The organism is Mammaliicoccus sp. J-M40 (assembly GCF_022386395.1).
Classification (GTDB): Bacteria; Bacillota; Bacilli; order Staphylococcales; family Staphylococcaceae; genus Mammaliicoccus; species Mammaliicoccus lentus.
This window is the reverse complement of record NZ_JAJNIQ010000001.1, coordinates 346,029-403,699: the sequence shown is the minus strand read 5'-3', so window position 1 is coordinate 403,699 and position 57,671 is coordinate 346,029. Positions and strand designations below refer to the sequence as shown.

General features: G+C 31.4%; 62 protein-coding genes and 1 riboswitch (1 of these 63 only partly in view). Of the genes, 11 read left to right on the top strand and 51 right to left on the bottom strand.

The annotated features are described in order from the left end of the window. Positions 1 to 125 precede the first annotated feature (125 nt). The 7 genes from LQ688_RS02160 to cmk form a co-directional block, all read right to left on the bottom strand. Positions 126 to 398: an HU family DNA-binding protein gene (locus tag LQ688_RS02160; RefSeq protein ID WP_016912122.1), complete on the bottom strand. Its 273-nt coding sequence runs from the start codon at positions 396 to 398 to the stop codon at positions 126 to 128. A 126-nt stretch (positions 399 to 524) separates the two neighbouring features. Beyond that, positions 525 to 1,250: a hypothetical protein gene (locus LQ688_RS02155; protein ID WP_016999987.1), complete on the bottom strand. Its 726-nt coding sequence runs from the start codon at positions 1,248 to 1,250 to the stop codon at positions 525 to 527. Beyond that, positions 1,243 to 1,449, bottom strand: a complete 207-nt coding sequence (locus tag LQ688_RS02150; RefSeq protein ID WP_016999988.1) for a DUF2768 domain-containing protein — start codon at positions 1,447 to 1,449, stop codon at positions 1,243 to 1,245. Before LQ688_RS02150 ends, LQ688_RS02155 begins: the two co-directional genes overlap by 8 nt. Positions 1,450 to 1,466: 17 nt before the next feature. After that, positions 1,467 to 2,471 (bottom strand): NAD(P)H-dependent glycerol-3-phosphate dehydrogenase, encoded by a 1,005-nt coding sequence (locus tag LQ688_RS02145; protein ID WP_016999989.1) that lies wholly within the window; start codon positions 2,469 to 2,471, stop codon positions 1,467 to 1,469. 19 nt (positions 2,472 to 2,490) lie between these two features. Beyond that, positions 2,491 to 3,801 carry a ribosome biogenesis GTPase Der gene (gene der / locus LQ688_RS02140; RefSeq protein WP_016999990.1) on the bottom strand — a complete coding sequence of 437 codons (1,311 nt, stop codon included), beginning with the start codon at positions 3,799 to 3,801 and terminating at the stop codon, positions 2,491 to 2,493. 184 nt (positions 3,802 to 3,985) lie between these two features. Further along, positions 3,986 to 5,143, bottom strand: coding sequence for a 30S ribosomal protein S1 (rpsA, locus tag LQ688_RS02135; RefSeq protein ID WP_016999991.1), 1,158 nt, complete (start codon positions 5,141 to 5,143; stop codon positions 3,986 to 3,988). A 78-nt stretch (positions 5,144 to 5,221) separates the two neighbouring features. Next, on the bottom strand, positions 5,222 to 5,875 hold the full coding sequence (cmk, locus tag LQ688_RS02130; protein WP_016999992.1) for a (d)CMP kinase: 654 nt from the start codon (positions 5,873 to 5,875) through the stop codon (positions 5,222 to 5,224). Positions 5,876 to 5,949: 74 nt separating this feature from the next. Here cmk and LQ688_RS02125 point away from each other — a divergent pair, with 74 nt between their 5' ends. Further along, a complete protein-coding gene (locus tag LQ688_RS02125; protein WP_239724602.1) occupies positions 5,950 to 6,918 on the top strand; it encodes an asparaginase in 969 nt (322 codons plus the stop codon). Between the two features lie 49 nt (positions 6,919 to 6,967). Here the strand turns inward: LQ688_RS02125 and LQ688_RS02120 are convergent, their stop codons facing one another. The 5 genes from LQ688_RS02120 to LQ688_RS02100 all read right to left on the bottom strand — a co-directional run bounded on the left by LQ688_RS02120 (position 6,968) and on the right by LQ688_RS02100 (position 12,656). After that, complete coding sequence (locus tag LQ688_RS02120) at positions 6,968 to 7,954, bottom strand: YpdA family putative bacillithiol disulfide reductase (RefSeq protein ID WP_016999994.1); 987 nt, start codon at positions 7,952 to 7,954, stop codon at positions 6,968 to 6,970. Between the two features lie 105 nt (positions 7,955 to 8,059). Continuing rightward, a complete protein-coding gene (locus LQ688_RS02115; RefSeq protein WP_016999995.1) occupies positions 8,060 to 8,698 on the bottom strand; it encodes a CBS domain-containing protein in 639 nt (212 codons plus the stop codon). Positions 8,699 to 8,722: 24 nt separating this feature from the next. Next, on the bottom strand, positions 8,723 to 10,249 hold the full coding sequence (locus LQ688_RS02110; RefSeq protein ID WP_239752581.1) for a LysM peptidoglycan-binding domain-containing protein: 1,527 nt from the start codon (positions 10,247 to 10,249) through the stop codon (positions 8,723 to 8,725). 96 nt (positions 10,250 to 10,345) lie between these two features. Continuing rightward, the gene (locus tag LQ688_RS02105; protein ID WP_239752580.1) at positions 10,346 to 11,719 is read right to left on the bottom strand and encodes a RecQ family ATP-dependent DNA helicase; all 1,374 of its coding nucleotides are present in this window, start codon (positions 11,717 to 11,719) and stop codon (positions 10,346 to 10,348) included. Continuing rightward, the gene (locus LQ688_RS02100; protein ID WP_239706307.1) at positions 11,706 to 12,656 is read right to left on the bottom strand and encodes a helix-turn-helix domain-containing protein; all 951 of its coding nucleotides are present in this window, start codon (positions 12,654 to 12,656) and stop codon (positions 11,706 to 11,708) included. The genes LQ688_RS02105 and LQ688_RS02100 overlap by 14 nt, the downstream gene beginning before the upstream one ends. A gap of 104 nt (positions 12,657 to 12,760) precedes the next feature. Between LQ688_RS02100 and LQ688_RS02095 the strand changes: the two genes are divergently transcribed. Further along, on the top strand, positions 12,761 to 13,009 hold the full coding sequence (locus LQ688_RS02095; protein WP_016999149.1) for a ferredoxin: 249 nt from the start codon (positions 12,761 to 12,763) through the stop codon (positions 13,007 to 13,009). Between the two features lie 200 nt (positions 13,010 to 13,209). Here LQ688_RS02095 and LQ688_RS02090 read toward each other — a convergent pair whose 3' ends face one another. The 9 genes from LQ688_RS02090 to LQ688_RS02050 form a co-directional block, all read right to left on the bottom strand. Continuing rightward, on the bottom strand, positions 13,210 to 13,758 hold the full coding sequence (locus LQ688_RS02090; RefSeq protein ID WP_016999148.1) for an ECF transporter S component: 549 nt from the start codon (positions 13,756 to 13,758) through the stop codon (positions 13,210 to 13,212). A 78-nt stretch (positions 13,759 to 13,836) separates the two neighbouring features. Further along, positions 13,837 to 13,968, bottom strand: a riboswitch (FMN riboswitch). A 76-nt stretch (positions 13,969 to 14,044) separates the two neighbouring features. Beyond that, on the bottom strand, positions 14,045 to 15,784 hold the full coding sequence (locus tag LQ688_RS02085; protein ID WP_239752579.1) for an ATP-binding protein: 1,740 nt from the start codon (positions 15,782 to 15,784) through the stop codon (positions 14,045 to 14,047). Next, a complete protein-coding gene (locus LQ688_RS02080; protein ID WP_016999146.1) occupies positions 15,784 to 16,491 on the bottom strand; it encodes a response regulator transcription factor in 708 nt (235 codons plus the stop codon). Before LQ688_RS02080 ends, LQ688_RS02085 begins: the two co-directional genes overlap by 1 nt. Positions 16,492 to 16,522: 31 nt before the next feature. After that, the gene (gene ccsB / locus LQ688_RS02075) at positions 16,523 to 17,740 is read right to left on the bottom strand and encodes a c-type cytochrome biogenesis protein CcsB (protein ID WP_016999145.1); all 1,218 of its coding nucleotides are present in this window, start codon (positions 17,738 to 17,740) and stop codon (positions 16,523 to 16,525) included. Further along, positions 17,733 to 19,382 carry a cytochrome c biogenesis protein ResB gene (resB, locus tag LQ688_RS02070; protein ID WP_016999144.1) on the bottom strand — a complete coding sequence of 550 codons (1,650 nt, stop codon included), beginning with the start codon at positions 19,380 to 19,382 and terminating at the stop codon, positions 17,733 to 17,735. Before resB ends, ccsB begins: the two co-directional genes overlap by 8 nt. 13 nt (positions 19,383 to 19,395) lie before the next feature. Then, entirely contained in the window at positions 19,396 to 19,932 is a 537-nt protein-coding gene (gene resA / locus LQ688_RS02065; RefSeq protein ID WP_016999143.1) for a thiol-disulfide oxidoreductase ResA, read from the bottom strand. 114 nt (positions 19,933 to 20,046) lie between these two features. Beyond that, positions 20,047 to 20,784 carry a pseudouridine synthase gene (locus tag LQ688_RS02060; protein WP_016999142.1) on the bottom strand — a complete coding sequence of 246 codons (738 nt, stop codon included), beginning with the start codon at positions 20,782 to 20,784 and terminating at the stop codon, positions 20,047 to 20,049. Continuing rightward, positions 20,784 to 21,341 (bottom strand): SMC-Scp complex subunit ScpB, encoded by a 558-nt coding sequence (scpB, locus tag LQ688_RS02055; RefSeq protein WP_016999141.1) that lies wholly within the window; start codon positions 21,339 to 21,341, stop codon positions 20,784 to 20,786. The genes LQ688_RS02060 and scpB overlap by 1 nt, the downstream gene beginning before the upstream one ends. Further along, positions 21,328 to 22,062 (bottom strand): segregation and condensation protein A, encoded by a 735-nt coding sequence (locus LQ688_RS02050; protein ID WP_016999140.1) that lies wholly within the window; start codon positions 22,060 to 22,062, stop codon positions 21,328 to 21,330. The genes scpB and LQ688_RS02050 overlap by 14 nt, the downstream gene beginning before the upstream one ends. A 94-nt stretch (positions 22,063 to 22,156) precedes the next feature. Here LQ688_RS02050 and LQ688_RS02045 point away from each other — a divergent pair, with 94 nt between their 5' ends. Further along, positions 22,157 to 22,663: a DUF309 domain-containing protein gene (locus LQ688_RS02045; protein ID WP_228064608.1), complete on the top strand. Its 507-nt coding sequence runs from the start codon at positions 22,157 to 22,159 to the stop codon at positions 22,661 to 22,663. Positions 22,664 to 22,756: 93 nt separating this feature from the next. On the opposite strand, the gene xerD is transcribed toward LQ688_RS02045, so the two are convergent. The 3 genes from xerD to LQ688_RS02030 all read right to left on the bottom strand — a co-directional run bounded on the left by xerD (position 22,757) and on the right by LQ688_RS02030 (position 24,837). After that, on the bottom strand, positions 22,757 to 23,662 hold the full coding sequence (xerD, locus tag LQ688_RS02040; protein ID WP_239752578.1) for a site-specific tyrosine recombinase XerD: 906 nt from the start codon (positions 23,660 to 23,662) through the stop codon (positions 22,757 to 22,759). 92 nt (positions 23,663 to 23,754) lie between these two features. After that, positions 23,755 to 24,195 (bottom strand): ferric iron uptake transcriptional regulator, encoded by a 441-nt coding sequence (fur, locus tag LQ688_RS02035; RefSeq protein WP_016999136.1) that lies wholly within the window; start codon positions 24,193 to 24,195, stop codon positions 23,755 to 23,757. A gap of 99 nt (positions 24,196 to 24,294) precedes the next feature. Then, positions 24,295 to 24,837, bottom strand: a complete 543-nt coding sequence (locus tag LQ688_RS02030) for an NUDIX hydrolase (RefSeq protein WP_016999135.1) — start codon at positions 24,835 to 24,837, stop codon at positions 24,295 to 24,297. Positions 24,838 to 24,913: 76 nt separating this feature from the next. On the opposite strand from LQ688_RS02030, the gene LQ688_RS02025 reads away from it, so the two are divergent. Then, on the top strand, positions 24,914 to 25,825 hold the full coding sequence (locus tag LQ688_RS02025; RefSeq protein ID WP_239752577.1) for an aldo/keto reductase: 912 nt from the start codon (positions 24,914 to 24,916) through the stop codon (positions 25,823 to 25,825). A 95-nt stretch (positions 25,826 to 25,920) separates the two neighbouring features. Here the strand turns inward: LQ688_RS02025 and LQ688_RS02020 are convergent, their stop codons facing one another. Then, complete coding sequence (locus LQ688_RS02020; RefSeq protein ID WP_016999133.1) at positions 25,921 to 26,670, bottom strand: SDR family NAD(P)-dependent oxidoreductase; 750 nt, start codon at positions 26,668 to 26,670, stop codon at positions 25,921 to 25,923. Positions 26,671 to 26,810: 140 nt separating this feature from the next. Here LQ688_RS02020 and proC point away from each other — a divergent pair, with 140 nt between their 5' ends. Next, complete coding sequence (gene proC, locus LQ688_RS02015; protein WP_016999132.1) at positions 26,811 to 27,632, top strand: pyrroline-5-carboxylate reductase; 822 nt, start codon at positions 26,811 to 26,813, stop codon at positions 27,630 to 27,632. Positions 27,633 to 27,720: 88 nt separating this feature from the next. Here proC and rnz read toward each other — a convergent pair whose 3' ends face one another. Next, on the bottom strand, positions 27,721 to 28,638 hold the full coding sequence (gene rnz / locus LQ688_RS02010; protein WP_016999130.1) for a ribonuclease Z: 918 nt from the start codon (positions 28,636 to 28,638) through the stop codon (positions 27,721 to 27,723). Between the two features lie 199 nt (positions 28,639 to 28,837). Here rnz and zwf point away from each other — a divergent pair, with 199 nt between their 5' ends. Next, positions 28,838 to 30,322: a glucose-6-phosphate dehydrogenase gene (gene zwf, locus LQ688_RS02005; protein WP_064211256.1), complete on the top strand. Its 1,485-nt coding sequence runs from the start codon at positions 28,838 to 28,840 to the stop codon at positions 30,320 to 30,322. Positions 30,323 to 30,350: 28 nt separating this feature from the next. Then, positions 30,351 to 31,211, top strand: coding sequence for a helix-turn-helix domain-containing protein (locus tag LQ688_RS02000; RefSeq protein ID WP_064211255.1), 861 nt, complete (start codon positions 30,351 to 30,353; stop codon positions 31,209 to 31,211). A gap of 521 nt (positions 31,212 to 31,732) precedes the next feature. Here the strand turns inward: LQ688_RS02000 and gndA are convergent. Both gndA and LQ688_RS01990 read right to left on the bottom strand, forming a co-directional pair. Continuing rightward, on the bottom strand, positions 31,733 to 33,136 hold the full coding sequence (gndA, locus tag LQ688_RS01995) for an NADP-dependent phosphogluconate dehydrogenase (protein ID WP_017000276.1): 1,404 nt from the start codon (positions 33,134 to 33,136) through the stop codon (positions 31,733 to 31,735). Between the two features lie 120 nt (positions 33,137 to 33,256). Then, positions 33,257 to 34,372 carry a M20/M25/M40 family metallo-hydrolase gene (locus LQ688_RS01990; protein WP_064204553.1) on the bottom strand — a complete coding sequence of 372 codons (1,116 nt, stop codon included), beginning with the start codon at positions 34,370 to 34,372 and terminating at the stop codon, positions 33,257 to 33,259. A gap of 95 nt (positions 34,373 to 34,467) precedes the next feature. On the opposite strand from LQ688_RS01990, the gene prli42 reads away from it, so the two are divergent. Next, positions 34,468 to 34,569 carry a stressosome-associated protein Prli42 gene (gene prli42 / locus LQ688_RS01985; protein ID WP_017000274.1) on the top strand — a complete coding sequence of 34 codons (102 nt, stop codon included), beginning with the start codon at positions 34,468 to 34,470 and terminating at the stop codon, positions 34,567 to 34,569. A 108-nt stretch (positions 34,570 to 34,677) separates the two neighbouring features. Here prli42 and LQ688_RS01980 read toward each other — a convergent pair whose 3' ends face one another. The 9 genes from LQ688_RS01980 to LQ688_RS01940 all read right to left on the bottom strand — a co-directional run bounded on the left by LQ688_RS01980 (position 34,678) and on the right by LQ688_RS01940 (position 44,149). Continuing rightward, positions 34,678 to 35,643, bottom strand: coding sequence for an aromatic acid exporter family protein (locus LQ688_RS01980; protein WP_017000273.1), 966 nt, complete (start codon positions 35,641 to 35,643; stop codon positions 34,678 to 34,680). A gap of 17 nt (positions 35,644 to 35,660) precedes the next feature. After that, a complete protein-coding gene (locus tag LQ688_RS01975) occupies positions 35,661 to 36,098 on the bottom strand; it encodes a BrxA/BrxB family bacilliredoxin (protein ID WP_017000272.1) in 438 nt (145 codons plus the stop codon). A gap of 74 nt (positions 36,099 to 36,172) precedes the next feature. Beyond that, positions 36,173 to 37,456: a dihydrolipoamide acetyltransferase family protein gene (locus tag LQ688_RS01970; RefSeq protein ID WP_239752576.1), complete on the bottom strand. Its 1,284-nt coding sequence runs from the start codon at positions 37,454 to 37,456 to the stop codon at positions 36,173 to 36,175. Positions 37,457 to 37,467: 11 nt separating this feature from the next. After that, entirely contained in the window at positions 37,468 to 38,451 is a 984-nt protein-coding gene (locus LQ688_RS01965) for an alpha-ketoacid dehydrogenase subunit beta (protein WP_017000270.1), read from the bottom strand. Next, positions 38,444 to 39,442, bottom strand: a complete 999-nt coding sequence (locus LQ688_RS01960) for a thiamine pyrophosphate-dependent dehydrogenase E1 component subunit alpha (RefSeq protein WP_017000269.1) — start codon at positions 39,440 to 39,442, stop codon at positions 38,444 to 38,446. The genes LQ688_RS01965 and LQ688_RS01960 overlap by 8 nt, the downstream gene beginning before the upstream one ends. 15 nt (positions 39,443 to 39,457) lie before the next feature. Beyond that, the gene (gene lpdA / locus LQ688_RS01955) at positions 39,458 to 40,870 is read right to left on the bottom strand and encodes a dihydrolipoyl dehydrogenase (RefSeq protein ID WP_239752575.1); all 1,413 of its coding nucleotides are present in this window, start codon (positions 40,868 to 40,870) and stop codon (positions 39,458 to 39,460) included. An 11-nt stretch (positions 40,871 to 40,881) separates the two neighbouring features. Beyond that, positions 40,882 to 41,943: a butyrate kinase gene (gene buk / locus LQ688_RS01950; RefSeq protein WP_239752574.1), complete on the bottom strand. Its 1,062-nt coding sequence runs from the start codon at positions 41,941 to 41,943 to the stop codon at positions 40,882 to 40,884. After that, positions 41,943 to 43,043 carry a Glu/Leu/Phe/Val dehydrogenase dimerization domain-containing protein gene (locus tag LQ688_RS01945; RefSeq protein ID WP_275589806.1) on the bottom strand — a complete coding sequence of 367 codons (1,101 nt, stop codon included), beginning with the start codon at positions 43,041 to 43,043 and terminating at the stop codon, positions 41,943 to 41,945. Before LQ688_RS01945 ends, buk begins: the two co-directional genes overlap by 1 nt. 215 nt (positions 43,044 to 43,258) lie before the next feature. Next, entirely contained in the window at positions 43,259 to 44,149 is an 891-nt protein-coding gene (locus LQ688_RS01940) for a phosphate acyltransferase (protein ID WP_239706315.1), read from the bottom strand. A gap of 121 nt (positions 44,150 to 44,270) precedes the next feature. Between LQ688_RS01940 and LQ688_RS01935 the strand changes: the two genes are divergently transcribed. Next, a complete protein-coding gene (locus LQ688_RS01935; RefSeq protein WP_017000264.1) occupies positions 44,271 to 44,546 on the top strand; it encodes a DUF2627 domain-containing protein in 276 nt (91 codons plus the stop codon). Between the two features lie 9 nt (positions 44,547 to 44,555). On the opposite strand, the gene LQ688_RS01930 is transcribed toward LQ688_RS01935, so the two are convergent. From LQ688_RS01930 to LQ688_RS01870, 13 genes are all read right to left on the bottom strand, one after another. Next, a complete protein-coding gene (locus LQ688_RS01930; protein ID WP_070045399.1) occupies positions 44,556 to 45,269 on the bottom strand; it encodes a sporulation initiation factor Spo0A C-terminal domain-containing protein in 714 nt (237 codons plus the stop codon). A 28-nt stretch (positions 45,270 to 45,297) separates the two neighbouring features. Further along, a complete protein-coding gene (gene recN, locus LQ688_RS01925) occupies positions 45,298 to 46,968 on the bottom strand; it encodes a DNA repair protein RecN (protein ID WP_017000262.1) in 1,671 nt (556 codons plus the stop codon). Positions 46,969 to 46,985: 17 nt separating this feature from the next. Further along, entirely contained in the window at positions 46,986 to 47,438 is a 453-nt protein-coding gene (gene ahrC / locus LQ688_RS01920) for a transcriptional regulator AhrC/ArgR (protein ID WP_017000261.1), read from the bottom strand. 146 nt (positions 47,439 to 47,584) lie between these two features. Beyond that, positions 47,585 to 49,456, bottom strand: coding sequence for a 1-deoxy-D-xylulose-5-phosphate synthase (gene dxs / locus LQ688_RS01915; RefSeq protein ID WP_017000260.1), 1,872 nt, complete (start codon positions 49,454 to 49,456; stop codon positions 47,585 to 47,587). Between the two features lie 43 nt (positions 49,457 to 49,499). Next, a complete protein-coding gene (locus tag LQ688_RS01910; RefSeq protein ID WP_135031052.1) occupies positions 49,500 to 50,378 on the bottom strand; it encodes a polyprenyl synthetase family protein in 879 nt (292 codons plus the stop codon). After that, positions 50,359 to 50,577, bottom strand: a complete 219-nt coding sequence (locus LQ688_RS01905; protein WP_017000258.1) for an exodeoxyribonuclease VII small subunit — start codon at positions 50,575 to 50,577, stop codon at positions 50,359 to 50,361. Before LQ688_RS01905 ends, LQ688_RS01910 begins: the two co-directional genes overlap by 20 nt. 5 nt (positions 50,578 to 50,582) lie before the next feature. Beyond that, positions 50,583 to 51,908, bottom strand: a complete 1,326-nt coding sequence (xseA, locus tag LQ688_RS01900; protein ID WP_064211058.1) for an exodeoxyribonuclease VII large subunit — start codon at positions 51,906 to 51,908, stop codon at positions 50,583 to 50,585. 17 nt (positions 51,909 to 51,925) lie between these two features. Continuing rightward, positions 51,926 to 52,315: a transcription antitermination factor NusB gene (gene nusB / locus LQ688_RS01895; RefSeq protein ID WP_017000256.1), complete on the bottom strand. Its 390-nt coding sequence runs from the start codon at positions 52,313 to 52,315 to the stop codon at positions 51,926 to 51,928. A 58-nt stretch (positions 52,316 to 52,373) separates the two neighbouring features. After that, a complete protein-coding gene (locus tag LQ688_RS01890) occupies positions 52,374 to 52,733 on the bottom strand; it encodes an Asp23/Gls24 family envelope stress response protein (protein WP_017000255.1) in 360 nt (119 codons plus the stop codon). A 12-nt stretch (positions 52,734 to 52,745) separates the two neighbouring features. Further along, a complete protein-coding gene (gene accC / locus LQ688_RS01885) occupies positions 52,746 to 54,104 on the bottom strand; it encodes an acetyl-CoA carboxylase biotin carboxylase subunit (RefSeq protein WP_017000254.1) in 1,359 nt (452 codons plus the stop codon). Between the two features lies 1 nt (position 54,105). Next, positions 54,106 to 54,552 (bottom strand): acetyl-CoA carboxylase biotin carboxyl carrier protein, encoded by a 447-nt coding sequence (gene accB / locus LQ688_RS01880; RefSeq protein ID WP_239752573.1) that lies wholly within the window; start codon positions 54,550 to 54,552, stop codon positions 54,106 to 54,108. A 227-nt stretch (positions 54,553 to 54,779) separates the two neighbouring features. Then, positions 54,780 to 55,337 (bottom strand): elongation factor P, encoded by a 558-nt coding sequence (efp, locus tag LQ688_RS01875; protein ID WP_017000252.1) that lies wholly within the window; start codon positions 55,335 to 55,337, stop codon positions 54,780 to 54,782. 24 nt (positions 55,338 to 55,361) lie between these two features. After that, complete coding sequence (locus LQ688_RS01870; RefSeq protein WP_218688376.1) at positions 55,362 to 56,417, bottom strand: M24 family metallopeptidase; 1,056 nt, start codon at positions 56,415 to 56,417, stop codon at positions 55,362 to 55,364. A 99-nt stretch (positions 56,418 to 56,516) separates the two neighbouring features. Between LQ688_RS01870 and LQ688_RS01865 the strand changes: the two genes are divergently transcribed. Both LQ688_RS01865 and LQ688_RS01860 read left to right on the top strand, forming a co-directional pair. Next, positions 56,517 to 57,107, top strand: coding sequence for a hypothetical protein (locus tag LQ688_RS01865; RefSeq protein WP_017000250.1), 591 nt, complete (start codon positions 56,517 to 56,519; stop codon positions 57,105 to 57,107). A gap of 55 nt (positions 57,108 to 57,162) precedes the next feature. Further along, positions 57,163 to 57,375, top strand: a complete 213-nt coding sequence (locus LQ688_RS01860) for an SA1362 family protein (RefSeq protein ID WP_017000249.1) — start codon at positions 57,163 to 57,165, stop codon at positions 57,373 to 57,375. Positions 57,376 to 57,458: 83 nt separating this feature from the next. Here the strand turns inward: LQ688_RS01860 and LQ688_RS01855 are convergent, their stop codons facing one another. Further along, positions 57,459 to 57,671, bottom strand: the 3' portion of a protein-coding gene (locus LQ688_RS01855) for a lipoate--protein ligase family protein (RefSeq protein ID WP_064205409.1). It continues 618 nt past the right edge of the window; the window shows 213 of its 831 coding nt (coding positions 619-831); the start codon falls outside the window, past its right edge; it ends in the stop codon at positions 57,459 to 57,461.

Below are 57,671 nucleotides of genomic sequence, written 5' to 3'. Positions count from 1 at the left end.
ACCTCAACATTATCACCTATATATCTTAACACTAACTTTATTGAAATGAAAATGCATATATTCAAAGAAATAAAAGAAATAAGACAAATAAAAAAAGCCCTTAAAAAGGGCTTAGATACAATTCATTATTTAACTGCATCTTTTAATGCTTTACCTGCTTTAAAAGCTGGAACTTTGCTTGCAGGGATATCAATTTCTTTACCAGTCTGAGGGTTACGTCCTTTACGAGCAGCTCTTTCGCGTACTTCAAAGTTACCGAAACCAATTAATTGTACTTTCTCACCATCTGATAAAGATTTTTGAATTGATTCGAACACTGCATCTACAGCAAGACCAGCTTCTTTTTTAGTTAAATTAGCTTTCTCACTTACTGAATTGATTAATTCTGTTTTGTTCATTTCAAATTCACCTCCCAAAAGGTTATCTAATGATATGTATAATACCATTATGATAAGACTTTAACACAACAACCTGTGTCACTGCAACGATTTACAAGCTATAAATGCACTATTTTTCGAATTTTATTAATAATTTTTCACTTTTGATTTAAAAACGGGTTCTTTGTCACTATTTATTGTAAATTCGGGCGAATAAGCTGGTAGTACTGGCGAATCTTCATACAATAATTTTCTGATGTCCGTTCCTGGTTTTGGAAGGTCTTTTCGTTTTTTAATTTCTTTAGATAAATCTAGCCTATAATCAATAATAAAATCATTTCCGCCATTCATATATACTGGTAATCTTTCATTGCTATATGGGCTTGGTACAGTTGGTTTCTTTTTAAAACCATACTTCTTATAATCAATTTCATAAACATTTGGTGCTACTTTATCACCTAACTGAAGTGGTTCACCGCTAGCATCTATGCGTATTCTAATATCTTTTAATACTTCGGAAGTTCTTAAATCGATTAAATAAACAGTAGGATCTTTATCTACATCCATAATGACGTATTGATAAATACCACCATTCTCAAAAGAATTACCTGGTAATTGAGATATAAATTTAGGTTTTAATTTATTGAAGTCAACTGGATGTTGTAGGTAAATCGAGTAGCTATCATCTCTTTCTTTAATAGGTAATAAACCATCATTGGCTTTTTGATATTCATCTACAGCCGTTTGGACGATGCTTAATTGATCTTTAGCAGGAACTTGATTTTCTGCCTTTTCTTTATCAGGAAAAGCACATGCTGATAACAACAACACACAAGTAAATAATAATATGTAAATACGCTTTTGTTTATCCATGGCTTGACCCACCTAAAACGACAATCATTAAGACGCCTGCCAATATAAGTGATATTACCGCTAGAAACATCGTAATACCACTTATGATTCTATTACTAAATTTAAACCTTGATAAATATACAAGTACTATTGCTAATATCATAAATCCAATTGAATAAAAAGATACCCACATTAAATCCATTCTTGAAATATCAAACATTTCACTACCCCACTTGCTTAAATATTCTCAGACTTCTTATCTCGTTCCATCAAATCTCTAACCCCATCTGGTACAGGATAATCTTCGAATAATACTTTATATAGACTTGATGTAATTGGCATTTCAACGTCATACTTTTGAGCAAGATGATAAGCAGCTTTAGTCGTACGAACACCTTCTACTACCATGTTCATTTCTTCTAAAGCTTCATCTAAAGTTGCTCCTTGACCTAGCATATTTCCACATTTCCAGTTTCTAGAATGTACAGAAGTACATGTAACGATTAAATCACCGATACCGCCTAATCCTAAGAAGGTCATAGGATCTGCGCCCATTTTAACGCCTAATCGTGTGATTTCTGCTAATCCTCTTGTTATAAGTGCAGCTTTTGCATTATCGCCGTAGCCTATTCCATCAGTTATACCTGAAGCCAGTGCGATTATATTTTTTAAAGCCCCACCAATTTCAATTCCAACTAAATCGTTGTTTGTATAAACTCGGAAATAATCAGTCATAAATAGATCTTGAGCTAGTCTCGCTACTTCTTGATTTTCAGAAGATACAGATACTGTAGTAGGATGTTTAATTGCAACTTCTTCTGCGTGACTTGGTCCAGATAGTACAGCGATACCGCCGTTAATTTTGCTGTCTATTGATTCATATATCATCTCAGATATTCTCTTGAATGTATCAGGTTCAATTCCTTTAGATACATGAATAAAGATTTTCTTTCCATATGCAATATCGTTAATATTTGTAGAAACTTCTCGTATCGCTTTTGTAGGTACAGCGATTATATAAATTGATGAATGATGTACAGCATCCTTTAAGTCCATCGTAGATTTAATGGATTCATTAATTGATATATCTTTTAAATATTTATGATTGCTGTGTTCTTTATTTATTTCGTTTACAGTTTTTTCAGTTTTGCCCCACATTAGTACGTTGTGATTATTATCTGCTAAAACGTTAGCTAAAGCAGTTCCCCAACTTCCAGTACCAAATACAGTAATATTTGACATAGTTATCCATCCTTTTTCTTTAGTTTCTTTTTCTTGAAATTAAGTGGATAGGTGTTCCCTCATATCCAAAAGCATCTCTAATTCGATTCTCTAAAAATCGTTTATAAGAGAAATGCATTAATTCAACATCGTTAACAAAAATAACGAATGTTGGAGGTTGTATAGCAACTTGTGTCGCATAGAATATATTCAATCTTCTACCATTATCAGTTGGTGTAGGATTCATTGCAACAGCGTCTGTAATAACCTCATTAAGTGTCGAACTTTGTACACGTTTACGATGATTTTCATCAGCCATTTGTATGAATGGGAATAATGTTCTTAGTCTAGATTTCTCTAGAGCTGATACGAAAGCTATTGGTGCATAATCTAAGAATTGGAAGTTATCTCTAACTTTCTTTTCGAATTTCTTCATAGTATTTGAATCTTTTTCTACTGTATCCCATTTATTAACTACTATTACAATTGCTTTACCAGCTTCATGTGCATAACCAGCTACTTTTTTATCTTGTTCGATTATGCCTTCTTCAGCATCAATTACAACGAGTACTACATTAGATCTTTCTATTGCTTTTAATGCTCTTAATACTGAATATTTTTCAGTGCTTTCATATACTTTACCTTTTTTCCTCATTCCTGCTGTATCAATTAATACATATTCTTGATCTTCATAATTGTATACAGTATCGATAGCATCTCTAGTTGTACCAGCGATTGGCGAAACGATAACACGTTCTTCACCTAGAATCGCATTGATTAAACTTGATTTACCAACATTAGGACGACCAATTAAAGATAATTTAATTGTTTCATCATCATATTCAGGGTCTTGTTCAGTTGGGAAGTGTTTAGCCGCTTCATCCAACAAATCACCTAAACCTAATCCATGGGAGCCTGATATCGGGAAAGGTTCTCCAAATCCTAATGAATAGAAGTCATATATTTCACTTCTCATCTCAGGGTTATCAATCTTGTTCACTGCTAATACAACTGGTTTATTAGACTTATACAAAATTTTAGCAACCATTTCATCAGCTTGAGTGACACCTTCTCTACCATTTACCATAAAGATGATGACATCCGCTTCATCAATTGCTACTTCTGCCTGTGCAGTTATTTGTTTTTGGAAAGGTTCATCACCTAAATCTATTCCACCAGTATCTATTAAGTTAAAGTCATGTGTTAACCATTCACCACTAGAATAAATTCTATCTCTTGTGATACCTGGCGTATCTTCAACTATTGATACTCTTTCACCAATAATTCTATTAAAAATTGTAGATTTCCCTACGTTAGGTTTCCCTACAATCGCTATAATGGGTTTTGTCATAAACCGTCTTCCTCTCATTCATAATCCTTTTTATTTTAACATATCATCGCTATTTAGCCTATGAAATATAAAAAGAGCTTTAATTTAATAATTTATCATATCATGTAATGTTGTAAAAAATAAAAACGACTGCTAATAAAGGTCTACTTCCTCTAATAGCAGTCTCATGTCATATCCTATAATTTTATAGTTTGAAATTCTTTAACTTGTCTCCGAAAACATCACCTAAAGTAGGGTTATCTTCATCTGAATCTGATTGATTTAAATATGATTCATCATAGTCAGTTTCTTGTTCGATTGTATCTTTAATAGATAATGAAATTCTTTCTTCGTCTTTATCTATACCTAAGATTTTCACTTGAACGTTTTGACCTTTTTCTAATACTTCCTCAGGATTGCCAATGTGTTCGTGGCTAATTTGAGATATGTGAACTAAACCTTGTAATCCAGCAGCAATTTCAACAAAAGCACCAAATTGAGCTAAACGCACAACTTTACCTGGTACAATATCGCCTACATTAAATTCTGATTCGATTTGTTCGAATGGACTTGGTAAAGTATCTTTAATTGAAAGCGAGATTCTTTCCGCTTCACGATCAACAGCTCTTACTTTAACTTTTACATTATCTCCAACTTGAACGACTTCATCAGGCGTTTTAACATGATTATGTGATAATTCAGAAACGTGCACTAATCCATCTACTCCACCTAAGTCAATAAACGCACCGAAGTTAGCAATTCTAGCAACTCTTCCTTCTAGAATGTCTCCTTGAGAAAGATTGTCTAATAACGCTTCTTTCTTAACGTCTAATGATTCTTGTTCCACTTTCTTGTGGCTTAGAATCACTCTGTTATTAGTTTGATCAAGTTCTTCTACTTTTAATGTTAAGACTTTTCCTAAATAGTCAGAGAAGTCTTCGATATAATGAACAGAAATTAAAGAAGCAGGTATGAAACCTCTTATACCAGCATCTACTACTAGTCCACCTTTAACTACTTCTGTTACTTCAGCCTCAATTGTTTCATCATTTTCTTGGATTTTTTGAAGTTTGTCATATGATAAATTTTCATCTAGTTTACGCTTAGATAATATATAATGACCGCTTTCTTCGTTTTGTTCAATTTTAGTTACGAAAGCTTCGATTTCATCACCAATATTGACGACTTCATTAGCTGTTTCGATGTGTTGAGTTGACAGTTGGCTTATTGGAATGATGCCATCAAATTTACCACCATCAATGTGTACAACTACATGTTTGTCTTCAATTTGTTGCACCGTACCTTTTACTTTGTCACCTTCTTGCACTTCATTTATCATGGATTCGTTGAATTCTTCCGTCATCAAAATTGCCTCCTTAAAATAAATATCTTAATATTAACTTCTTATAAAGAAGCTAAATTGTCAAGAAATTCGTACTATTTACACCATTTTGACTTTTGCCAAATTTACAATTTCATTTGTCACTTCGTCAATGGATAAACCTGTTGTATCAATACTTATTGCATCTTCTGCTTTCACAAGCGGTGAGATTTCACGATTCATATCAAATTGATCTCTTCTCTCAATGTCAATTTTTAAACTTTCTAAATCTGATTCAATGCCTCTTAGTTCATTATCTTTTAATCTTCTTAAGGCACGTTCTTCTACAGATGCTATCATGTATACTTTTAACTCTGCATCCGGTAATACTGTTGTTCCTACATCTCTACCGTCCATCACAACATTTTTTTCTTGAGCTAACTTTTGTTGTTCCTCTACTAAAAATGTTCTAACAGGTTCTTGTGAAGCTACATGAGAAACTTTTTCTGTAACATCATTCTCTCTAATTCTTTCTGATACATCAACATCGTTTAAAATGACACGCTGACCATTTTGTAAAACAATTCTTAAATCGATGTTTTGAACAAGCTGGCTAAAATCTTCTGTCTCTTGTTCGATATAATAAAGCGTAATTGCTCTATACATAGCACCAGTATCTATATAAATCATATTGAAATGCTGTGCTACTAATTTAGCAATGGTGCTTTTTCCAGCAGCTGCTGGTCCATCTATAGCTATATTTATTTTACTCATTTCCTTAACCTCTCTTGTTCTTTAATCTTATATATTTTATCATAAATTATAAACTTATGAACAGGAGGAAAGATATGAAGCGAATTTTAGTAATTCATACTGGTGGAACAATTAGCATGTCAGAAGATAAAGATACAGGTAAAGTCGAAACAAACGAAGAGCATCCAATGCATAGGCATCAAGCTTTTATACAATCACTTGGAGACATAGAAGAGATTAATCCTTTCCAAGTTCCTTCTCCACATATGAACAATGATTATATCATTATTTTAAAAAATATTATTACTGATGCTATAGAAAAAGATGCATATGATGCTTTTGTTATTACGCACGGTACAGATACTTTGGAAGAAACAGCATATTTGCTAGATTTAACAATAGATACATCATTACCAATTATTTTAACTGGTGCGATGAGATCTTCAAATGAAATTGGTTCTGACGGATTATATAATTATGTTTCAGCATTAAAAGTAGCTTCAGAAGACGAAGCGCGTAATAAAGGTGTCATGGTCATCTTTAATGACGAAATTCATACAGCTAAAAATGTTACAAAAACGCATACGTCAAATACGAGTACTTTCCAAAGTCCTAACTATGGACCAATCGGTAGTGTAACTAAGACACATGTTATATTTCATCATCAACCTTTTCCTTATAAGAAATACCCTGAAATTAACCCAAATACCAAAATCGGCTTAATCAAAGCACATATGGACATATCTAGTGATATATTTAATTTCTTTGTAGAACATCAATACAATGGTTTAGTTGTTGAAGCGCTCGGACAAGGTAATTTACCCCCAACTGCTCTAGATGGCTTACATAAGTTAATGGATGCGCATATACCAGTAGTAGTCGTATCTCGTTCCTTTAATGGAATAGTAGATGGTATATATGCATATGAAGGCGGAGGTTCTCAACTTCAAAATATGGGCTTAATTTTCTCAAACGGCTTAAATGGTCAAAAAGCACGATTAAAATTGTTGGTCGGTTTAAGTAATCATTTAAATAAAGAACAATTGAAAACATATTTCGCGTAAAATAAAAAATCCTTTTTATGAGTGTATTACTCACAAAAAGGATTTTGTTTTATGATTCCAGTGGTGTTTGCTTTTTTCTAGCTATTTCTTGTGCGATTGTACCACCATGATATTTACCATTTTCAATAAAGATTGTGTTGGCATCATTACCAGCTGCTATTACACCAGCTATAAATAGATTTTCAACATTTGATTCCATGGTATCTTTATTGTATGAAGGCGCTGTGCCATATTCATTAGTTATTGTATCAATACCACATGATTCTAAGAACTTATAATCTGGGTGGTAACCAATCATTGCAAATACAAAATCGTTCTTAATTGTATATGATTTACCATCTTGATTATACGTTAAAGTCTCTTCGTCAATGTGCTCAACTTCACTGTTAAAATGCATTGTAATCTTTTCGTGATTTACCAATGATTCAAAGTTAGGTAAAATCCAAGGTTTTATACTTTTAGAGTATTCTGATCCACGATAAATTACTGTTACATTTGCACCCGCTTTTTCTAACTCGATAGCAGCATCTACTGCAGAGTTTTTGCCGCCTACGATTACAACGTCTTGATTAAAGTACGGATGTGCTTCTTTAAAGTAATGCATAACTTTATCTAACTCTTGGCCTTCTACATCTAATTCATTATGCTGACCATAATATCCTGTTGCTACAGTTAAAAATCTAACTTTATAAGTTTGTTTAGTTGTTGATACTAAAAATCGGTTATCAACTTTTTTTACAGTTAATACTTCTTCGAATGTTCTTACATCTAATTGATGATGTTTAACCACTTCTCTGTAATAAACAAGTGCTTGGTTTCTTTTAGGTTTTAAGTCTTCAACGATAAAAGGTACATCACCGATACCAAGTTTTTCACTTGATGAAAAGAATGTCTGATGCGTAGGGTAATGATATATAGCATCTACAACGTTCCCTTTTTCAATTACTACAGCGTTTATACCTTGACGTTTTTGTTCAATGGCTGCACTTAAGCCACATGGTCCACCACCAATTATTAGGCTTTCAAATTCTTGCATTTATTTCACTCCTTATAATATACCTTGATAATTATATCAATAAAGAGCTATAAATAAAATAAAATGAGCCCAAGACATAAATAATTGTCCTGGGCTCTATTTTTCTTAGTCTTCAGTTACATCTAGAACTTTGAATCCGTTTCTAGATAAATACTTAATGAATTTTTTAATGTTATCTGTCTTTTCAACTTTAATAATCATACGACGATACATTTTGTCTGTTTCATCAAATGTTACAAATGAAATAGTGTTTAATTTATATTTTGCAATAATATTAGATAGTCGCTTAATTCTACCTTCAGCATCCACTGAAGTAATCGCAATTCTTACCCCTTTTTGCTTCATACCGAATGCTGACTTAAATTGTTCCATTACATCATATCTTGTCACAATTCCAAGGAAGTCTTTATCATCGTTAACTACAGCAATAATCGGAAAATCTTGCAAGTTCAACAATGCTTCTTCAACGACTAAGTTTTCATTAAGTGAATGCAAGTCAATCGTCAGTATATCTTCAATAATTGTATCATCAATGAAATTATCTCTTGATACATTTTCCTTTTTAAAAAAGTAATGTCTAAAAATACTGTAACGTGTAATCATCCCGATATACTTGCCATGTTCAACAACTGGTAAACCGTCGATACCATGATGTTCTAACTTATCTAATGCTGAATGAATCGTATCTTTTGGATGTGCGATGTAACATTTTTCTTTAGGTATCATAATATTTGATAAATACATAATTCCATCCCCTTTAATTGATGTCTATGGTATTACTAAATCTTGACCTTGAGAAATACTGTTTCCAGAAATACCATTTGCTTGTCTAATTTTTTCAACGTTTTCAGCTGAACCGTCACCATAATATTGTATAGCAATTCGGTACAAGTTCTCTTTACCAGTTACAGTATGAGATTCTTGGCCTTGACTTTGATTAGACTGATTGTTTTGGTTATTTTGGGCGTTTTGACCATTTTGCCCATTCTGATTGTTCGCTGCATCATCAGCTGCATTTTGAACATCATCATTGCTTGAATCTGAATTTTGACCGTATTGATTTACGTTTTGATCGCTATTTTGGTCTGGTTGTGAAGCTTGGTTGTTATTAGAAGCGTCATCACTAGCATTTTCATTACTGTCACTATTATCATTATTCGAATTGCTATCATCATTTGAACTATTAGATGATTTATCACTATCATCGCTTGATTGTTTATCTTCATCTGATGATTTATTAGATTTATTGTCTTCTTCTTTATTTTTTCTATCTTTTTCAGCTTGCTGGTCAGCTTTTTTCTTAGCATCGCTATTTGTCTGAGATGTCTTTTCTGCTAATTCTTTACCATTATCATTATTTGTACCGTTTAAATATGTGCCTAAGAATATTGCTAAAGCACCAAGTATCAATATTGCTGCAACGATTGGTATAATGGCTTTTTTAAACTTGTTTGAACCATCACCATTTCCATTACCGCCGTTTCCGCTTCCGCCACTTGGAGGTGTTCCTCCACCACCAGATGCTCCAGCTCCGGCTGCACCGGCTGCGCCTGTCGCTCCTGCGGCACCAGCTGCTGCACCTTTCTTCTTATTAGAATGATCTTTATTATCTTTCTTAGAATCTGTTTCAGCAGCACTATTATTTTTAGAATTAGCTGCTAAACCTGCCGCGCCTGCTGCACCGGCACCTACAGCAGCCGCTCCAGCTGCTTTTTTCTTATTAGAACCTTTATCTTCTTTATTTGTATCTTTAGATGTTTCGTCTTTATCCTTTGGAGAAGCATTTCCAGATTGAGAAGATGTAGCTGCGCCAGCCGCTGCTGTTCCTGCAACTTTACCTTTTTTGTTTTGTTTGCCTTTTTGATTTTTATCGTCTGTATCTTTTTCAGGTTTATCTGTTAAAGATTTTTTAGAATTTTTGTTTGCATTTACAGCGCCCGTTGCTCCTGCAACTCCAGCAGCGCCTGCTGCTGCACCTTTATGATTCTTATCTTGCTTTTGTTCAACTTGATCAGTGCTTTTATCTGTTTCTTTAGGTTGTGAAGCTTGTTTTTGCGCTTCTTCTTTTCTTCGTTGTCTTCTTAACGCGCCTCTTGGAGGATACTGTTGTTTGTCTTTCTTTTGCTGTCTATTTTGTTTTCTGCTTTCTTTCCGACTAGATTGATTATCTTGATTATTTTGATTCTCTTTAACATCTTCTTGAGAATCATTTAGTTCTTGATCTGCTTTGTCTTCAGTTCGCTCTATCGGTTGACGACTTTTCTCGAATTCGTCTTTGAAATTATCTTTAGACAATAAACTCACCTCTTCATTATCTTTTTAAATTTATATACTTAATATTTAGTATACTTTATTATATCCCTGTTCAACTTACCAAGTAAAGCAATCCTATTAAAATATTGCATTTAATCTTTCTTTGAATGTGGTCTTCTGTTTTACTTCTTTTTTATTTGGTTCATTTAGCAATTCAACATTCTTACAATTGTCACAACAATGATTATCTTGTTTCACATATTCATCAAAATACTTTAATAAATATATTCTTCGGCATGATTCTAGCCTTATATAATTTAATATGTAACGATAAGCATTAAATTTTTGTTCCTGTTCTTTTAATATTTTTTGCTTTAATTGTTCCATAGGATATAACTCTAAAAGGAACTGAATATTTCTAGAAAGTTCCTCATTTATTTGATACCCTTCTTCAAACAAATTAAGCACATCAATATCTAAACTATTTTCATTTGCTAAATGGTTCAATATCATTAAATCTCTATCTGTATATAAACTGATTGCTTGAGATGGTCTACCATCTCGTCCAGCTCTCCCCACTTCTTGTACATATTTTGAAGGAGAAGTTGATAAATGATAATGGATTACCGTTCTTACATCTTGCTTGTTAATCCCCATTCCAAAAGCGCTGGTAGCGACAATAATTTTAATATCATTATGAATAAATTGTGATTGTACAGTGGTTCTTTCTTGATAATCCAAATCCCCATGATATATCCCTGTTAGATAACCTGCTTTATAAATTTTTTCAGCAAGCTCATGACATTTTTTCTTTGAAGAAACATAAATAATTGTAGGACCGGTTTTTTTAATTTCTTTTAACAACCAATTCTCTTTATCGTCTTCGCTCGAAAAATTAAAATGATGATACATTATATTTTCACGATTTAAACTTTCTTTGTGTAACTTGAACTTTCTATTTGTGATTTTTTCAATGTCGTTAAACATCTTATCTGTTAATGTAGCCGTTAATGCAATTACTTGAGCATCTTTGAAATAATTTGTAACTTTTGAGATTAATGCATAGTGAGGTCTAAAATCGAATCCCCATTCACTTAAGCAATGCGCTTCGTCTATTACAATATATTTCAAGGATAAATTTCTAAAATGATTAAAATTATGATTTTCACATATAAATTCAGGACTACAGAAAATAAATTGATATTTGTTTAAATTGCGAAATACTTCGTCTTTTTCTTCTTTAGAAAGTGCTGAATGAATGGCGATAACCTTTTTTTCGCCATTTATTTTCATTTGAGCTACTTGATCATCCATCAAAGAAATAAGGGGTGAAATGATAAGAACACTACCTCCAGTAATATAAGCAGGCAATTGATAGCATAAACTTTTCCCTGCTCCTGTAGAAAGTATGCTTAATACATCATGTCCATCTAAAATATATTGTATCGTTTCTTCTTGACCATTTCTAAAATCATCATATCCAAAATATTTTTTCAGTTCATCTTTTAACATAGATTTCCTCCATTGCATAAATAACGTACATTAATTTAATTTCAAAGTAACTTAAATTTTCAAGTTTCTCATAATAATATTTTAAATTTTGGTTAGGCTTTTCTTCAAATACTTCTATAAAATTGACGTAAGTTTCGTCATTTATGTATAGAGATTTATCGATTAAATAACCTTTAATATACATTTCAATAATGTGATCGTGTATTGTATGAGTCTTCACGTTTTTTAATTCTGCTAATCTTTCAATATTCGTTGTCTGATTTAATAATTGAAAAGTTGTTAAAGTTTGATAATTTAAACTAGCTTCAAATTTAATTTTCGATAAAATCGGATATTTCTCGCTATTTTCTAAACACTTTTGAATATATTGAAATTCTTGTATTAATTGTGACTTTAACTCTAGTACAGGAATATGTTCAAGAAGTGATATTTGTTCTATTGTGTAGGGCGTTTCACCAAATCCTGTCAATAAATAATGTACGTATACGGTATTAAATTCATTTTCTATTTCTTCTAATAATTCGTAAATTTCATTTATAAATAAATCGAATTTATCATTTTTAATAAATGTGTATAATTCTTTTGCCTTGAATTGAATAGATTTATCATTGATAATTGGTTGATAGAAGGAATGGTCATGCTTTTTATGACTAACCATTTGTATAACCAATAAAATCGTTTGAATTGTTTGATAAGCTTGTTCATAAAAAGTGTTGGCTTTAATTGGCTTATATTGTGAGTATGATCCATTTTCTATAATCGATTCAAAGTGATGATATTTTAAATTTGGTAAACAACCATAATAGAGTTTAAGATGTTCGATTGTAGCATCAAAATATGTTTGATGAGACTTTTTACCGATAAGAATATTATAAATACTTTTATTAGTTTTGAGTTCGTGTTTCATAGAGAGTGTTTTCATTATTATCTCTTGCAATTAAGTCACCTCATTTAATATAAAAATGTTGAAAAATATACATGTAATCACTAAAATAGTTATGTATAATAAGTGTAGCATGTTTTTTAAAGGAGGCGAAAATTTTGGCTAAATACACTATAGTAGATATGGATACATGTATTGCTTGCGGTGCATGTGGTGCAGCTGCCCCTGATATATACGATTATGATGATGAGGGTATCGCCTACGTAATATTAGACGACAATAAAGGAATCGAAGCTGTCCCAGAAGAATTACTCGAAGATATGGAAGACGCTTTCGAAGGTTGTCCTACAGATTCAATTAAAATAGCAGACGAACCGTTTGATGGAGATGCGCTTAAATTCGAATAATATATATAAGAGTATAAGACTTAAATGTCTTTCTCAAAAATAAATGAACTTAGGATAATAAATCCTTACTCAAAATAAAGTTCCTAACCTGTTTTCGTTAATGGGTTAGGAACTTTTATTTATGTTTTTGAATTAGGGTTAATCCAACTAGTAAAAAAGCTGAAACATTTATTTCTGTCTCAGCTTTTCTTATTTGTTTTCTATCTTGTTATTGTTTTCAATTTATCAAATATCAATATATAGATGATTGCTATGATGACACCTTTGATGATATTAAAAGGTATAATACCTGCTGATACGATTGCTTTTAAATTGTGTGCTAAATCTGCAAGGTTCATTATTTGGCCATATAGTGGCAATAATACGAAGTAGTTCAATACGCTCATTAATATCGTCATCAATATAACACCTATTGCCAAACCGTACATCATGAATAATTTAGACTTTTTCATCTTATAAAAATAGTAAGTTGGAAGTATTAAACATACAGAAGCTAAAAAGTTTGCTGTATTTCCAATTGGTTCATGAGATACAATTAAAAAGTTAAAAATATTTTTGAATAGTGCAACTAAAATTCCTGAAACCGGACCGAATGTGAATGTCGCCACTAAAACGGGAACATCACTAAAATCCATAGTTAAATATGGTGGTAAAAATGGTAAAGGAAATTTTAAAAACATCAAAATAAAGCTAATTGCGATTAGCATACTTACCGTTAGTAAGCGCTTAGTTTTGTTATCGTTAGACATAATAACTCCTCCCATTCATCTCGTTAGAATAGGAGGAAAAGCAATAGCTAAATAAACCTAGCGCGTGCTAGATTATTCCTCCATCTTCTCCCATCCAGACTTTTACTGTCGGCCTTAGATTTACACTAAGTCAGCCAATATGAAATTAATCACATTGGGTCGCGGGCTATTACCGCCGGTATGGAATTACACCAAACCCCGAAGATGAATTTTTATTTAATTTTATTTTACGATTATATCTTAGCACATTGCTAAGGGATTTTCATCAAATTAACTCATAAATATTTTATTTTGGTAAAGTGATTGTAAATTCTGTCCCTATTTGTTCTTTACTTTGCACATCTATACTACCTTCATGGGCATCTATTATTTTTTCAACAATAAATAATCCAAGGCCAGTTCCGTATTTACCTCTCGTACGAGAAGTATCCACTTTATAAAAACGATCAAATATTTGTTCTAAATGCTCTTTTGCAATGCCGACACCTGTATCTTTAACCTTGATTTGTACATAGTCTTCTAGACTATCATCAAATATAACGTCGATGCTATCTTCTTCGTGTGTGTACCTAATAGCATTATCTATTAAGTTTGTTAAGACTTGTTCTATTCTATCAACATCGCCATACCAAGTGTTGCCATCACCTACATGCTTAACTGAAAGTTTTAAATTATTTTCAATAGCTTGAGGCTTGAATTTTGTATCTATTTTATTAATTAATGTCGTGATGTTAAAGTCAGTCAATGAAACTTTAATACCTTCTGCGTCCATTTTAGCTACTTCTAATAATTCATTGACTAGGCGGCTTAATCTTTTCGATTCATCTAAAATAATATACAAGAAATCATCTACATCTTTTTTCTCTGTTACAACACCATCTACTATTGCTTCAGTATAGCCTTGTAACATAGATATAGGCGTTCTTAATTCGTGTGAGACACTTGCTATAAAGTCTTTCTTCATTTGATCCATATGATGTTCTTCTGTCATATCTCTAATGATAATGACGATACCTGATGACCCATCAATTTGAATACTTTCAATATAAGTAGATATTACGACATAATATTTATGTCCTAATTCATATTCGAAAAATTGAGTGTTCTTTTCTTTAAAAGTAACATTTCTTTGTTCACTCATATCTTTGTTCTCAAAGTCTTTTAACTCATTTAAGAATACGTCCGCTTTTGAGTTTGAAATAATAACTTCATTTTTATCATTGATACCAATGACACCATCAATCATTGAATTGATTAATTTTTCTTGAATATTGTTTTTAGACTTTACATCTTCTATATTTTTTCTAATATCTTTACTCATCTTATTAAATGCTAAACCTAGTTCACCTATTTCATCTCTCGTATAAATAGGTACTTTTTCTGTGTAATGACCTTTCGCTACTTTAAAAGCAGCATATTTAAGTTGAATAAGTGGTTTAGTAATTCGAGTTGAAAGAAAGAATGCAAATACTGTGCTGACGATCAATAATATGATAGCAGCTATCAATATACTTAACGTAATCACTTTTTGCGTTTCTTTTATTGAATTGATGTCTTGGAATAAAAATATACCCGCATTATCACTTTGAAATGCTTGAGAAGGATAACCTAGTAAGATATAACGATGATCTTCACCGTTAACAGTTAGCTTAATCTCTTTTAAAACATGTTCATTGCTACGAAATACTTTGTTGAATGAAGGGTTTTTTCTTATTTCATTAATCATTACCCCTTTTAAAGGATCTTCAGATTTTTCTTGTAAATCTTTTTTGTTTTTAATGATAATGAGTCCTGCTGGGTCTTCTACAAGCTCTCTTGCATAATCAATCGTGGAATCTTTTTCATGTGTATTTAGCATTAGTCGTTCAATTTTAGCTGCATTATTATATAAGTTTTCACCAATATTAGAGGTGTTGTAAGATTGGATAAATGTGATTAAAAAACCACTTAATAAAAGTAAAACTGTCGTTACTATTAATATAATAGATAACCACAGTTTTACAACGACACTATTCAGCCGTCTCATTATTCAGGCGCCTCAAATTTATATCCAACACCCCATACAGTATGAATCATTTGAGCAGCTTCTTCAGATACACGATTTAGCTTTTCGCGTAATCTTTTTACGTGTGTATCTACAGTACGTAGGTCTCCGTAAAATTCATAATGCCATACTTCTTTAAGGAGTTGCTCACGATCGAATACTTTATCAGGTGATTTCGCTAAATATAATAATAATTCATATTCTTTAGGTGTTAAGTTCACTTCTTTTTGATCTGCTAATACACGATGAGCATCATTATCTATAACTAGATTTTCGAATACGATAAGGTCTTTAGCAGTATTTGATTGATTGACTACGGCATGATTAGTTGTTCTTCTTAATAAAGCTTTAACTCGTAAAACTACTTCTCTTGGCGAGAATGGTTTTACAATATAATCATCTGCTCCAGACTCAAAACCTTCGACTCTATTATTTTCTTCACCTTTAGCAGTTAGCATAATAATAGGTGTAGATTTAGTTTCTCTTAGTCGTTTACATACTTCAATACCATCTAATTCTGGCAACATTAAATCTAGTAAAATACAATCATAATCTTCGTTTAAAGCTTTATCGATTGCGACTTGACCATTTTCTGCTTCATCTGTTTCGTACCCTTCTCTTTCAAGGTACATTGTTACTAATTTACGAATTCTATCTTCGTCGTCTACAACTAAAATACGGTCTGTCATTCTTACAAAACTCCTTTCTAGTCTAGCAATATTATGCGTAAGAATGTAATCCTGCTACGATTAAGTTAACTGCGATTACATTAAATAGAATGATAGCAAGGCCGCCAACTGCTAGCCAAGCAGATTTTCTGCCTTCCCAGCCTTTACCTAATCTTAAGTGTAGGAATATTGCATAATACAAGAATGTAATGAGTGCCCATACTTCTTTAGGGTCCCAACCCCAATACCTACTCCATGCCATCTGTGCCCAAATACTAGCAAATAATATACCGCCTAAAGCAAATAACGGGAAACCGATTATAACTGAACGATAACCTATTTCATCCATAAGCGATAAATTAACGCGCTTGGTTAATGGTTTTATTAAGCTAAATAAAGTTCGACCTTTGAAAATCAATCTTAGTATACCATAAAGGATTGTACCTATAACAATAGACCATATTACAGTGTTTAATTTTTGAGCATTAATAACTGCAGGTAGTTCAATTTTAGACCATTTTAATATATCTGTACGCTCTTTAGGTTCATAATCACTACCGGATACATGATCAACTAGCAAACTATCTTGTTGTGTAACAAAAGCGGGAAGATGATAATGTTGCACTGAATTACTATCATTCTTATCAATAAAGAAATAAGTGTCATCATAACCAGCGATATCTTTCATGACAACAGTCGTTAAAATAAATCCAATAACAATAACAACGAAATACATAATGACTTCAACAAAGAAACTATGTATAGATTTTTCTTTTGGACTTACTGCTGCTAATAAGTATATTAATCCTGCTACACAGCTAATAGATAAAATACCATAAGATATAGTTACCGTAATAACGTGTATAGCTAGCCAACTTGATTGTAAAGCTGGTATTAATGGAGATACGTCTCTTGAGAACATACTTGCATAAGCAATAAGCAACATTGCAATTGGTAATACGAACAATGCAAGAACAGGCGTTTTATAAATAGAATAAATGACTAAGAAGCCACCTACCATCATAATGCCAAACATCGTCAAGAATTCGTACATATTACTTACTGGGGCATGTCCTGCTGCTATCCATCTCGTTATAAAATAAATGATTTGTAACACAAATCCTACTATCGTTAACGTTACACCAATCTTTTCAGCTCGCTTTTTTGAAGAACGAACTGAAAATGAAAATGGCACAACTGCAACAAGATATAAAATAAATGCTGAATATAAACTGATATTACTTATATTTAATATTAAATCTTTATCCATTGTTTGCCTCCTTGCTTTCATGTGAATCTTCTTTTGTATCAACTATATGTTGAATATTATGTTTGTCTAGAACTTGATTGATTTCTTTACTAAATCCATAATAGTTCTTATTTGTATGGCCGGCAATATTAAATTCACCGTCGTTAGCGCTAACCCATACACGTCTATGGTTAATATACGAACCAACTGCTAAACCAATTAAGAATATGATGAAACCAGTTAAGAGAATAGGAAGCGTTAAGTCTTTTTTAACAGCTAATACTGTAGCCCATTGATTAGTAGCATTAGCAAATTTTACTTCATATTGATTATTCTCAGAAATATCTTGAGACTCTTTAATTCTTAAGAAACTAAATTCTGGTTTCTCACCTTTTTTATTTACTTCAAACACAAAAGCAGGATTGTTTGGATTTGGTGTTTTCGTTGCTAGTACACCATTTTCTATTTTTTCATAATCTGGTGCATAACTACGTAATTTAACTGTGTAGTCATTGCCTACTTTATATTCTTTCTTAGGATTATCCAAATTAACAGTGAATGATTCACCTAATTCTTTTCCATCTTTCGTTTTTAAATTGAACGTCATTTCTTTAAGCAATGAATTATCAAAACTACTTTGATAAAACTGTAAATTATCGTAAGTCAACGGATGGTTTACTTTGATAGAATCTGATTTAACTTCTTTTAAGTTTGCATCTGAGCCGATAACATCCTGTTTACTGTTTTTATATAAAGTAGCTTTCGTTTCATAATTTTTCGCTATTTTATTTAGACTTGGATCAATAGATTCAGGATTTGTATTTGATTGAGATTTTTGGTCGTATTCTTCATAGATAAAGTCGTTGTTTTTCATATAATATTCTCTATCTGTACCTGGGACAGGTTTTGTTTCACCTTCTTTAATGTAGACCATCTCATCTAAATAAAAGCCAGGTAAGAAGCGGAGCATTGCACCGAATAATAATATGATTAATCCTAGATGGTTAATGTATGGCCCGTATCTTGATAGACGACCTTTTTCGAGCAATAGATTATCGCCATCTCTTTTCACTTTGTATCTTTTTTCATTAAAAGATTTGCCTAATGCATCTAAATCAACTTTATCTTTAGTAGACATGTATAATCTTTGGCGTTTAAAGAAAGTGATATGCTTCTTAGTTCGTTGTTTTTTTAATGATTTATGTAATGGGAGGCCTCTATCTATACTTGAAGTTATGATAGAGAATGCAACTAAGCCCAGTAATATTAAAAACCACCATGAACTGTATAAATTATGAAAACCTAATTTATAGTATAGTAAACCTAGTGAACCATAATGTTCATAATAATATTGTTCGGGATTTACGTTCATTGGGATAAAATATTCTTGTGGGAATATCGTACCTATTGATGCTGCAATCACGGTAATAACTAGTAATGTGACCCCTGTTTTTATTGACGCGAAGAAATTCCAAACGCGATCCAATAACGTTCTGTTTTTAGTTTTAGACCTTATGGCTTGTCCATCGTATCTCATAACGTCTGTCGTTTTTTTCTTATCGTAGTCGTCGTTAATTAATCGACCACAGTTTAAACAAAGCTGAGTTCCTTCAGGATTTTTGAACCCACACTCACAAACGATTTGCTTGTTACTGTTACTCACCTTTAATCCCCCTCTACTTCACTTTGACCGATTCCATCTCTTTAATGATTTGTTTTTTCGAAAGTTCACCAGTATGTTTTGATTTCACTTTACCATCTTTATCAACTGTTATTGTTGTAGGAAGTGGGTTCACACCGTACGCATCAGTAACTAAATTATCGTTATCCATAGCGACATTAAATGTTGGTGTTTCTTTTAATGAACTTAAATATTGTTTAATTTGTTGTGGATTGTCTCTAACGTGAATAGCTACTACTTCTACGCCTTTATCCTTATATTCTTTATATTGATTTTCTAGCTCAGGCATTTCACGTTTACATGGTTCACACCATGTTCCCCAAAAGTTTATTAAAACTCCCTTACCTTTAAAATCTTCAAGGTTTACTTTTTTACCATCAACTGTTTCTAGCTCGAATAACGGCGCATCATCACCTACTTGAGCCACTTTATCTTTATCTTTTGAAAGACTAGACCATACTGTAAAAACGATTGCTATTAATATTAGAGCTGTAATAACAATTTGCAGTATTTTCTTTTGTTTCCTTTTCATTTAAAAATCCTCCCTAACACAATAAAAAACCATACATATAATATGTTATGGTGTTTTGTTTAGTATATCATGACTAAATACTAGTTTAGTGGCATAATTGTGAACGTTTTCAGCTTATTTACCATCTTGCGCTAGATGTCTTAATACTTTAACCTCATGCGGTGTCAAGGTTCTGCCCTGTCCAGCATTTAAACCTTTTAAATTTAAAGGACCGTACTCTACTCTAGATAATTTAGTTACTTCATGTCCGAAATGACTAAACATTCTTCTAACTTGTCTATTTCTACCTTCAGTTATTGTGATTTCTACATGTGTAACATTTCGGTCTCTATCTTGACTCTTAACTTTTATTAATGCTGGTTGAGTCATACCATCTTCTAACTTAATGCCTTTTTCTAACTGTTTAACCTCTTCTCTTAAAAGGTATCCTTTAAGTTTAGCTATATATTTTTTCTTTATTTTATATCTTGGATGAGTCATTAAGTTTGTGAATTCCCCATCATTAGTCAGAATTAATAAACCTGAAGTATCGTAATCTAATCTTCCAACAGGAAAAATTCGTGTTTTTAAATCTTTGAAATAATCTGTTACAACAGCGCGCCCTTTATCATCAGAAACGCTTGTAATAACTTTAGTTGGTTTATGGAATAATATATATAACTTATCTGGCATTTCAAGAGGAATCCCCTCAACTTCAATGTGATCAGTTTCTTTCACTTTAGTACCAAGTTCTGTTACACGTTCATGGTTAACTGTCACTAAACCTTCTTCTATTAACTTTTCAGCTTTTCTACGTGAAGTATAACCGCTTTTTGCAATAACCTTTTGTAATCTCTCTAATTCTTCGCTCATTATGATTGCTCCTCATTTTCTGATTCGTTCATGCTACTAAAGAATAAATCCATTTCTTCTTGTTCATTTTCATCATTTGTTGTCTTAGGCAAATCATCTAAAGATGTTAAACCGAAAACATTTAAAAAGTATTCCGTTGTATATAACAATTGGCTTCTTGATTGTTCATTATGCTTTGACTCTATTACACCTTTAGCGATTAACGTTTTTACTGAAGCATCAGAATTCACACCTCTTATCACTTCTATATCACTTCTTGTAACAGGCTGATTATAAGCAATAATCGAAAGTGTTTCTAAAGCTGCTTGTGATAATTTTGTGTTTACATTATCCAACATTAATTGCTCTAAATATGGATGCATAATTGTCTTCGCTGTTAATATACACTTGTTACCATAAAAAATAATTTGTAATGTTTCTCTCTCATATTCGCTTGCTAAATCTTTAAGTTGTGACGGTGTAATTTCTAATAACTCACATAATTGATTAACTTCAATTCCTTCATCACCTAAAGAATATAACAATCCTTCTAATAATCCTAATTTACTCACTGACATAATTGACGCCTCGATTTATTGTTATTTCTCCAAATTGATGTTGTTGAAAAACATCAATTTGTCTTAATTTCATCATTTCTAATACTGCTAAAAACATTGTGACTAATACCGGTATTGATAAATCTGGTGGTAACGCTTCGAAAAAATGATAACTTTTCTTATTTGAAAGTTCTTCTCTTATTTTAGAAGTTGCCATTTCAATTGTATAAGAATCTTCGTTAACTGTAACATTTTGTGGCTGATTAAAACGTTGTCTCTTTTTAGTCCGTTGATATGCAATGATTAAATCTGTCATATTTAAATCTAACGGCGCTCGTTTATCATGAACAGCTTCAAATTTCGATAAATCAGCTGGCTTCTTCACAAAAATTTGTTCTCTATCATTTTTCTTTTCATTTAACAATTGCGCATATTCTTTATAGTTTTGATATTCAATCAATTGTCTTACTAAATCTTCCCTAGGGTCATCTTCTAATTCATCAATATCGGATGGAGGTGTTGGTAATAATAATTTACTTTTAATCATTAATAATTCTGAAGCCATTACTAAATATTCACTTGCTACATTTATTTCTAATATTTTCATTTGATGGATATAACTTAAATATTGCTCTGTTAATTCCTTCATTGGAATATCATAAATATCTATTTCGTATTTTTGTATCAAATGAAGTAATAAATCTAAAGGACCTTCAAAGGCATCGAGTTTTACTTCATACATTTAAGACTTCCTCTTTTCTATTCCTTTTACGTGCATAAACCTAAAAATTATTATAACATGATTACGTATAAAGATTCTATGCTGTGAGGGATTTATGATGGAAACAAATATTATGGAATTTCATTATCATTTCCATGTGTTAAGACATTATTTTGAGTGTCACGATATTTTAGAAGAACACTGGAAAGAACAAGATAAATTTAGTAAAAATGACCCAATCGTAAGTTTAATATTATTTTCAACGGCTTGTTACCATTATCGCCGCGGAAATGTTAAAGGTGCACTTAAAACTTACCAAAAATCTTTACAAATAGCAGAACTAAATGACCAATTCGATCATTTAGGAATAGAAAAAACACAATATATATCGGTTGTTAATTCTCAAATATTGCGCATCCAACAAAACAAATCATATCAAAATATACAATTGCCTCTAACTTCTGCTTGTTATCAAGCGCTAGAAAGTGCATATGATGATTTTACATTTAATTATGATGAGCAAATATCAGATTATATTAAACACTATCATTTATTAAGAGATCGTACAGAAGTTATTAATAGTCGTAATTTAGCATATGAAAATCGACATGCTAAACGATAAATAACCAGTATACGCTCCCCCATATAAGAATAAAGGCAACTAAAATAATAAGTGTTATGTACTTATTAGATTCATTATTTTTATTTTGTTTACTCAATTTTCATTCTCCTTTTTAGCTCTTGGGTGATAATTTAAATACATGTCTCGTATTTGCTTTTTAGAAATGTGTGTGTAAAGTTGCGTAGTAGATATGTCTGAATGACCCAACATTTCTTGAACCGCTCTTAAATCTGCACCATTTTCTAATAAATGTGTAGCAAATGAGTGGCGTAATGTATGTGGTGTTAAAGTTTTAGTAATACCTTTCTCTAGGCCAATTTTTTTAAGTATTTTCCAAAAACCTTGTCTTGTTAATTGAGTTCCGCGTGCATTTAAAAATAAAATATCTGTAACTTGTTTTTTCAAAAGGTTAGGTCTTACTTCTTGGATGTAAACACGCAATAATTCCATTAAATGATTACCAAGCGGAACAATTCTTTCTTTATTTCCTTTACCAAATACACGTATAAAGCCCATTGTAAGGTTAACATCTTCAACTTTTAATTCTATTAATTCTGTTACTCTGACCCCAGTACCATAGAGCAGTTCTAACATTACCCTATCTCTCTCATCTCTAGCATTTGTTATATGACTAAATGTTAACAGTTGATTCACTTCTTCTTCACTTAACACATCAGGCAATTTTTGTTCATATTTTGGGGTCTCTATTAATATCGTTGGATCTTTTACTGCGTATTTTTCTCTAATTGCGAATTGATGGAAGCTTCTTATTGTCGCAGCTAATCTCGCAATTGTTTTAGAAGACTTTCCATCTTTCTTTAATTCCGCGAAATATTTTTGTATGACGATACGATCTATATTATCTATATGACTAATTTTATGTTCATTCAAATATTCATTATACTGTGACAAATCACGATTATAAGATTGTATCGTATTTTGGCTTAATCCTTTTTCTAATCTAATAAAATCTATAAATTCATTGATAATTTGCTCCATGTATTCACCTCATTGTTGAACTTATTTTACCATAAAAAAAGACATCACTAAAATTTGTGTTAAACACCTTTTAGTAACGTCAGCTTAAAAGATTAATCTTTTTTACATCTATGGCAAATACCATGAAAAGTTAATCTATGATCTAAAATTTTAAAGTCGAATTCTTTCTCTACACGTTTTTCTACATCTTCTAATAAATCTTCTTCAATTTCATCAACTGCTCCACATTCCATACATACCATGTGATGATGGAAATGCTTCGCTCCTTCTTTCCTTAAATCAAATCTTGCTACCCCGTCCCCAAAATTAATTTTGTCGACTACTTTTAATTCTGCTAATAATTCAAGTGTGCGGTAAACAGTAGCTAAACCTATTTCAGGCGCTTTATCTTTTACTTTAAGATAAACGTCTTCTGCGCTTAAATGATCAGATTCATTCTCAAGTAATACTCTAACAGTCGCTTCTCGTTGTGGCGTTAATTTATAGGAAGCTTTGTGTAATTGCTCTTTTACACGTTGAATACGTTCTTCCACGGTGACACCTACTTTCTTAAATAAAATCATTATCAATTAGAAACATTTCGTATACTAAATTACCAATAATTTTATAAAAAAGCAAGCGAAAACTTTGTATTATTTAGAATGATTATAATTTAATAATAAATATTGAAACGCAATCATTGTTTTTGCATCTTCAATTTTTTGAGATAACAATAAATTTTTAACTTCTTCAATTGTATATTTTTTAATATCTAGAAATTCATCTTCATCTAACTTCATTTTTCCTTCAGATAAATTATCAGCTAAATAGATGCTTATTTTCTCATTACAGAATCCAGGGCTTCCGTATACTTCACCTATTAATTCTAAGTCTTCTGCAATATAACCAGTTTCTTCTTCTAATTCTCTCAATGCAGCACTTTTTCTTTCTTCACCTATCTCCAATTTACCAGCTGGAATTTCTATTAAAACTTTTTCCATTGCTTTTCTAAATTGTTCTACGACTAATACTTCTTTTTCAGGTGTTATAGCTAACACAGCTACAGCTCCATTATGTAAGACAACATCTCTTGAGCTCGTTTCACCATTAGGTAATTTGATTTCATGCTTTTCTACTTTAAAAATCTTACCTTCGTAAATTAATTCTTTACTGATTGTATCTTCTGTTAACTTCATTCGAGCGTGCCTCTTTTCATTTAAATAATTAATCTGATAAACTTAATATATAAAGTGTAGCGAAAGGAGCTTCAATATGCAAAAAAATACTTTAAAAAGTGGTATAGAAATATCAGAAGTTGGCTTAGGTTGTATGAGTTTAGGTACAGATGTTGAACATGCTGAAACAATTATTGACGAAGCAATTAACCAAGGAATAACTTATTTTGATACAGCAGATTTATACGATTATGGTGAAAATGAAAAAATAGTTGGTAGTTTGCTGAAAAAATATCAAAATAACAGTGATATTGTTATCGGCTCAAAAGTAGGTAATCATTTTGATAAAGAAACAAAAGAACATCATTGGGACCCTTCTAAAGAGCATATAATGAACGGCGTTAAAGATACATTGCAACGCCTAGACGTAGAACAGTTGGATTTATATATGTTACACGGCGGTACAATAGAAGATAACAAAGATGAAACTATTGAAGCGTTTGAAAGGTTAAAAGAACAAGGGTTAATAAGAGCATATGGTATTTCTTCTATTCGACCAAACGTCATTGATTATTATTTAGAAAATAGTAATATCGAAACAATTATGATGCAATTTAGCCTTCTAGATAATAGACCAGAAGCTCTGACAGAAAGAATCAACGATAAAGATATTAAAATATTAGCTAGAGGGCCTGTTTCTAAAGGTTTATTGACTGATAAATATAATAAAGTTTTAGAAAATAAATTCAAAGATGGTTTATTAGAATATAATGCAGATGATTTAACAGAAACAGTTACAAAGTTAGCAGAAGAATTTGATAATCTATCAGCTGTTACTTTTAACTATTTAAAATCATTCGAAGCATTAGGTTCTATTATCACAGGTGCAAGCTCTAAAGAACAACTTATTACAAATATGCAACATTACAATGAAAGTCTTTCAGAAGACCAAATTAACCATGCAAGATCAATTGTTAAGAACTTAGAATATACAAATCATTTAAACTAATAATCTAGCTTATGAACGTATATCTCTTATTAAAATAAAACGCCTCATCCGTTAGTTTTACTTCTCGGATGGGGCGTTTTCATTATAAAAACCTATTACATCTTACTTAAAAAAACTTTTTTAAATATTTTTTCTATTGTTCTTGGCGCTAACTGATAAAATCTAAGTCCAATATCCATCCACTTAGGTTCATTTATTTCTATCGTTTTATTAATCATACCTTTAATAATTTGGTTTGCTAAAACATCAATATCCAATTGTAGAAATTCAGTAGATTCATTGTACGAACCAGATGGATCAGCTTTTAAATGAAATGACGATTTAAATGGACCTGGATTTACCGTTAAGACATGTAAATCTGGTCTTTCTAATCTTAAGGCGTTTGAAAAGTTTATTAAACCTGCTTTAGAAGCGGCGTAATGGCTTGCATACGGCGTTGTTACTTTTCCTGAAATAGACGCAATATTTACAATTGATGCCCCTCTTTTCATGTTTGGCAACAATATGTTTTGTAATAAAATTAGGTTGACCAAGTTCGTGTTGTATATAGCCATAATATCTTCAAAACTATGATTATCATTAGATTTAAAATAACCTAATCCGGCATTATTTATGATGCCATCGTATTTATGATTTAAACTACCCATATTAATAATTTCATTTGAATTATTTAAATCTAATATGATTGTATCTTCAATATTATTATATTTATTTTGTAAAATTTGAGCTTTTTCTTTATTACGAACTATTATTGTAGCTTTTGCGCCGTATAAATTTAAATAATGAATTAGACTTTCTCCTAACGAACCTGTAGCACCCGTCACAATAAAATGTTTACCTATCATAGTTATCACCTTTTTATATGTATTAATATAAATGGTAACACACCTTCTAGTAATTGATTAATACATACCGAATCATTTTTGACATAAAAATTAATTACTTTATAATGAAAATGAAATCCTACGGAAGTGAGTGATTAATAATGAAAATTGTTTTTTATGGTTCAGGCAACATGGCTAACGCAATTTTTACTGGTATTGTTAACAGTAAATCAATTGAGCCGGAGAATATTTTTTTAACAAATAAATCAAATCAAGGAGCTTTAGAAGACTATCATAATTCATTAGGTGTCAGTTACAGTTATGATGACGCTGAGTTATTAAAAGATGCTGATTATGTTTTCTTAAGTACTAAACCTTATGACTTTCTAAAATTAGCTGAGCGTATTAGACCTCATATTAATGCAGATAACAAATTTATCTCTATCATGGCAGGGTTACCTATAAACTATATTAAAGAACATTTACAAAATGATAATCCTATCGCTAGAATTATGCCGAACACGAATGCTCATGTTGGTCATTCAGTAACAGGTATTAGTTTCTCTTCAAACTTCGGCCCTACTTCTAAACAAGAAGTTTTAACGTTAATTGAAGCATTTGGAACTGCTTTAGAAGTAAAAGAAGATCATTTACACCAAGTAACAGCGATTACTGGTAGCGGCCCCGCATTTTTATATCACGTATTTGAACAATACGTTAACGCAGGAACTAAGCTTGGTATCGAACAGTCTCAAGTAGAAGAATCTATAAAAGAACTTATCATCGGTACTGGTAAAATGATAGAACGCTCTGACTTAAAAATGGATCAATTGCGTAAAAACATTACATCTAAAGGTGGAACGACACAAGCAGGATTAAATGCTTTAAGCAATCACGATATAGAAGCAATTTTCACTGATTGTTTAAATGCGGCTGTAAAAAGAAGTATAGAATTAGCTGAAGCAGACGAAGATAAATCTTAAAGTGATAATTCTTTAAAAAACGCCAATTCGTTAGTTCATAACTTAACTAACGAATTGGCGTTTTTAATTACTTTATGTGCGTGAGAGCTTATACTTGATATGTTTCATAGTCATTAACAAAGTTAAATTTATGGTGTGTTATTTTGTTAATTTCTTCTTCAATTTCTTCGATTTCTTCTATCTCATATCTATTTGATAAATGTGTGAACAATGCTCTTTTTACATTAGCTTCAGTCATTAAAGATAAGACGTCATCTATGTGGCTATGATAATAATCATTAGCTAGATTCTTATCACCTTCTATATATGTTGTTTCATGAACAATAACATCTGCATCTTTCGCTAAAATCAATTCATTTTCACATGGCATCGTATCACCAAAAATTGTGATGACTTTACCTTTTTTCTTTGGCCCTTTAAAATCTTTAGACTGATAAGTTTGGTTGTTATAAATAAAGGTTTCATTAGCTTTAACCTCTTGATATAACGGACCAGGCTCCATACCAAGTTCTTTCAATTTATTAACGTCTAGCTTACCTTCTATATCTGGAGCGGTAATTCTATATCCGACTGATAAAATGCCATGTTTCAATGGTAAAGCTTTTATGTGAAAACCATCGACGTTTAAATCTGTATCAGTATTAAATTCATTAATCGTTATTTGATAATTTAAGTGGGATTGAGAAATTTCTAATACTGTATTTATAAATTTAGATATTCCTTTAGGACCTACTATCGTAAGAGGTTTATCTTTTCCACCTTGGAAAGATCGACTTGTTAATAGTCCAGGCAGACCAAATATATGATCTCCATGTAAATGTGTAATAAAAATATGACTCACTTTACCTAGCTTAATACCTGTATGTAATATTCTATGTTGTGTAGCTTCGCCAACATCAAATAGCCATATTTTATTTTCTTCAGGTAGGCAATTAAAGGCAATAGATTGCGTATTTCTCTCTTTGGTCGGTAAACCAGCACTTGTACCTAAAAATGTAATCTCCATCGTCTTCCTCCTAACGACATTATTATAACACGTCTTTTAAATTTATATTTATAAAAAAATAATTTCGAGTATACTAATATGTATAGTAATATTTCAATTATAATTTTGATAGTTCAAATTGAAGAATATCAAGAAGTATCATGTTATAATAAATGATATTGCATAAAGATAAAAAAGTCAGAGAATCGAGGTAATCAAATTGGCAACTGAAACTAAAAATATACCATGTTTAATTACAATATTTGGGGCGACTGGCGACTTAAGTCACCGTAAACTTTTCCCATCTATTTTTCATTTATATCAACAAAATCAACTAGACGAGCATATTGCAATCATAGGTGTTGGTCGTAGAGATTGGTCTAATGAAAAGTTCAGATCAGAGATTAAAGCTTCTGTTCAAAAGCATGTTCAAGACACAAACAAATTAGATGAATTTATGGAGCATGTATTTTATCAGTCCCATGATGTTAATGATGCTACAAGTTATCAAGAGCTTTTAGAATTTGCGAATGACCTAGATTCAAAATATGAACTACAAGGAAATCGTTTGTTTTACTTAGCAATGGCACCTCAATTCTTTGGAACAGTTACAGATTTCCTAAAATCTTCAGGTTTAACAGAAACAGATGGATTCAAAAGACTTATCATTGAAAAACCGTTTGGTAATGATTTAGCATCTGCTGAAGATTTAAATGAACAAATAAGACGTTCATTCAAAGAAGAAGAAATATATAGAATCGACCATTACTTAGGTAAAGATATGGTTCAAAACATAGAAGTTTTAAGATTCGCTAATGCGATGTTCGAACCATTGTGGAATAATAAATATATATCAAATATTCAAGTTACTTCATCTGAAATACTCGGTGTTGAAGATCGCGGTGGATATTATGAAGACAGTGGTGCATTAAAAGATATGTTCCAAAACCATATGTTACAAATGGTTGCTTTACTAGCAATGGAACCCCCTATCAGTTTAAATAGTGAAGATGTTAGAAATGAAAAAGTTAAAGTCCTTCGTTCTATTAGACCTTTAGACGAATCAGAAGTTAAGCAAAACTTTGTTCGTGGACAATATGATAGAGGACAAATAGACGGAGAACAAGTTAAGAGTTATCGCGAAGAAGATAAAGTAGCCGATGATTCAAATACCCCTACATTTGTAGCCGGTAAATTATTAATTGATAATTTCAGATGGGCTGGTGTACCATTCTTCATAAGAACAGGTAAACGTATGAAGAAAAAAGGAATACAAGTTGTAGTAGAATTTAAAGAAGTCCCAATGAATTTATATTATCAAAGAGATTCACAACTTGAATCTAATTTACTTGTTATTAATATTCAACCAAATGAAGGTTTATCATTACACTTAAATGCTAAAAAACAAGTTCAAGGTATTGAAACAGAACCTGTTCAACTTTCTTATTCGATGAGTGCTCAAGATAAAATGAACACAGTTGATGCTTATGAGAATTTAATTTTTGACTGCTTAAAAGGTGATGCAACAAACTTTACGCATTGGGAAGAATTAAAAGCTACATGGAAATATGTGGATGTAATACAAAATGTATGGGACAATGATAAAGCCCCATTCCCTAATTATAGAGCTGGCACAAATGGCCCAATTAAGAGTCAATTATTGTTGTCAGTCGATGGATTTAAATGGTGGGACGATATAAATTAATCTTTCTACCCACAGGAGTGACTGAACTTTGGAAGTAATTAAAGATTTACAAAGAGTGATTGTTTACATAGAAGACCATTTGTTAAGTGATATTAGTTTACAAACTTTAAGCGATTATGTAGATAAATCCCCTTTTCATATAAACCAAACTTTTACTATGATAGTAGGTATGACGCCTTTAGAATATCAATCAGCAAGAAGAATGACCGAAGCGGCCAAGGATATTTTAAGTGGACACACAAGGATATTAGATATAGCTATGAAATATGGTTATCGTGATGCAAACTCTTTTGCACATGATTATAATGCTTATCACGGTATCAGCCCACTACAAACAAAGACACATCAATCTATGCTTAAAATTAAAAATCGAGTTTCTATCAAACTTACAGCTACTGAAACAGAACCTTTAAATTATACTTTACAATATAAAGATGATTTAAATTTAGTAGGTAAAAATTATCATTATCAAGCAAGCGAATTAGATAACCATTTTCTTGTACCGGATTTATTGGAAATGTTAATTGAAAATAAATATGTCGAAGATTTTATTAGGTATAATGACGTTAAACCAAATCAACTTTTTATTATACGAAGACCACTTCTAGATGGTTTAGAAGTTTTCGTCGGTGTACCAAGTGATCGTTATCCAGGGCATTTAGATAACTATTACTTACCTAGTCATCATTTTGCTACTTTTAATTTACAAGGCGAATTGGATTTCGTCGTAAGTGAAGCATGGCACCATATTGAAAATCAATGGCAATTAAAAATGCCTTATTTACATGATGACTTTTATGTTGAAGTATACCCACTAGATGTTAACTTTGATCAAGAGAGTACTAAAGTACAATTATGGATACCTATTGATTACGAGAAATTAGATTAAATATAGATAAATAAAAGCAGTGAAGAAAACCCTATTATTATAGGAATTCTTCACTGCTTTTTTTATATACTGTTATTGGATTAGAATTAAGTACGACATATACATAGGTGCTTTTTTATGAAGTGCAGCCATCGTTATTGGATTTTCTACCTCGTTAATCCAAGTAGACACACCTTTATTGGATTTTCTACTTCATTAATCCAAATAGACACGCTTTTATTGGATTTTCTACTTCATTAATCCAAATAGACACGCTTTTATTGGATTTTCTAACTCATTAATCCAACTAACCACACCTTTATTGGATTTTCTACTTCATTAATCCAACTACAGACACCTTTAAGGAACAAGTATGTGTGAGAGACTACAGAATCGAACCATACCCTAGACAAACATGTACGAACAAAATCATAGATTATATAAAAATAACATCTCATTTCTAACTGAATAAATCAGTGAAATGAGATGTTATTTATTTTGAGTTGGGATTTATGTCCTAGTCTCTTGACTATAACTCTTAATTACTTAGTCCATTCTGTATGGAAAATACCTTCTTGATCTTTACGTTCGTATGTGTGAGCACCGAAGTAGTCACGTTGTGCTTGGATTAAGTTTGCAGGTAGGTTTTCTGATCTATAACTATCGAAATAGTTAATTGCTGATGAGAAACCAGGTGTAGCAATACCAGCTTTAATAGCTGTAGCTGCAACTTCTCTTAATGAACCTTGGTATTTAGAAACGATATCGTTGAAGTATGGATCTAATAAAAGGTTTGTTAATTCTTTATCATTATCATAAGCTTCTTTAATTTTTTGTAAGAATTGTGCACGGATGATACAGCCTTCTCTCCAAATCATAGCAAGTTCGCCTAATTTTAGGTTCCAATTATTAGTTTCACTAGCTGTCTTCATTTGAGCAAAGCCTTGTGCATAACTACAAATTTTACTCATATAAAGCGCCTGTCTAATTTGTTCTAAGAAAGCTTCTTTATCTCCATCAAATTCTGTAACTTCAGGATTAAATGCTTGGCTTGCTTTCACTCTTTCATCTTTAAATGAAGATATGAATCTAGCAAATACTGATTCTGTAATAATAGTTAATGGGATACCTAATTCTAAAGCATTAATAGATGTCCATTTACCAGTACCTTTTTGACCAGCTTTGTCCATGATTTTTTCTACTAATGGAACACCATCTTCATCTAATTTTTTAAAGATCTCGCCAGTGATTTCGATTAAGTAACTTTCTAATTCACCAACGTTCCAAGATTTGAATGTTTCTGCGATTTCATTATGGTCCATGTGAAGAACACGTTTCATTAAGTCGTAACTTTCAGCAATTAGTTGCATGTCAGCATATTCTATACCGTTATGTACCATTTTCACATAGTGTCCAGCACCATCTGGTCCTACATACGTTACACAAGGTGCGCCATCTTTTGCTTTAGCAGAAATACTTTCCAATATAGGTGCTACAAGTTTGTATGCTTCTTCTTGTCCACCTGGCATGATAGATGGTCCAGTTAATGCACCTTCTTCTCCACCAGATACACCTGTACCGATAAAGTTAATGCCACTCTCATCTAGATATTGGTTTCTACGAATAGTATCTAAATAGTTAGTATTACCACCATCGATTAAAATATCACCTTTATCTAATAACGGTAATAAACTATCGATTGTTTTATCAGTTGCTTCACCAGCTTTAACCATTAATAAAATTTTTCTTGGTTTTTCTAATGAATCTACAAATTCTTCTATAGAATAATTCGGATATATATTTTTACCTTTTGACTCTTCAACCATTTGTTCTGTCTTTTCTTTAGAACGGTTAAATACTGATACTGAGTATCCACGTGATTCAATATTCCAAGCTAAGTTTTTACCCATTACAGCTAAACCGACTACACCTATTTGTTGTGTCATGAAATTTACCTCACTTTTTATCGTTTTCATATATATTTTAACATAATTCACAACTGTTTCGCGTCTATGAAAGCTTAATTTTCTTGAAAAACGAAATGAATACGTTTACAATTTATAAAATTACGCTAATTCTGAAATTGCTATAATTTGTTCTGTAATTTTTTGTAATTCTTCAATTGGCATACGCTCATTTTTAGTATGGATATATTCATAACCAACTCCTAAAATAACTGTAGGAATACCAAAACCACTAATTACGTTTCCGTCTGAGCCACCACCTAATTTAACTAACTCTGATGTTCTACCTATTTTTTCAGTTGCTTTTACAGCTAACTTAACAACATCATCTTCTTCACTTAAATTAAAGCTAGGGTACATTATATTGACTTCTACATCAGCGGTACAACCAAATTCTTCAGCAGTTTTTTCGAAAGCTTCTTTCATATGTTCAACTTGTTGTTTCATTTTTTCATCATTTAAAGAACGCGCTTCAGCTAAAATATATACATGGTCACTCACGATATTTGTAGCAGTACCACCTTCAAATCTACCGATGTTAGCTGTAGTTTCTTCATCGATTCTACCTAAACTCATATGACTTATTGCTTTAGCAGCGATATTTATAGCTGAAACACCTTTTTCAGGTTCAAGCCCAGCATGTGCAGTCTTCCCTTTAATTGTAGCTTCGATTTTAGCTTGTGTAGGCGCTGCAACAACTGTCGTTCCAACTTTACCAGGAGCATCTATCGCATATCCAAATTTAGCTTTAATATCATCAGGATTTAATGCTTTCGCTCCAACAAGACCTGTCTCTTCCCCTACTGTAATAATGAATTCAATATCTCCATGCTGAATTTCATCTTCTTTCATTACTTCAATTGCTTCTAAAATAGCTGCAAGACCAGCTTTATCATCAGAACCTAAAATTGTTTCACCATTAGAATAAATATATCCATCATCACGTATTTCTGGTTGAATATTATTACCTGGTGTTACAGTGTCCATATGACTCGTAAAATAAATAGGTGTCTTACTTGTATCTTGTCCGTGTAACGTACAAATTAAATTTCCAGCACCGTATCCCGTTTCATCTTGAGAGTCATCTTCTTTAACATCTACACCTAGTTGAGTGAATTTTTGTTTCAATAAATCTGCAATCTTTCTCTCATTAGAAGATTCAGAGTCGACTTTTACTAATTCTAAAAATGTGTTAATTAAGCGTTCTTCATTAATCATGCTTGTCCCTCGTTTCATTTATTTAATTATCTCACTTTCTAGTGTATAATAGTTGATAAATATATACAAAACTAATGTTCAAAGCGAGGGTAATCATGTTAAACAAAAATGTACGAAAAATTATTATTATTGTAATGTTAGTTGCTATCGTAGCTTCATTAATATTATCGGGCGTATTGCCATTCTTATTATCATAATAAAATAACTTAATAATAATATTTCATAGCAATGGACAAGAAAGTCCTAGAAGCAAAAAGCCGGAGAAATAATCTTTCTAAAAAGAATTTTCTCCGGCTTTTATTATATTATTTTTTCAAACTTCCGAATTCAGATTTAATATGCAAGTATTCTTCAATTTCATTTAATAATTGGAATACAGAGGCTACACTTTCTAATTCTATATGGTCTTTAGGCAAATCAATCGTTTGTAGTTTAATTCTAATCGCATATAAATCATGTAGTCTCATTAATGAATAATCATTACTTTGAACATGTTGCGATACATCTAAAAGTAATTTGCTGCAGAGTTGATGTGCATGCTGACTATGTTGCATAGATTCTATTAGTTTCTTCATCCGTATAAGTAAGGTTAATTGTTCTTGTCTCATATCAAAATAATGATAATAGGAATTTTCATTTCTTACAAAATGATTTTTTACATCTCTAAAAGCTAGAGATTTTGCTTTCTTAATATTATCTTCAACTTTATCAAAAGAAGGAATATTAAGTTCTTTATTTGGATCTAATAACGCTTGGCTAAAGACAAAAGTTATTAAAATAAAGTCATCTTCAATTTTACGTTTATAATGATTAAGTTTTGTATCTAGACTTGGCATAAACATATTCATAATAAGCGCGATGCCTATACCAATTATCAATAATAATACTTCATTAATAATTAAGTCTAAATCAATTTTAGGTGCTAAAAATAAATGTAATATAATAACACAACTCGTTACAATACCTTCTTGAACACCTATCATGACAGTAATAGGAATGAATAATAATACCATAATCCCAAGAACTACAGGATTAGTACCTAAGAATGTAAAGAATAATGATGCTACTAGAATTGCAATTAAACATGCTATAAATCTGTACATAGCCGCTTCAACTGATTTCACTCTTGTATCTTTAGTACATAACACTACTAAAATAGCGCTTGAAGCATAATTATCAAGTCCTATTAACTTAGAAAGGATGACAGCTAATGTCATCCCTAAAGCGGTCTTTAATGTTCTATACCCTATTCTATACGGTCTTATTTGCATGCCTCTATACCAATCCTTTAGATTTCATCACAATGTTCTTCGAATAGAGCTTGAATATTTGTGATAACACTCATAGGGTCATGCCCTTCGATTTCATGTCTTTCTATCATTTTTACAATTTTACCGTCTTTAAGGAAAGCAAATGACGGACTTGAAGGTGGATAACCTTCAAAATAATCTCTTGCTGTTTCTGTTGCTTCTTTATCTTGTCCAGCAAATACTGTAACTAATTGATCTGGTAATTTATCATAATGTAAAGCATGTTGCGCAGCTGGTCTTGCGATTCCACCAGCGCAGCCACAAACTGAATTGACCATAACAAATGTTGTACCTGGTTTATTAAAAGTTTCTTCTACTTCTTCTTTTGTTGTTAATTGTTTATATCCTGCTGCTTCAATTTCATTTCTTGCAGAGCTTACAACGTCATTCATATATAAATTGAAATCCATTTCCATAAGAAAAGCCTCCTGTAATAATAGTTATCTTTATTTTACAGGAGATTTCTAGTTAAAACAATGCGTAGGTGTTATTAATATATAGATGTATTTTCAATCGTCATACTTTGTATACGTTCTTTAACAAAGTTTAAAAACTCGCCTGCTAATAAGCCATCTAATATTCTATGATCAATAGATAAAGATAAATTAACCATATCACGAATGCCTATCATGTCATCAATTACTACAGGTCGTTTAACAATAGATTCAATTTGTAATATAGCTGCCTGTGGATGATTGATAATACCCATAGATGATACTGAACCAAATGAACCTGTATTATTAACAGTAAAAGTACCATCTTGCATATCTTGAGATGTTAGTTGATGTTTTCTACCTCTTGTAGCTAAATCATTAATTTCTTTTGCAATTCCTTTAATTGATTTATCGTCAGCATTTTTAATAACAGGTACATATAATTTATCTTCACTTGCTACAGCTATAGATATATTGATATCTTTATTAATTTTGATTCCATCTTCATGCCAACTACTATTAAGCATTGGATACTTTTTCAACCCTTCTGCTACTGCTTTTACAAAAAATGCAAAGAAAGTAAGATTATATCCTTCGTTTTGCTTAAACGATGTCTTATGATGTTGTCGCGTTTTAACTAAATCAGTTGCGTCTACTTCAACTTGCATCCAAGCATGCGGTATTTCTTGTACACTTTGCAACATTTTATTTGCAATTGCTCTTCTAACACCATTAACAGGTATTGTATCGTGACTTGAATTTGAATTATACTCTATAGCTGCACTTTCAGATTGTGGGCTTTGCTCTGCAGGAGTAGTATTCGCAATAGGCTCGCTTTTTTCTGTATTTCCTTTATTTTCTATTGCTTTTACAATATCTTTTTTAGTGACTCTTCCTAAATTACCAGTACCTTCAATATTTTCTAAATTAATGCCATTTTCGCTCGCTAATTTAAACACTACAGGTGAATACTGTCCATTATTTTTAGGTTTGTTATGAGACTCGCTTACAGACTGGTTATCATTTTTAATATTTTCTGATGCTTCTTGAATAGATTCATGATTTTCTTGTTTTTTATGATCTGAATCATTTTCTTTCTCAACTTCACCTTCTACTTCCATAGTGCAAATAACGGTCCCTACATCAATCGTTTCTCCCGCTTCTACTTTAATTTCTTTTATTACACCAGTATATGAAGAAGGTACTTCTGCTGTGACTTTATCTGTAATAACTTCACAAAGTGCGTCATATTCTTCGACATGATCGCCAGGTTTAACTAACCACTGTTCAATTGTGCCTTCGTGGACGCTCTCCCCGAGTTTCGGCATTTTTACTTCCATTTTTTTACCTCCTAAAATTCAGCTAATGTTCTCATTTTTTGTTCTATTTTTTCTGGATTCATCATAAAGAAATCTTCCATTGGTGGTGAAAATGGCATAGCTGGAACATCAGGCCCTGCTAATCTAGCAATCGGAGCATCTAAATCAAATAAGCAATGCTCTGCTATAATAGCTGATACTTCACTCATAACACTACCTTCAAGGTTGTCTTCTGTAACAAGTAATACTTTACCTGTTTTCTTAGCACAGTTAATTATCGTTTCTTTATCTAATGGATATAAAGTTCGTAAATCTACTACTTCTACATCTATATCTTCAGTAGATAGGATTTCTGCAGCTTGTAATGCATAATTCACACATAGTCCATAAGTAAACACTGTAATGTCTGAACCTTCACGTTTTACATCTGCTTTGTCGATTGGTACCGTATAATATTCTTCAGGTACTTCTTCTTTCAATAAGCGATAAGCTTTTTTATGTTCAAAATATAATACAGGGTCATTCTCTTCAATAGACGCTAGTAATAAACCTTTTGCATCATATGGTGTTGATGGAATAACAACACGTAGACCTGGTGTGGAACAAAAAATACTTTCAATACTTTGCGAATGATATAAAGCGCCATGTATTCCTCCACCAAAAGGACTGCGTATTGTCATCGGACAATCCCAATCATTATTTGAACGGTAACGAATTTTTGCTGCTTCATTAATAATTTGATTTGTAGCAGGCACGATATATTCTGCAAATTGAATTTCTGCAACTGGTCTTTTCCCTAACATTGCTGCACCTATAGAAGCACCTACAATATTTGATTCAGCTAATGGTGAATCTAGAACACGACTTGCACCATATTTATTAAACAGATTTTTTGTTGCTCCGAATACGCCGCCTTTAAGACCAACATCTTCGCCGATAACAAAGACATTATTATCTTTTTCCATAGCTTGATCCATCGCTTGATTAATAGCGTCTAGATAAGATAATTTAGGCATTTGATTCGCCTCCTTGATCATATACATGTGTTAAAGCTTCTTCAGGTCGTGGATAAGGTGCTTTTTCTGCATTTTTTGTCGCCGTATTAATTTCTTGTTTAATTTCTTCTTCTATCTGATTAAACCACTCTTCATCTGCAACTTCATTTTCAATCAAATATTCTTTGAATTTGATATTACAATCATTTTCTTTTTCTTCTTTTAATTCTTCGGCTGGACGATAGTTATCATTATCATCTGAAGAATGTGGTGTTAAACGGCTACAAATTGCTTCAATTAAAGTTGGACCTTCTCCATTTATTGCACGTTCTCTCGCTTTTTTAACAGCTTTATATACTGCTATTGGGTCATTCCCATCTACTTGTTCACCAAAAGCGCCATATCCTTCAGCTCTTTTAGATAAATCATCTGTCGCAAACTGTAATTCAGTTGGAACTGATATAGCATATTTATTATTTTCTATTATGCAAATATAAGGTAGTTTGTGTACACCAGCAAAGTTCATCGCTTCATGGAAATCACCTTGACTCGTACTACCTTCACCTAGAGTTGCAAGTGCTATGTTCTTTTTATTATCCATTTTTAAAGATAAGCTTGCTCCAGCTGCGTGTAATACTTGTGTAGTTACACATGAACCCTGAGTTAATATATTTAAGTCTTTCTTGCTGAAATGTGAAGGCATTTGCTTACCACCACTTGAAGTGTCTCCTTCTTTTGCAAAAGCAGCTAGCATCGATTCTTCTGCAGTTATGCCTCTAGCTGTAACTAAAGCTAAATCTCGATAATATGGTGCTAATACATCATCATCTTGTAATGCATAATAAGTACCGATTTGGGTTGCTTCTTGACCTTGGCAACTAATAACAAACGGAAGTTTACCCGCTCTATTCAAAAGCCACATTCTTTCGTCGATTTTTCTACCGAGCAACATCCATTTATATATTTCTTTTAAATCTTCATGTGTTAAACCAACAGTTTTGTAATCTAACATTTCGTCACTCCTTTTTTAGACGTGAATTGCACGGTTTTCTGATTTTAATCCTAATTCCATTAATACTTCTCCAATTGAAGGATGAGCATGTACTGCTGTTGCTAATTCTTCAGTAGAACCATTCATAAAAGTAAATAAAGACACTTCATTAATTAACTCAGTTACTTTAGCACCAACCATATGAATGCCTAACACAAGGTCATTTTCCATGTCTTTTATTAATATACATTCTCCTAATCCATTGTTTTCTATAACAGATTTACCTATGGCTTTAAAAGGTACTTTGAATTTCTTATAATTTATATTTTTATTTTTAGCATCTTGTTCTGTCATACCAATTGAAGCTACTTCAGGATTTGTATAAATACATCTAGGCACCGTTAAGTAATCTAACTGAATTGGATTTTGATCAAACATGTTTTCCACAGATATGGTTCCTTCTTTAGTTGCAACATGAGCTAATTGATAATTACCTATTACATCACCTACTGCATATATATGTTTGTCTTCTGTTTGATATACATTGTTTGTAACGATATAGCCTTTATCATCTGTTTTAATCTTTGTATTTTGAATTCCAATATCTTCAGTATTTGGCTTTCTGCCAACAGCTACTAGTACTTTATCAAACGTTACTTCATCATCTCGTAATTGTACTTTAATATTTTGGTCAGTAATTGATATATTTTCTTCGCTTAATGGTAAATCTTCATAGATTTTAATACCACTTTCTTGAAAATCCTTTTTGATTATTTTACTAATTTCTTGCTGTTCATTTGGAATAATCGAAGCCCCTGCTTCTACTACTGTCACATCTACCCCTAAATCGTTGAGTAAAGATGCAAACTCAAGACCTATAACGCCACCGCCTATAATTAAAATATTATTAGGTAAAGTTTCCATATTCATCATGTCATCACTAGAAATGATTGTTTTATGATTGAACTTTAAGAATGGTAATTCCACAGGTTTAGAACCTGTAGCTATTAAAACATTTTGGTTAACAAGTAATTCAGATTCACCATTTTCTAATTCTACTGACACAGTGCCAGCTTGTGGTGAGAAAAGTGATGGTCCAAGTAATCTTCCATTTCCTTGATATACATCAATTTTATATTTTTTCATTAAACTTTGTACACCTGTGTACATAGTTGTAACGGTTTCATCTTTTTTAGCGACAACATCTTGGATATCAAAATTCGCGGAAGCTTGTTTGATACCATATTGATCTGCGTGATTAATATATCTTAATATTTCAGCGGTTTTTAAGTAAGATTTAGTAGGTATACATCCTTTATGTAAACATGTACCACCTAATTTATATTTTTCGACAATTGCGACTTTTTTTCCAAGTTGAGCAGCACGAATAGCAGATACATAACCTGCCGTTCCACCGCCTAGAATAACTAAATCGTATTCTTTAGACATAGTATTACTCCTTATTCATATGACTTGGTACTAATTTTACCTTGTAAAAGGTCCAAAATGCCAACATTTAGGGCTTGCATTTCTTTTTCTCCTTTGTATATCGTAACATTTTGTAGCCAAGATACATATTTTTTTACTTTATTTACTAAATATTCAGAATAACTTAACCCACCAGTTATAATGATTTGATCAACTTCACCTTCTAATGGTACAGCGCAAGCACTGATTGATTTTGCTATTTGGTAAGCCATAGCATCTAATACTAATTTGGCTTCTTTATTTCCTTCGTTTATCATTCTTACTACTTCTCTACAATCATTTGTCCCAAAATATGAAAGTAAACCAGATGATTTACTGAGTTGATTATTTGCTTCTTCAACAGTGAAGTTGTTTTCTTTCACCCATTTAATTAAAGCATCATTGGGTATTGAGCCGGCTCTTTCAGGACTAAATGGTCCTTCTCCAAGTAATCCGTCATTTACTTCAACGACACGGCCTTTCTTATGTGCCCCTACGCTAATTCCACCACCTAAATGTGCAACGATAACATTTATATCATCGTATACTTTATTATTATCTTCAGCATATTGTTTTGCAACAGATTTTTGGTTTAATGCGTGGAAAATACTTTTTCTTTCTATTCCTTTAATACCTGTTATTCTTGCCTCTGGAATTAATTCATCTACAACAACAGGATCAACTATGTATGCTTTAATTTTGAACTTTTTAGATAATTCATAACCTATCAAACCACTTAAGTTAGATGCATGAAATCCATATTTAAACGTCTTTAAATCTTCTAACATCTTTTCATTTATAAGATAAGTACCACCTTGTATAGGCTTCAACACACCACCTCTACAAGCAATAGCGTCTATTGCTTGTAGAGAAAAATTGTGTTGATTCATAGAATTCTTGATACTTTCAAGTCTATATGGAACTTGATCAATTAGTGGAAGATTTGTCACATTCATATCATGTCTTATAACATCTTCGTATAGCATTTCATAATCAGTAAATACTGCTACTTTAGATGAAGTGCTGCCTAAATTAAGTACAAGAATATTTTTCATTAACGTTTACCTCTAGATAAAATAGATTTTTCTGTACTTAAGTAAGTACTTCTTACATTCATCATTTGGTTAATACGTTCTTCAGCTAAAATTTCAGCAGCTCTAGCCGATGTAATTTTATCACGCTTGCTTATTTCAAATACTTTATCCATTTGATCATAAATTTTTTCAATATTAGCAATTGCACGCGCTTCGTTATAGCCATCTAATTCATCAGCAACATTGATAACACCACCGGAATTAGTAACAAAGTCTGGTGCATATACTATACCTTTATTTTCAAGTTGGTCAGCATGTTTATCAATATCTTCTAATTGGTTATTTGCACTACCACAAACAACTTTAACTTTTAATCTGTTAATTGTGTCGTCATTTAATACTCCACCTAATGCACAAGGTGCAAATACGTCAGCTTCAACATCATAAATTTCATCGATACCTACACTTTTAGCATTAAAATCATTTAGAACTCTGTCTACAGCTTCTTGATTAATATCTGTAACGACTAAATGAGCACCTGCTTCATTTAAATAGCGACAAAGTTCGTAAGCAACATGACCTACACCTTGAACTGCTACAGTTTTACCTTCTAGATCATCTGAACCGAAAGCTTCTTTAACTGCACGTTTCATTGATACAAACACACCTAAAGAAGTTTTCGGACTTGGATTACCACTTGAATGGTGACTTTCTGATAAACCAACAACATAATTTGTTTCTTCAAAAATAGTATCCATATCCATTTCCGTAGTGCCCACATCTTCTGCAGTGATATATCTACCATTTAAGCTTTCTACATATCTACCTAATGCTCTAAATAATGCTTCTGATTTATCTTTTTTCGGATCTCCGATCACAACTGTTTTACCTCCGCCAAGGTTTAAACCGGCAGCAGCATTTTTATATGTCATACCTCTTGATAAACGCAGTGCATCGTTTATCGCTTCTTCTTCACTTTCATATGGCCACATTCTACAACCACCTAATGCAGGTCCTAATGTTGTATCATGAATAGCAATGATTGCTTTCAAACCTGAACTTTTATCATGACAAAAAACGATTTGTTCATAGTCATATTTTTCAATTGTTTCGAATAACATAATAATCCCCTTTTCATTCTATATATAATAAACTTCATCTTTAATTTTACATCAAATGTTTTATTTATCAAATAAATTCATGCAAAATGATAGCGCTTACAAAAAGTAAAAATTTTTAGAATATTCTAAATAACTTGGTATCTATAGATTGTAATAACTTTCCAGTTATTCTAAATTAAAGCATAATTAACATTTTATTATTTAAATATACTAAATTATACTAATGTTAATGCACAGCAAATTGAATGAAATTTATCTTTAGATGAATCTGAACGAGAAGTTAATATGACAGGAACTTTAGCACCTACTATTACTGAAGCAACATCAGCATTAGCTAAATACACTAGAGACTTATATAATATATTTCCACTTTCAATTTGTGGAACAATAGCAGCATCAATATTCCCAGAAACATTTGAAGATATTTTTTTTATAATAGAAGCTCGTTTATTAATCGCAGCATCAAAAGCTAATGGGCCTTCAATTTCAACATCTGTATTTTCTTTTTTAATATAATCTACTATTTCCTTTGCATCAACTGAAGATTGCATTTTAGGGTTAACTGTTTCGATAGCAGATAATACAGCAATTTTAGGTGTGTCAATGCCTAATTTCTTTAAATTTGATATTACATTTTCAGTAATTTCTATTTTTTGATTTACGTCAGGTGCAATATTCATTGCAACATCTGAAATTGCTAACATTTTATGATATGTTGGGATTTTGAAGAAAGATAGGTGACTAATTCTCTGAGTCGTTTTTAAAGAATATTTATCTTTAAGTATTTCTTTTAAAATTTCTGACGACGATACTAATCCTTTCATTATTAAATTTGCAGTGCCTTCATTAACCGCCCTAACGCATTCTGAAATCGTATGTTCATAATCTCTTGTTTGAACAATTTTAATCTTTTCGAATTCCTTATGACTTAAATTAAAAGAACGTATTAATTCGTCTTGTGGTTCTTCATCAAATAAAATAAATTTAGCTCTTGTCTGTTTAATACATTTTATAATCGCTTTAATAATACCTTCATCATTTGATTTGCAAACTGCTATAGTAGCATCTATATTTTGACCTTTATTTATCATTTCATTAAATTGCATATAAACCCCTCCTAATATTAATCATAATCAAATTTCACCGATTATTCCATCTTTTCCTTGTTTACTTTCATTCATCATCTCATATATAATATAAGTTATTAATAAATAGGAGTTTTCAATTATGCAAAAATATATTGCATTAATCATTTTAGTTATTCCGGGAATTTTAGCAGGCTTAGGTATTAAATGGATGCGAGATGCTGTCTTTGGAGAGCTCGTCCCCCAATTACAATTTATATGGCTACAGTTTTTACTAGGTCTTATATTTTTTGTGTTTGGTGTTGTTTTCATCGGTGGATATATATTGCATAGAGAAAAGAAAAATAAACGCGCTCAAGAATACTTTTTAAACAAAGATAATCAAAGGAAACAATCAAAAAAAGCTGACAAATCTTAAATAGATTTATCAGCTTTTTTTAATTTGATCGTCTTTATATAATTGATATAAATGAATAATAAATTCACCATTTGTAGGTCTTACATATGAATTTTCTTGTTTATACCAATATTTTTTTAAATCTTTATCCCACGCTAATTTAATTGCATGTCTAATTGAACGTTCTACATTATTCGATTGTACATTAAAATATTCTGATATACGTGGATACAATTCTTTTGTAAGTTGCATATTATGTGAGTGTTCTAGCATTATTTGTACGCCATATTTGATATATTTATAACCATTAAGATTATAAGAAAAACCTATTTTCTCTAATAATAAATCTATAGCATCTATTTCAGCTATAATAGGTTTATTATTATTAAGAACACGTTGAATTGTATTAAGTAATACATCAAATTCTACCGGTTTGATAAGAAAATAATCTACGCCTAAGGAAACAGATTCCTTTAATAGGTCATCACTGACAAATGCACTCATACAAATTACTTTATACTTTTTATTAGGTTTTATATATTTTTTTAGCAAAGTCATGCCATCAATATGAGGTAAAATTAAGTCTAATAAAAGAACGTCGAAAGTATCTGTATTAAGAATCTCCAGTGCTTCTTTACCATTGTAACCTATATTAACTATTTCAATATCATGTGTTTTCAAATAATGAGACACTTCGCTCACATAAGCTTTCGAATCCTCTATTATCGCTACCTTAATACTCATATTTAACACCCTATCAAATCATACTATTTTAATTTTTATTTTGAATTATCATTTCTTTAGCATGTTGTTTTGTTAATTCTGTCACTTCAACACCCGAAATCATTCTAGCTATTTCATCTATTTTATCGTCTCCGACTAATTGTTTGATAGATGTAATCGTCCGATCGTTTACAGTTTCTTTAGTAATGTATAAATGATTATCACTAATCGCAGCGACTTGTGGTAAATGGGAAATACATATCACTTGTATTGATTGAGATATTTGATACATTTTTTCTGCCATTTTTTGAGCTACACGACCAGAAACACCAGTATCTACTTCATCAAATAAGATTGCTGTCTGACCTTTATTAGATACAAATATGCTTTTTAATGCTAACATTATTCTTGATAATTCACCACCTGAAGCGATTTTATTTAAACTTTTCAGTGGTTCACCTTTATTCGGACTGATTAGAAATTCAATTTCTTCTAAACCATTTTTACCTGGTGATGTTTCAGTAAATGCTATTTCAATATTAGCATCTTGCATATGCAAGTTTTGAACTTCATCAATAAGTCTATCTCTTAACTTCAATGCGATTTTTCGTCTTTTTGTAGATAATAACTTTCCTTTTTCAAGAACTTCTTCATGTAAGCTTTGAATTTCTTCTCTTAGTTGAGTAGTACTTTGTTCGTAATTTTCAATTTTGAAAATTTCATCATCAATTTTGTCACGATACTTAATAAGCTCAGGAATACTTTTACCATATTTCCGATTTAAATCATTTAAAACATTTAATCGAGATTCGTATTCATTTAATAATGATTCATCAAACTCATTATTTGTTAAATCATTATATAATTCATGTTTATAATCTTCTAACGTATAATACATTTGATCTAATTCTTCACTAAAAGCAGTATATTTATCTGGTATTATATCATTAATATTTTGAATTTCTTGATTAAGTTCATAAATTTTATCTGGTATATTTTCTTCACTACTTAAAAATAAATGAGCTTTATTTAAACTTTCGCTAATTTTCTCATGATTTTGTAGCTTTTTAATTTCTTGGTTTAAAAAGTCTAATTCATCTTCTTTTAAATTAGCATCATGTAATTCATCACGTTGAAATTTTATCAAGTCTAATCTTTGTAGTAAAGCCTGGTCTTGAGATTCTAACTTCTCTAACTCTTGCTTTTTAATTCTATAAGATTCATAAACATTAATATAATTATCAATTTCTTTTTGGTATTTACCATCAGCATAATTATCTAAAAGTGTTAAATGATATTTGGGCTTTAATAGAACTTGTGTTTCGTGCTGTCCATGTATATCCAACAATTCTTGCATAACTGTTTTTAATTCAGCTAAAGTTACATTTTGGTTATTTAATTTACAAAGACTCTTACCTGATGCGAATATTTCTCGTTTCACAAATAGAAAATCTTCATCAACGTCAATGTCTAAATTTTGAAGGATTTTATTGACGTTTGGAACATTATCAATGTCAAACACACCTTCAATTGTTGATTTTTGTTCACCATGTCTTACAAAACTTTGTGACGCCCTCGCACCTACTAACTGACCTATAGCATCTATAATAATAGACTTACCTGCACCCGTTTCACCACTTAGTACAGTTAAACCATTTGAAAAATTTATTTCTAAAGATTCAATTATTGCGAATTGTTTGATTGTAAGTGCTTGTAACATAGTTTATTAAATCTCCTTTAAAGCATATTGAAAATTCTATCTGTAATAATTTCTCCAGATTCTTTGTCTTTACAGATAATTAAGCACGTGTCATCACCACAGATTGTTCCTAAAACTTCTTTCCAGTCAATTTGATCTATAATAGCACCGATTGATTGAGCGTTCCCGGGTAATGTTTTTAGTACAAGTAAATTATCTGCACCATCGATTTTCACAAATGAATCCATTAAATATCTACCTAATTTATCAATTGGGTGATATTTTCTATCTCTAGGTAAACTATATATATATTGACCTGATGGAGCTGGGACTTTGATTAATTGCAACTCTTTAATGTCACGAGAAATAGTGGCTTGCGTGATGTTTAAATCGAGCTCGTTTAACCTTCTAACTAATTCTTCTTGTGTTTCTATTTGTTCGTTTGAAATAATTTCTCTTATTTTAATTTGTCGCATTGTTTTATTTGCCATTTATAACACCTCAACTAATGAATATTTATACAATTATAATAGCATAAAATTTGTAAAATGAGTAATGTAAGCGCTATTAAATATTTAAAAGACGCTTTATTATTACTAAAGCGTCCTTTTTATCATAATTATTCATCTGTTTATAATTATTTTTTTATTATTGATTTAGCAACTGATTTTATATTTGCTTTGGAGATACCTATATCTTCTAATAATAAATTAACATCTCCATGTTCTATATATTCATCATTTATACCGATTCTTCGCAGTTTATTTTCATAATCGTTTTCTATAATGAATGTTGCAATTTGTGTACCTAAACCACCAGTTAACATAGATTCCTCTATCGTAATAAACGGTATACCTTTTTCGCCTAGTTCATGTAACAACTCTACATCCATCGGCTTAATAAATCTAGCATTTACTACGGTAGCATTTATTCCTTCTTTCAATAATTCATCGGCTACTTCAGTAATTAATTCTAAAGTTGGACCGTAACTTATTAATGTTACATCATTGCCTTCTCGTTCCTTTGTCCAACTTCCTATGGATAATACTTTTATTTCTTCTCTATCTTCTACTGCTGGTGCATTACCTCTAGGATATCTAATCGCCATTGGACCATGTTCGGTTTCAAATGCAGTTTTAAGCATGTCCTTTGCTTCATTACCGTCTTTAGGCATCATAATCGTGAAATTAGGAAATTGATTTAAAAATCCTATGTCAAAGACGCCTTGGTGTGTTTCTCCATCTGCACCAACTAAACCAGAACGATCAACACCAAATAAAACGCCAAGGTTTTGTCTATCAACATCATGTAGTAGCTGATCATAAGCTCTTTGCATGAAAGTTGAATATATAGCTACATATGGTTTCATACCTTGAGTCGCTAATCCAGCAGACATTGTTACAGCGTGCTGTTCTGCAATACCTACATCAAAAAATTGTTCAGGTAGTTCTTGCTGAAACTTCGTTAATTTTGAACCAACTGGCATTGCTGGTGTAATAGCTACTACACGTTTATCTTGTTTCGCATAATTAAGTACTTCATTGCTCATTAAAGCACTCCAGGCAGGGCCTTCTGCTTTTCCTTTAATCACTTCACCAGTTTCAAGTTTATATGGTCCTAAACCATGCCAAGTGCCTACTGTATCAATTTCTGCGGGTTTATAACCTTTACCCTTTTTAGTAACAACATGAATCAATACAGGTTTATTTATTTGTTTAGAAGCATTTATTGCTTCGTCTAATTCTTTAAAATTATGACCATCTACTGGACCAATATATTTGATACCTAACTCTTCAAAAAATATACCATCAACGACTAAATATTTTAAACTGTCTTTAATTTTATCAGCTGAGTCCCTCAATTTATCTCCACCTGGTAATCTTGTGATAAAGCTCTCAGCATCAAATTTAAAACGATTATAATTATGATTTGTTCTAATTCGTCCAAACATATTATGCATCGCACCTACATTCGGAGCAATACTCATTTCATTATCATTTAATATAATTGTTAAATCAGTTTTGTCGTGACCGATATGATTTAATGCTTCTAAAGCCATACCGCCTGTCAAAGCACCGTCTCCAATAACTGGAACGATGTGATTTGTGTTTCCAAGAATATCGCGTGCTTTTGCCATCCCCATGGCAGCTGATAATGAAGTGGAACTATGTCCTGCTTCCCAAACATCATGTTCAGATTCTTTCATTTTAGGAAAGCCACATAATCCTTTATATTGCCTTAAAGAATCAAACTCGTGTCCTCTTCCAGTCAAAATTTTATGGATATAAGCTTGATGACCAACATCCCAAATAATTTTATCTGTTGGGCTGTTAAAGTGTTTATGTAAACTCAGTGTTAATTCAACAACACCTAAATTCGCCCCGATGTGTCCCCCAGTTATAGAACATGTTTCAATTAAAAATTTTCTGATTTCTGCGCTTAATTCCTCAAGTTCAGAGTTTGATAATCCTTTTATAAAGGAAGGATTTTTTATTTTTGAAACATCCATTATTTTACCACCTTTAGCCCTATTACCTATAAGTTCGAGATTATTACTTTTCCCTATTTGCAAATAATTTAGTTAACGATTTAAGTTCTTCAGTATTATAATCTTTACCTAATTGCTCAAGTAAATATAACGCTTGGTTAACATGTTGCTCTAGAGCAATTTTTGTATTAGTTGTCCCAAGTATACTTATATATGTACTCTTATTGTTTGTTTCATCGCTTCCAACAGCTTTTCCAATTTTATCAAAGTCACCTTCGATATCTAATAAATCATCTTTTATTTGGAAAATTAAACCTAATTCTTGGCTAAATGAATCTAATAATAAAAATGTTTTACTATTTACTTTAGCAATTGTACAAGCTGCAACAACAGAAAAACGTATAAGCGCTCCAGTTTTATATCTGTGAATTTTACGTAGAGTATCTAATGAAATATCTTTATTTTCACTATCCATATCGAGAATTTGGCCACCTACCATACCTTGATGCCCAGCTGCTTCAGATAATAATCTTATTAATTTAACTTTTTCTTCAGAGGCTAACTCTTTATCTTTAGAAATAAGTTCGAATGCCTTCGTTAATAAAGCGTCTCCTGCTAAGATAGCTGTTGCCTCGCCAAATAATTTATGGTTTGTCTTTTTACCACGTCTATAATCGTCGTCATCCATTGCAGGTAGATCATCATGAATTAATGAATACGTATGTATCATTTCTAGAGCTTTGGCAGTTTCCATACCTTTATTTATGTCAGTCTTCAACATAGATAACGTCATTAATAATAAAACAGGTCTAATTCGTTTACCACCAGCAGAAAGAGAATAGCGCATACTTTCTTCTAATTGAGTCTCAACTATAGGGATAAGTTTGGTGTTATTGAGTGATTCATTAAATTTTTCAACATAATTATTCATTATCTGATTCATTAGAATCACCTTCTTTTTTTACTAGCTTGTTAACTTTATCTTCAGCTTCTTTAAGTTTTGTTTCACATTTACTGCTCAATTCAATGCCACGTTGATAAAGTTCTATAGATTCTTCTAATGAAATATTCTCTTCATCTAATTTACCTACAACTTTTTCAAGTTCTGTCATCATTTCTTCAAATGTCTGTTCTTTAGTCACAATCATCACCTAATTTCTTTAACATTAGCTTTTATTTTACCATCTTTTAAGTTAACCGTAATTTCATCTTCTACACTTAAATCATCTTTACTTGTGATTATTTTATCATCTTTCTCAATAATAGAATAACCTCGTAACATTGTTTGTGTAGGACTTAAAGTATCTAATTGTACAAGCTTATTAGCTAATAGTTGCTTTTTATCAGTCAAAATACGATTAATCAGCTGATTCTGTTCATATTTCAAACGATCAAAATCTTGTCTGTATTGAAAAATTCTATTGGAAATTGGTCCAATTCTTAATTTATTCTGTAATATATCCATTCGATGTTTATATCGGAGTATTGTTTGCTCGAGATTTCTATTTAATTGCTTTTGATAATCATCTAGTAATTGAGTTTCCTGATCATATAATAATGATGGTGTTTTCAATTTATAGTAAGATGATAACTGATTCAGCCTTTGTTTTTCTCTTTGAATATCTTGTGTGATATGTTTCGTCAAATATTGACGTGCATTCTGAATAAGTTGATACAACGCATTTATATCTGGCGTTGCAATAACAGCGGCTTGTGTAGGTGTAGCAGCTCTAACATCACTTACAAAATCACTTAATGTCGTATCAGTTTCATGTCCTACTGCAGAAATAATAGGAGTAGAACAATTATATATAGCTTCAACTACTTCTTTCTCGTTAAAACTCCATAAATCTTCAATTGATCCACCACCACGGCCAACGATAATAACATCAACACCCATAGAGTCCGCCTCTTTAATATTGTTAATAATATTATCCTTAGCTCCTTTACCTTGAACTAAAGTACTTATGAGTACTTGTTCAGCAAGCGGGTAACGCTTGTCTAGGGTAGAACAAATATCTCTTATTGCTGCACCTGTTGAAGCAGTTAAAACTGCTATCTTTTTAGGATATTTTGGAATACTTAATTTATGATCGGCATTAAAATAACCTTTCTCAGCAAGCTCTTTTTTTAGTGCTTCAAATTTCTCATATAGCAAACCAATACCGTCTAATTGCATAGTTTGAACATAAATTTGATATGAACCTCTTGATTCATAAACGCCTATACGTCCCTCAATTAAAACTTGATCACCTTCTTTTGGCTCAAATGATAATTGGTTAGCATTGGATTTAAACATCATTGCGCTTAATACACCTTTATCGTCTTTTAAAGCAAAATAAAGGTGCCCGCTTGAATGTCTTTTGAAATTTGATATTTCTCCTTTAATAAATACATTTTGGAGATGAGGGTCTTGGTCAAATTTATATTTTATATATTTTGTTATAGCTGTAACTGTTAAATACTTATCCATTTAATTATCACTCTTTATTATTTTGATAGGCTGCTTAATACACCATTAATAAATTTATAATGATCATCATCACTATAAGTTTTTGATATTTCTACCGCTTCGTTGAATACGACCTTTTCAGGTGTATCTGTATATTCTAATTCATATGTGGCCATTCTTAAAATAATTCTATCTGTTTTCAGTAATCGTTCAAGCGTCCAATTTTTCAAATGTGGTTTGAAAATATCATCTAATTCGTTAGATTTTTCAATAACTTGATTGACATAGTTTTTTACATATAAATATTGTTCACCCTTAAAATCTTCAACTAAATAAGAAATAGCTTCTTCTACAGTTAATTCAGTTTTGTTGTTTTCTAATTGATACAAAGTTTTGAACACAATTTCTCTTAATTCTTGTCTTTTCATATTCTTCTCCTTCAAAGAATAAGAGGATGCACGCATCCTCTTAATTAATCATTGTTTATTATTGAAAGTGTATATTGACGATATGAACATTAACTTCTTTAGGTGTTAATGCAGTCATTGTATTTAATGCTTGTTTAATTTCTGATTGGACTTTTCTCGCTGTTTCAGAAATTTTTGTTCCGTAGTCAAATGTACAGTAAACATTAATATAAATACCATCTTCTTTTATATCGACTTTAATACCTTTACCAAAATTCTTTTTCCCGAATTTTTCTAAGGAATTCTTATTAAAAACGGATTGCATGTGAGAGACACCTTTGATATCTGTAGTTGCTATACTTGCTATTACCTCAATTACTTCTGGCGCGATCTCTATTTTACCTAAAGAAGGCTTTTCATTTTCAATTGTTTTAGCCACTTGAATCCCTCCTTAATTATCTTCATTATTTATAATATCATGAATCTCGAGGAAATTGGTATTAAAATCACCTGATTTGAAAACATGATTTTCTAATAATCTTAGATGGAAAGGGATAGTTGTATCTATACCAGTTACTAAAAATTCTGTTAAAGCTCTTTTACCAATTTGTATTGCTTCAGTACGGTCTGAACCATATACAATTAGCTTAGCAACCATGGAATCATAATAAGGCGGTATAGTGTAACCTGCATAACAAGCTGAATCTATACGTACACCAAATCCACCAGGTGTTAAGTATTGATTGATTTTACCAGGTGAAGGCATAAAGTTTTTAAATGGACTTTCTGCATTGATTCTAAACTCAATAGCGTGACCTGATAAATCTACATCTTCTTGCGTCAATGGTAATGCTTCACCACTTGCAACTTTTAATTGTAATTTAACTAAATCCATACCCGTTACCATTTCAGTAACAGGATGTTCTACTTGGATACGTGTATTCATTTCCATGAAATAAAATGTATCTTCATCTAAATCATAAATGAATTCAATCGTACCTGCATTTTCATATTCAACGGCTTTAGCAGCTCTGACAGCTGCCTCTCCCATTTCTTTTCTCATTTCCTCTGATAATACAGGTGAAGGTGATTCTTCTACTAATTTTTGCATACGACGTTGAATCGTACAATCACGTTCTCCTAAATGAATCACGTTTCCAAATGAATCGCCTAATACTTGAATTTCAATATGTCTAAAGTTTTCTATGAATTTTTCTAAATAAACGCCTTTGTTACCAAACGCTGTTTCAGCTTCTTGTTGAGTCATTCTAAATCCAGTAACAAGCTCTTCTTCATCGCGTGCTATTCTAATACCCTTACCGCCGCCGCCAGCTGTTGCTTTAATAATTACTGGATAACCAATTTTTTTCGCGCATTTTTTTGCGATTTTAACCGTATCTACTAACCCGTCACTACCTGGTACAACAGGTACATTAGCTTTTATCATTTCCTCTTTAGCAACATCTTTAATCCCCATTTTTTGAATGGATTTGTAACTAGGGCCGATAAATTTAATTTGGCAAGCTTCACACATTTCTGCAAAGTCGCCATTTTCAGCTAAAAAGCCGTATCCAGGGTGTATGCCATCACAACCTGTAGATTTAGCAATTGATAGAATGTTAGGTATGTGTAGATATGAATCTTTAGATTGTGTTGGACCAACACAATATGCTTCATCAGCAATTTGAGTATGTAATGCTTCTTTATCTGCTTCAGAATAAATGGCTACTGTTTGTATATCAAGTTCTCTACAAGCTCTAATAATTCTTACGGCTATTTCCCCTCTATTTGCTATTAATACTTTTTTCATATTATTTCACCTTGAACAACGGTTGGCCATACTCTACCATTTGTCCGTCTTCAACTAATATTTCAGTTATTTCACCTGATACTTCAGCTTGTATTTCATTAAATAGTTTCATAGCTTCCAATATACATACAGTAGTATCAGACTCAACTCTAGATCCAACTTGTACATATGGGCCTTCATCTGGTGATGGAGATTTGTAGAAAGTACCTACCATTGGTGCATTAATAGTGATGCTATTATCTACTTCAGTTTCAGGAGCAGGTTGTGTGTCAGCTTGATTTGTAACTGGTGCAGACTCTGCTACACGTGTAGGTTCTTGATTATAGATAACTTCTTGTTTAATTTCTTTTTTTAAAGTCAGTTTAAATTCTTTATCATTAATGTCAATTTCAGTTAAAGAAGAATTGTCTAGTACGTCAACAAGTTCTTTAATTTGTTTCAAGTTCATGTAAAAAAACTCCTTTTAAATTCAAATTCATGATACTTCATACATTTTACTTTAGTGGTCATACCAATTCAAGCGATTTTAATATTTAATTAAAATTTGGGAGTGTAATACAAATTTTGAATTTTAAAAAGCCTTATATAAATACATTTACAAAACAGTCGCACACTATCCATATAATAATTTAGGCTGAGACACTTATTTATGTCTCAGCCTAAATTGTTTAAATATTATCCTCTTGATACGTAACTTCCATCACTTGTATTAATAACAAGTTGGTCACCTTCGTTAACGAATAAAGGAACATTTAAAGTATACCCTGTTTCTACAGTAGCTTGTTTAGTAGCACCAGTTGCTGTATCACCTTTAATACCTGGTTCAGTTTCAGTGACTGTTAAAGTAACTGTGTTAGGCATTTCGATACCGATTGTTTCACCTTCGTACGTTTGAATATGAACTTCCATATTTTCTTTAATAAATTTAAGCTCATTTTCTAAAGTGTCGCCAGGTAATTCTAATTGATCATATGTTTCATTATCCATAAATACATGGCTGTCACCATTAGCATATAAATATTGCATACGGTGGTTATCGATTTGTGCTCTTTCTACTTTTTCACCAGCTCTAAATGTCTTTTCTTGAATGGCACCAGTTCTTAAGTTTCTTAACTTAGAACGAACAAATGCTGCACCTTTACCAGGTTTAACGTGTTGGAAGTCCATAACTTTCCAAATACCATTATCTACTTTAACTGTTAAGCCTGTTTTAAAATCGTTTACTGAAATCATTCATTTTCCTCCTAATTATCCTTCTTATAAAATAATAAGGTCTTTTGTGGATTTAGTAAAGCGCTGTAAGCCATTTTTTGTTACTAATACGTCATCTTCTATTCTTACACCACCAAGTCCTTCTACATATATACCTGGTTCTAACGTAACGCACATATTTTCTTCAAGAACTATATCTGATTTTTGTGATAATGCAGGACCTTCATGTACTTCTAATCCTATACCGTGTCCAAGAGAATGTCCAAATTGCTCGCCGTAACCATAACTAGAGATAATATCGCGTGCGATAGAGTCTGCTTCTTTACCAGTCATACCTGGTTTAATTTGCTCTAATGCTGCTAATTGTGATTCTAATACAATATTATATATTTTTTTCATTTCTTCTTTAGGTTCACCAATAGCAAATGTTCTCGTAATATCACTAACGTAACCTTCATATAACGCACCAAAATCTAAAGTAATCATGTCTCCTTCTTCAATTACTTTATTACTTGCAACACCATGAGGTAAAGCTCCACGATGTCCAGATGCTACTATTGTATCGAATGAAGAGCATGTTGCACCTTTACTACGCATGAACATTTCCATTTCATTATTTACTTCGTTCTCAGTCATACCTGGTTTAACCCACTTAAGAATATGTTCATATGTTTCATCAACGATATCAGCTGCTTTTTGGATTTGTTTAATTTCAAAATCATCTTTAATCATACGAATTGTTTCAATTACACCTTCAATAGAAGATAATTGTACTTCGTCTGTATTTAAAGCTTGATATTCATTATACGTAATTAAATCTGCTTCAACACCTACATTTTTATAATCACCGTGTTGAATTAATTCATTAATTTTATTAATCATAGGACCATTTTGATTAATAATTTCAAAATCTTCAGCTTGCGATTTCGCTTGTTGTATATATCTGAAATCAGTAATTAATTGTTTCGTATCCTGGGTGATTAATAAACTCCCGCTTGTACCAGTAAATCCAGAAAGGTATCTTCTATTGTATGGCGAAAGAACAACAATAGCATCTAACCCTTTTTGTTCCATTACTTTTCTTAAGTTTGTAAATTTCATATTTATCCCCTTTCTATTTGTACAATAAATCTATATACATTAAAATAATATCATACATAGTTTAAATTTTTCAGAGTAAAACATTGGGAGTTAAAAAATATGAAAAAAATAATAACAATATTAATGACGAGTACAATCATATTATCAGCATGTGGTAATGATAAAATAGATCAATTAGAACAAAAGAAATCAAAATTAAAAAAAGAAAATAGAAAAGCTAAACAAGAAATTACGAATCTAGAAGATAAAAATCAAACATATAAACAAAAGGAAAAAACATTAGAAAATTCTATTAAAAACAAAGAAAGCCAAGTAACATCACAATTTTCTATTACATATTTACGTTCTTCTACTCAATTTATAAATGAAACAAGATCGAACATATCTGAATATAATAAAATAAATGATGATATTAAGAAAAAACTTGGAGACGAAAATATTAAAAATAAAATAGAAAATATATATACGAATCAAAAGACAATTTCAAATGAGTATAAAAATGAGATGAAAGGCAAAACCATTCCAAAAGATTTTAAAAATTTACATGAAAATTTGGAAAGTCTATCTAAAAATATAGAAAATGTTTTCAAAGATTTAAAAGACGCTTATGAGAAAAAAGATAAAAAGAAAATAGAAGAATCTATTAATAAATTAAATGGTTTGAAGGATGAAATAGGTCAAATTAAGTGAGGTATTATCTGAAATATGATATATTAAATAGACTAATAAACTAAGGTGAGATTTTATGAAAAAGTTTTTGTTTTATTTAATTATAATAATTGCATTGTTTGGATTAATTATGAATCTTGATTTCTTTATTATGGGATTCATTAGAATGGTTATTTCATTAATCATATTTGGTATTATCATTTATTTAATTTATTATTTCTTCTTCTTAACACCCGATCAAAGAAAATACAAAAAAGCAGTTCGTAAAAACAAAAGAAAAAATAGATAAATATGAAATCGGGAGATAAATTCCCTTCTCAATATTAAAATCCCAATCCGTTGATTTTTTACTTCGGATTGGGATTTTTTGTTTTATTTTCTATAAGTCCATTCTTCTGATCGATATTTATCTTCTAAGTGTTTTATTTCTTCTTTTTGAGATTCTGTGAATTCTAATGGTTTAAATTCAATATTTAGTCCTTTTTTAAAACCTTCATAGAATGCTGTTTCCATTTCTTCTAATGTAATGTGACGATCTGAAATATCATTTATAGCGATTGCTTTATCCATAAATGCAGCTTTCAT

Excerpts from the sequence above, each read along its gene's own strand:
- LQ688_RS02160 (WP_016912122.1), bottom strand. The coding sequence starts at position 398 with ATGAACAAAACAGAATTAATCAATTCAGTAAGTGAGAAAGCTAATTTA.
- LQ688_RS02155 (WP_016999987.1), bottom strand. The coding sequence starts at position 1,250 with ATGGATAAACAAAAGCGTATTTACATATTATTATTTACTTGTGTGTTG.
- LQ688_RS02150 (WP_016999988.1), bottom strand. The coding sequence starts at position 1,449 with ATGTTTGATATTTCAAGAATGGATTTAATGTGGGTATCTTTTTATTCA.
- LQ688_RS02145 (WP_016999989.1), bottom strand. The coding sequence starts at position 2,471 with ATGTCAAATATTACTGTATTTGGTACTGGAAGTTGGGGAACTGCTTTA.
- der (WP_016999990.1), bottom strand. The coding sequence starts at position 3,801 with ATGACAAAACCCATTATAGCGATTGTAGGGAAACCTAACGTAGGGAAA.
- rpsA (WP_016999991.1), bottom strand. The coding sequence starts at position 5,143 with ATGACGGAAGAATTCAACGAATCCATGATAAATGAAGTGCAAGAAGGT.
- cmk (WP_016999992.1), bottom strand. The coding sequence starts at position 5,875 with ATGAGTAAAATAAATATAGCTATAGATGGACCAGCAGCTGCTGGAAAA.
- LQ688_RS02125 (WP_239724602.1), top strand. The coding sequence starts at position 5,950 with ATGAAGCGAATTTTAGTAATTCATACTGGTGGAACAATTAGCATGTCA.
- LQ688_RS02120 (WP_016999994.1), bottom strand. The coding sequence starts at position 7,954 with ATGCAAGAATTTGAAAGCCTAATAATTGGTGGTGGACCATGTGGCTTA.
- LQ688_RS02115 (WP_016999995.1), bottom strand. The coding sequence starts at position 8,698 with ATGTATTTATCAAATATTATGATACCTAAAGAAAAATGTTACATCGCA.
- LQ688_RS02105 (WP_239752580.1), bottom strand. The coding sequence starts at position 11,719 with ATGTTAAAAGATGAACTGAAAAAATATTTTGGATATGATGATTTTAGA.
- LQ688_RS02090 (WP_016999148.1), bottom strand. The coding sequence starts at position 13,758 with ATGTCTAACGATAACAAAACTAAGCGCTTACTAACGGTAAGTATGCTA.
- LQ688_RS02085 (WP_239752579.1), bottom strand. The coding sequence starts at position 15,784 with ATGAGACGGCTGAATAGTGTCGTTGTAAAACTGTGGTTATCTATTATA.
- LQ688_RS02080 (WP_016999146.1), bottom strand. The coding sequence starts at position 16,491 with ATGACAGACCGTATTTTAGTTGTAGACGACGAAGATAGAATTCGTAAA.
- ccsB (WP_016999145.1), bottom strand. The coding sequence starts at position 17,740 with ATGGATAAAGATTTAATATTAAATATAAGTAATATCAGTTTATATTCA.
- resA (WP_016999143.1), bottom strand. The coding sequence starts at position 19,932 with ATGAAAAGGAAACAAAAGAAAATACTGCAAATTGTTATTACAGCTCTA.
- LQ688_RS02060 (WP_016999142.1), bottom strand. The coding sequence starts at position 20,784 with ATGAGCGAAGAATTAGAGAGATTACAAAAGGTTATTGCAAAAAGCGGT.
- scpB (WP_016999141.1), bottom strand. The coding sequence starts at position 21,341 with ATGTCAGTGAGTAAATTAGGATTATTAGAAGGATTGTTATATTCTTTA.
- LQ688_RS02050 (WP_016999140.1), bottom strand. The coding sequence starts at position 22,062 with ATGTATGAAGTAAAACTCGATGCCTTTGAAGGTCCTTTAGATTTATTA.
- LQ688_RS02045 (WP_228064608.1), top strand. The coding sequence starts at position 22,157 with ATGATGGAAACAAATATTATGGAATTTCATTATCATTTCCATGTGTTA.
- xerD (WP_239752578.1), bottom strand. The coding sequence starts at position 23,662 with ATGGAGCAAATTATCAATGAATTTATAGATTTTATTAGATTAGAAAAA.
- LQ688_RS02030 (WP_016999135.1), bottom strand. The coding sequence starts at position 24,837 with ATGAAGTTAACAGAAGATACAATCAGTAAAGAATTAATTTACGAAGGT.
- LQ688_RS02025 (WP_239752577.1), top strand. The coding sequence starts at position 24,914 with ATGCAAAAAAATACTTTAAAAAGTGGTATAGAAATATCAGAAGTTGGC.
- LQ688_RS02020 (WP_016999133.1), bottom strand. The coding sequence starts at position 26,670 with ATGATAGGTAAACATTTTATTGTGACGGGTGCTACAGGTTCGTTAGGA.
- proC (WP_016999132.1), top strand. The coding sequence starts at position 26,811 with ATGAAAATTGTTTTTTATGGTTCAGGCAACATGGCTAACGCAATTTTT.
- rnz (WP_016999130.1), bottom strand. The coding sequence starts at position 28,638 with ATGGAGATTACATTTTTAGGTACAAGTGCTGGTTTACCGACCAAAGAG.
- gndA (WP_017000276.1), bottom strand. The coding sequence starts at position 33,136 with ATGACACAACAAATAGGTGTAGTCGGTTTAGCTGTAATGGGTAAAAAC.
- LQ688_RS01990 (WP_064204553.1), bottom strand. The coding sequence starts at position 34,372 with ATGATTAATGAAGAACGCTTAATTAACACATTTTTAGAATTAGTAAAA.
- prli42 (WP_017000274.1), top strand. The coding sequence starts at position 34,468 with ATGTTAAACAAAAATGTACGAAAAATTATTATTATTGTAATGTTAGTT.
- LQ688_RS01980 (WP_017000273.1), bottom strand. The coding sequence starts at position 35,643 with ATGCAAATAAGACCGTATAGAATAGGGTATAGAACATTAAAGACCGCT.
- LQ688_RS01975 (WP_017000272.1), bottom strand. The coding sequence starts at position 36,098 with ATGGAAATGGATTTCAATTTATATATGAATGACGTTGTAAGCTCTGCA.
- LQ688_RS01970 (WP_239752576.1), bottom strand. The coding sequence starts at position 37,456 with ATGGAAGTAAAAATGCCGAAACTCGGGGAGAGCGTCCACGAAGGCACA.
- LQ688_RS01965 (WP_017000270.1), bottom strand. The coding sequence starts at position 38,451 with ATGCCTAAATTATCTTATCTAGACGCTATTAATCAAGCGATGGATCAA.
- LQ688_RS01960 (WP_017000269.1), bottom strand. The coding sequence starts at position 39,442 with ATGTTAGATTACAAAACTGTTGGTTTAACACATGAAGATTTAAAAGAA.
- lpdA (WP_239752575.1), bottom strand. The coding sequence starts at position 40,870 with ATGTCTAAAGAATACGATTTAGTTATTCTAGGCGGTGGAACGGCAGGT.
- buk (WP_239752574.1), bottom strand. The coding sequence starts at position 41,943 with ATGAAAAATATTCTTGTACTTAATTTAGGCAGCACTTCATCTAAAGTA.
- LQ688_RS01945 (WP_275589806.1), bottom strand. The coding sequence starts at position 43,043 with ATGTTATTCGAAACAATTGAAAAATATGACTATGAACAAATCGTTTTT.
- LQ688_RS01940 (WP_239706315.1), bottom strand. The coding sequence starts at position 44,149 with ATGCAATTTAATGAAATGATAAATAAAGGTCAAAATATAGATGCTACT.
- LQ688_RS01935 (WP_017000264.1), top strand. The coding sequence starts at position 44,271 with ATGCAAAAATATATTGCATTAATCATTTTAGTTATTCCGGGAATTTTA.
- LQ688_RS01930 (WP_070045399.1), bottom strand. The coding sequence starts at position 45,269 with ATGAGTATTAAGGTAGCGATAATAGAGGATTCGAAAGCTTATGTGAGC.
- recN (WP_017000262.1), bottom strand. The coding sequence starts at position 46,968 with ATGTTACAAGCACTTACAATCAAACAATTCGCAATAATTGAATCTTTA.
- ahrC (WP_017000261.1), bottom strand. The coding sequence starts at position 47,438 with ATGGCAAATAAAACAATGCGACAAATTAAAATAAGAGAAATTATTTCA.
- dxs (WP_017000260.1), bottom strand. The coding sequence starts at position 49,456 with ATGGATGTTTCAAAAATAAAAAATCCTTCCTTTATAAAAGGATTATCA.
- LQ688_RS01910 (WP_135031052.1), bottom strand. The coding sequence starts at position 50,378 with ATGAATCAGATAATGAATAATTATGTTGAAAAATTTAATGAATCACTC.
- xseA (WP_064211058.1), bottom strand. The coding sequence starts at position 51,908 with ATGGATAAGTATTTAACAGTTACAGCTATAACAAAATATATAAAATAT.
- nusB (WP_017000256.1), bottom strand. The coding sequence starts at position 52,315 with ATGAAAAGACAAGAATTAAGAGAAATTGTGTTCAAAACTTTGTATCAA.
- accC (WP_017000254.1), bottom strand. The coding sequence starts at position 54,104 with ATGAAAAAAGTATTAATAGCAAATAGAGGGGAAATAGCCGTAAGAATT.
- accB (WP_239752573.1), bottom strand. The coding sequence starts at position 54,552 with ATGAACTTGAAACAAATTAAAGAACTTGTTGACGTACTAGACAATTCT.
- efp (WP_017000252.1), bottom strand. The coding sequence starts at position 55,337 with ATGATTTCAGTAAACGATTTTAAAACAGGCTTAACAGTTAAAGTAGAT.
- LQ688_RS01870 (WP_218688376.1), bottom strand. The coding sequence starts at position 56,417 with ATGAAATTTACAAACTTAAGAAAAGTAATGGAACAAAAAGGGTTAGAT.
- LQ688_RS01865 (WP_017000250.1), top strand. The coding sequence starts at position 56,517 with ATGAAAAAAATAATAACAATATTAATGACGAGTACAATCATATTATCA.
- LQ688_RS01860 (WP_017000249.1), top strand. The coding sequence starts at position 57,163 with ATGAAAAAGTTTTTGTTTTATTTAATTATAATAATTGCATTGTTTGGA.